This is a genomic window from Paenibacillus jiangxiensis (assembly GCF_046098255.1).
Lineage (GTDB): Bacteria > Bacillota > Bacilli > Paenibacillales > Paenibacillaceae > Paenibacillus > Paenibacillus jiagnxiensis.
Genome location: NZ_JBJURI010000006.1, coordinates 115344 through 171366, shown reverse-complemented (window position 1 = coordinate 171366; position 56023 = coordinate 115344). Strand labels below are relative to the sequence as shown.

Below are 56023 nucleotides of genomic sequence, written 5' to 3'. Positions count from 1 at the left end.
AGAAGAGCCAGAGCGAATACGCCGGCGCCGCCAATGGCAATGAAGCCGAAGTGTACCGGGGTCGTAAACACCTTGTCGTAGGGAAGTCCTGCGGAATAGTTATTCAGATTGGATACAATATTGTGAATTTCAATAGGCAGAATGATCGGCATCACGATACTGCCCCCATGAATACCCAGAAACCAGAAAAAATTAATCAATATCATGAAAAATCCAACCATGTAAACGTTGTCAAAATTGTTGACGAGCGGCCCCATCAGGCTCGTGATCAGTTGAGGCAAGCGGGCATCGAACAACGCAAGCAATCCTTTATCGATCATGATAAAAGCAACGACCGATGCAACCCCCGGAAGAATGGCATTAAATGAAGTCTGCACATAAGCCGGAACAGAAGGCGGAAAACGAAAGCCTATATTTTTCGTTTGGAACAGACGAATAATCTCTACCGTTACAATGGTGATTACAATTCCCGAGAAGACACCTGCCGATCCAAAGGAAGACATGGCCACTTGAAGTGTCGGCGCATCGTTCACCATGACGGTCTGAGGCTGTCCGACAATCATAAAGTAAATCATCGCACTAATGATAACGGCGCTTATCTCATTCAGCTTGTAATGACGGGCAAGATTGAAGGTCGCCGCCAGCGTAAAGGCAAAACCGATAATGCCTGTCGAAATTTCATTGATCCCGCGAATCCATAAATTCTGCTCCCCCCATGTAGCCCATCCTTGCAGGATCGACGGGAACAAGCCCGAGGACTTCATAATGACCTCCGGTACGGGAGGTTTGCCGATGAGAACGGCCAGCGCGCCTACAATCGTCAATGTGAGTGTCGCCAAAATCCCGGTCATAATGGAACGCAAATAACGATTATTGGAAGCCCACTCGGCTAAAGGTCCCGTTACTCTCTCTATGGACCCCATCACTCTGTCAAACATTAGCTTTGACCTCCTTTGTTTAACGTATAACTGAATTATAGTTGAAATGATAGCGCATTCAATTTCAGTTTTTTCCGAATAAAACGGAAAAAAGCGGAGGAATACGTCCTCTCCTGCATCAGCATCAATCAACGGTTCTGTCTGTAACATCAATCACTGCACAAACAGGCCTACTTTACTAAAATGTGTTGATCTTATGATGAGAAGGAGCTGACCCTCGTGAATCTTGAATCCGCTTCCCTCCCCCGTGCTCCCCGGTCTCTGATGTGGAAGACGGTCTCCGAAGACTGCAACCTGGCCTGCGATTACTGTTATTACAGTACTTGCAAGGGCACGCCAGGGCGCAAAATCCGGACGATTGACCGCGATTTGCTGGAAACGGTTATCCGCCAGATGATGGAGGCAGGCGCAGGCGGGGTATCCTTTGTGTGGCAGGGAGGAGAGCCTCTATTGGCAGGGCTGTCATTCTTTGAGCAGGTAGTCTCCTTTCAGGCCCGGTATGCCCTTCCGAACACCGTCATCAGCAATGCTGTGCAAACGAACGGAACGCTCGTGGACAAAGCGTGGGCCGCTTTTTTCAAGCGCTATTCATTTTTGCTCGGTGTCAGTGTGGACGGGCCCAGGACTATTCATGACAAGCGCCGCATAACCGGCTCCGGAGCAGGCTCTTACAACAGAGTGATGACCGGAATTGAGGAACTGGGGCAAGCCAGCGTTCCATATAATATTCTAACTGTGCTGCATGAGGATAATATTGAAAGGCCAGGGGAAATCATGAGTTGGATGACGGAGAACGATTTTTCTCATATTCAGTTTATCCCATGTATGGATTTTCGCTCACAGGATGCCGCCACGGAAGGAAGATACCTGATCTCCCCCCGGCAGTACGGCCATTTCTTATGCGAAGTTTTTGATATTTGGTACGGGGACGGTGATCCCACGCTGTCGATCCGTTTTTTCGATAATTGGCTGCACAAGCTTGTCGGTCTTGAACCGGAGTTATGCACGCACAGGAGCACCTGCTCTTCCATGCTCGTGCTGGAGCAGAACGGGGATGCCTATCCCTGCGACTTCTATCTGGACGCTGAGCACAGGTTAGGAAATATGCGGACCGACACTCTTCAGCAATTGATGACCCGGGAGAAATGGGGCAGCTTTATTCAAGCCAAGAGCCGGGTGAGCGACCGATGCCTACAGTGCCGTTTCCTTCATTATTGCCAGGGCGGATGCCCCCGCAATCGGGTCGGATCGGAAAGCGCGCATGTAGCAGGAGTAGATTATTTCTGTGAAAGCTATTCCCTTGTGTATTCCTACGGTGAAGAGCGGATGCGCAAGCTGGCTACGAAGGTGCTCAGGCGGGAAGGAGTCAAGCGCCCGCCGCGAAACGCGCCTTGCCTGTGCGGCAGCGGAAAAAAATCCAAAGTGTGCTGCGGAGTTTAGCAACAAACCGCAAAACAAACTTGCGTGCCTCCGCCGAGGATAAAAGGCAAGGATGAACTGATATTCGCAGCAGGCTTTATCTCCTGACATTGGCATAGACAACGAACTCCGTCTAAAATAGAGAGAAATAAGATACGCTACAGGAGATGGATTGCGATGCGGTCGAACGTAATTGAGTATATGCCTCAAATCCTATCGCTTTTTCCCTGCTTGTCCGAGATCAGCGAAGCGGATTGGCGCCAGGAAGGAATCGGGGTTTTGGAGCTGAAACCCCATCTCGTAATCCATGAAGGGCATTTTTTGGAGCATGCGGTAGTGACTCACGAGCAAATCGTTCAATCCGTGGTCAACGTTATCAACAGCAACAAGCTGGACAACATCGTGCTTGTCGGCCACAGCTTCGGCGGGACTGTGATTCAGAAGGTCGCAGAGCAAATTCCGGACCGTATCCACCGACTCGTATTTTTTGACGCCTTCGTTCCGCTTGACGGTCAAAGCCTGGTCGATCAGGCTCCCCCTGCTTTGCAGACGGCCTTCGAGCAATTGAAGGAGGCGTCGGGCAACAACACATCCCACACAATCGGGGCATCTCGGCCAATTCCGCCTGATTACGGGGGACGGAGACCATATGACGACAGCTTACGCTAACCCGCAATATTTGGAAGAAAAGCTGTATGAAGCAGCAAGGGATTGATCAGGTGATTGGAAAAAAAGCGGTCGAGAACAGGAGCACACTTCCCCCTGTGCTCGACCTTTTTGTATTCGTACCCTCGTGTACGTAAAACAACCACCCTATACCATGACTCGGCATTCAGAGCGATATGTATTTTTGCAAGCTATTTGAAATCAGCACAGAAAAATACATAAATTACCTCGCCACCCCGCTCAAAATCTGATAAGATAATCATGTTTTTACTGTCAAGTTAACGGGGGTTATTCAATTGAGCTACAATATCGTTAGAAAAAGTCAACTGGATACCAGAGAGCTGATGCTGCTGGAGTCCGAAGTCAAAGCCCAGGGAAAAAATATGGTCGTCGCATACGTGCTGTGGTACTTCCTCGGCGTTTTCGGGGCTCATCGGTTTTACATGAAAAGAACCGGCAGCGCCGTCGCGCAACTGATCCTTTCAATCACCATGGTCGGACTGATTATTACCTCGATCTGGTGGATTGTGGATGCGTTCCTTATCCACACATGGGTTAAAGAGCACAACGAAAGAGTGGAAGACCGGCTGATCCATGAAATTACGTCTAGAAGATCCTTTGATAACTATAACAATTATAACAATCATGATAACCATGTGGTATTCTAATGAAGCTGACCAAAGACCAGTTAACCGTCAATGAGATGCTGATTTTAAATTCGGCCATGCGGGATACGGAAAAGTCCCTTGCACTCGCCTACCTCATGCTGATCGGAGGGCATTTGGGCGTACACCGTTTTTATCTGAAAAGAGTTGCCACAGCTGTTGTTCAGCTTGTCCTGTTTATTCTGGCATTTATCTTTTATATAGCGTTCTCCATTACATTGGAAGTGGAAGGCGGAGCGTTCATGATGCTGTCAGGGATTCTGCTGGTGCTGTTCGGCGGGACGCTGACGGTGTGGGTCATCGTCGACCTGTTCCTGATGCCCCGAATGGTGCGTGAGTGGAACCAGCGGGCGGAAGAGGATATTATGGCTCAACTTTATCAGCTGCGTTTAACGAATAAACATCAAGGAATAGAAGTGTAAAAAACTGTCCGTCTGAGGAAACTCGGGCGCACAGTTTTTTTACTGTCTGCGGGGCCTTTCTTCGACATATGTATCATAGGGAAAGTGACTTTTAATAGCGGAAGGGCTGAACTGTATGAGACATTATATCGATGTAGAGCCGAACGTTAAGGTATTTGTTGAAGATATAGGGGCGGGGCAGCCTGTGCTGATGCTGCATGGCTGGCCGCTGAACCACCGTATGTATGAATATCAGAGCTCCCTGCTGCCGGCTTACGGGTTTCGCTGCATTATGCCGGATATGCGGGGATTCGGGCAGTCCGACCACCCGTGGCATGGCTACCATTACGACCGTCTGGCTGATGATGTCTTTGCCGTCATCCGTGCACTCGGACTGCAAGGCGTCAGACTGGTCGGCTTTTCCATAGGAGGAGCCATTGCAATCAGATACATGAGCCGCCATCAGGGATACGGTGTGTCCCAGCTCATTCTGCTGGATGCTGCCGCTCCTTCCCTGACTCAGAGACCCGACTTTCCTTATGGCCTGCCCGCCTCCGACGTTACCAAGCTGATAGAGCAGACCTATCGCGACCGGCCGCAGATGCTGCATGATTTCGGTGAGCTCTTCTTCGCCAGCAAGATCAGCCCCTACTTCAGGGATTGGACACAAAACCTCGGACTGCAGGCTTCTCTGCACGGCACCGCTGCGGCTGCCCGCACCTTCAGGGATGAAAACCTGCGCCCTGACCTTGCGCGCATTCATGCACCAACCTGGATTTTGCACGGCGAGCTTGATCAAATCGCGCTGTATCCGCTGGCGCTCCAAATGCAGCAGGGCATTCGCGGGTCGCGTCTGATCCGCTTCGCCCATAGCGGCCATGCGGTCTTTTATGACGAGTTGGAGCTGTTCAATCGTACGCTGCTGCATATTCTGCAGCATCCCCAATCCTCTTGATCCTCTTTACCGCATATGGAAAAGACACCGGCCAAGGCCGGTGTCTTAAATAAATTGATAATAGCTGTAATCTTAACTGTTCTTGGCTGGCGGGAAGGCGGTGTTGACAAGCACGACTAGCTTTTTCTCGCTTTTCTCCATCACGGAACCGCATAGAGAACAGGTTGGCTGGGCAGAGAATGCAAAATTATCTCTCATCCATCCCTTACACGTATCACTGGTGCAAGACCAAATTACAGTGATCTCCTCCGGAGTCTCTTCCATTGGTTTTTTGCGCGAATTGTACATGAAAGTCCCCTCTTTTCCCATGAATTGTTGTAAAGCGATTTAAAGATATCTGTCCCTCCCCCAGAAAAGAAAAGCCCCAAACAAGAGTTCGGGGCAGCAGGGCAGAATTACAGTTTTACAACGTTCTCAGCTTGTGGTCCGCGGTTTCCTTCAACAACGTTGAACTCAACACGTTGGCCTTCGTCCAATGTTTTGAAACCGTCGCCTTGGATTGCGCTGAAGTGTACGAATACATCGTTACCGCCTTCAACCTCAATAAAACCAAAGCCTTTCTCTGCGTTAAACCACTTAACTGTTCCTGTTTGCATGTGGAAATACCTCCAAGTAAATATTTATATGACCTCTTATTTTTCTTCAAAAATAAAAATTCACATATTGTACAAGGTTACCCTTAACCCAAGACAACAACCCTCTACAATATGCGAATGCAGGTCCGTCGTATTCCAATAATTACATTATAGCACACTTAGAATACAATTACCAGCTAGCGAAAAATAACAATTTCTCCTATGTATTCGATCAACGGAGATGCTTACGTAACGCTGCTTTTTCCCTGTATCGCCATCGTGTCTGGTTATTATCAAGTTTTTAGGGGACACTTGCCTATCTTATTTATTTCCTGCTTTCCCGTTTCTATACCCCCTTCTGAAAAAATGTTCTGCATTTTTTTGAACCTTTACATTCTCCGGTCAACATGTATATAGTATATGCAGTTATAATCGAATAGAGACTTGTTCAATCACTAGGGGAGCCTGCCGGGCTGAGACGAAGCTGTACGCTTCGGACCCTTTGCACCTGATCTGGATCATACCAGCGGAGGAAAGTGAGACGAAACGTCCAGCGGCATCAATCGGCCTGTATTGATTATTTTTTGTGGACCCGTCCGTTTCCTCCGGAAATGGACGGGTCTTTTGCGTGTAAAAGGAGCCGTACAGCGGAGAAATCAAACATTAATTTATTGAGGGAGGAATAAGATATGCAATTCCTGACTAAAGTAAGGGAACAAAATCCGCTCATTCACAACATCACTAATATGGTGGTCACGAATTTTACTGCCAATGGACTGCTGGCGTTGGGAGCTTCGCCGTTTATGGCGGATTCGCACGAGGAGATGGCCGATATCGCCGCAATGGCAGGTGCCGTCTCGCTGAACATCGGCACGTTGAACCCCCATTCCATCAAGGCGATGACCCTTGCCGGGCAAGCTGCCAATACCCATGGGATCCCGGTCGTGCTGGACCCGGTCGGTGCGGGAGCTACTCCATTTCGCTCGGTTACGACTCATCAGCTGGTTGCTGATGTACGCATTACGGCGCTGCGCGGCAATGCCGCTGAAGTCGCCAATGTCGCCGGCGAGTATTGGGAGGTTAAAGGTGTTGACGCTGGTCAAGGCTCGGGGGATGTGCTTGAGCTCACTCGGAAAGCCGCCCACAAGCTGGATTGTATCGTCATTGCTACCGGAAAGGAAGACATCGTCACCGATGGGGCCACGACCTATCTCATTGCCAATGGACATCCGCTCCTCACCAAGGTGACCGGAGCCGGTTGCCTGCTCAGCTCGGTCGTAGCGGCATTCCTGGCTGTGGCTGGCGAGCGGCGGCTGGAAGCGGCGGCCGAGGCGGTTTCCTTCTATGGTGTCGCTGCGGAACTTGCAGCAGCACGCACGGAAGCCCAGGGACCGGGCAGCTTTCAGATCGAGTTTCTGAATCAGCTGTCCCTCGTGGATGAAGAAAGCCTAAGGCGGCTATCCTCCATCACCTTGGTGCCGGAAAGCTTAGGGTAAGCGATATGACGACAGCGAAAGCACTAACCATTGCCGGCTCCGACAGCGGTGGCGGCGCAGGCATTCAGGCGGATCTCAAAACCTTCCAGGAGCTTGGCGTCTACGGCATGTCCGCGCTCACGGCAGCTACCGCGCAGAATACATTGGGTGTGCAGGGAGTCTTCCCGCTCACGCCGGAAGCGGTCGCCCGCCAGCTTGATTCAATTGGCGAAGACCTGACGCCCGATGCTGTAAAGATCGGCATGCTGTTCAGCGCGGATATCATTGAGGCGACGGCGGATAGAATCGCCCATTACGGATGGGGCAATCTCGTCATCGATCCCGTTATGGTCGCCAAGGGCGGTGCGCCTTTGCTGCAGGCCGACGCTGCTGCCACCCTGATCCGCGACCTGCTACCGCATGCGCTGATCATTACCCCGAACCTGCCCGAGGCGGAAATGCTCACAGGCATGAAGCTGTACAAAGCCGAAGACATCAGGGAAGCGGCACGGCGCATCCACGACATGGGACCGGATATGGTCATCATGAAGGGCGGCCATGCCGGAGGGGAGATAGCCAGGGATCTTCTGTATGACGGCACGGTATTTACGGTGTTTGAAAGTCCGCGGATTCATACAGAGGCGACACATGGTACGGGATGCACGTATTCCGCAGCGATTACGGCCGGTCTCGCCCGGGGGCTTTCTGTGCCTGAAGCGGTGCGGGTGGCCAAGGATTTCATTCAGGCTGCGATTGAGGACAGCCTCGGCATCGGATCAGGCCATGGACCGACAAACCATTTTGCCTATCGGCAAAGACGTTCACAGAACGGTGGTGTGCTGAATTGAACGGCTCCTTTAACGAACGCATCGATCCGGGCAGACTGCGCCGGCAGCTTGCCGTGTATTTCATTATGGGCAGTGTCAACTGTGCCGGCAGGAATCCTGTGACGGTTCTTCGTAAAGCAATCGCAGGTGGCGTCACCATGTTCCAATTCAGGGAAAAGGGACCCGGCGCTCTAACCGGGCAGGCGGCTTACGAGCTGGCGCGGGAGCTCCAAGCGGTCTGCAGGGAAGCCGGCGTGCCCTTCATCGTCAATGACGATGTGGACATGGCGGCTGCGCTCGGAGCCGACGGTATACACGTCGGACAAGAGGATGCGCCAGCCGCTATGCTGCGCAGCAGGCTAGGGCACAGCACCATTGTCGGAGTGTCCGCACACACGGTGGAAGAAGCCGAGCGCGCTATCTCCGACGGGGCAGATTACCTCGGCGTTGGTCCCATGTATCCGACACAGTCCAAAAGCGATGCCCGTCCCGTACAGGGCCCGCACCTCATTCAGGGGCTGCGCAGCCACGGCATCGCCATTCCGCTCGTCGGCATCGGCGGAATCATACCCGAGAAGGCTTCGCCTGTTCTTGCCGCCGGAGCAGACGGAGTATCCGTCATTTCAGCGATTTCACAAGCCAATGAGCCAGGACGGGCGGCGGCAGCCTTTGCTGCCCTGTACGGCAAGATCTCCTAGAAAGCAGATGATGGAGCAGCAAAAGGGGCTGCCCTAAGCCGCCACACTCTCTCTGGGCTGAAGCAGCCCCGTTACACAGCTTGCTTTTTCACTGAACTCTTTTTGCGAACAGAAAACGTCCCTTCCAGTAATCGTCAAAGTCGGTAACCGTCACGCCAGGGTCCCCGTAGGTGTGCAGAATTTTGTTATTTCCCGCGTAGATGCCTACATGACCGACGGTACGGTTCGTTTCATATCGTCCCGGCGTATAAAAAAACATCAAATCCCCTTGCTGCAAATCCTGCTGCGCCACCGTTGTGCCCACCTCGGATTGCGAGATAGACGTTCTGGGAAGCTCTACATTGAAGTGATTGAACACATACTGTACAAAAGAAGAACAGTCAAAAGTATGATGCTCTGCATAACCCGGAGCACCGAATTCGTAGGGAGTGCCTGAGAATTTTTCACCATAACTAATGAGCTGAGTCCGGTCGGTCGCAGTCAAGGCAAGGTCTTTGAGGGAACCATCCCCCGAAGCCTTTGTTTCCTGCCCGCCGGGATTGTCCGGCGGGTAAATCCGCACCTGTGAGCGCCCCTGATCCCATTGCACGTTTGTGCCGAGCAGTTGGGATAAAGACTCGCTTGTCATGTAAGGTCTGCCGCCAATTTGTTTAGGCGCTTCAGGCAGCTGCAGGATGCGGTCTCCTGCCCTTGCTTCCTTCTTTCCCGCGTGAACGGCATATACGGGATCGGTATCCCCGATCAAATACCCTCCATCCTTGCCCTGATGCAGCTTGAAATTAAAGGACTGCATCGTATCCTTGACAGGCAGCCACACTTTATCCCGCCCTTCTTTGTAAGCGCGAATATCGTGCATAGTACTGCCATCAGCAGCCATCATCCGGATATGGCTTGGGCCGGACTGTTTGGTCCCCAGTCTGGCAGGTTCCGTCTTGCCGGTCTGCTGATTGGCGGAGCTTGCACAGGCGCTGCTCAGCAAGACAACGATAGCTCCCGCAATCATCATCTTCCCAATGGACGTGCGCCCTGATCGAAATAACATGCGTTGTACCCCTTTCCTTTTTGCGCTAAGGATAGCTTGGACAAAGGCATGAACTTTATGCGTCCGTTTCAGGTAATTTTGTATCGTTAAACCCGGCCGGATTCAGTTTGGTAGATTTTTAAGTTGCTTTAAGCTTCATTTAATATTGGGCTGCTACAATACAACATGTAAGCCGCCTTCCACTCCAGCATCATTAATGGACACATGCCATCATAAACATGAAGTTCATGAAAGAAAGAAGAAGGAGACTACTATGAATTTGAAAAGAATACTTATGTTCAGCACACTGGCCTTTGCCATTTCCATCGGCGAATCCATGGGCAGCAGCACGGCGTCCGCCAGCACGGCCGTCAAATCCAAGCAGCTGACAGCCAAGGTTGTTAAAGAAGACATTGTACAGGTACTGGGTCTTTCCTCAGACGAAGAATTATATAATGCGTTGAATGACGGCAAAACGATGGCCGATATTGCAGGCGAGACCGGCGCCGATGTGAATCGGGCTATCCGCTTGCAAGTGGCGGAGCTGACAGATCAGCTCAATCAACGGCTTGCCCAAGGCAGTATCACGCGTCACCAGTATGAATCGCAAAAAACCGAATTGACGGAAATCGTGACACGCAGTGTGCATGGGATCTAAACAGCAAGAAGGCACGGACCTTTCTTTTTGAAGAAGGTTCGTGCCTTTTTCTTATTTCCCCCTAGTTATCAGTCGTCTGAATATTAATGAGCTTTCACTGCAAGGTAGAACTAAACTTGATCATTAGAAGACCCTAAAAAATCCGCATAATGTATCATGGATTTTGTCAACGCATTATGTTGTTCGATGCTATTCGAAGTGTTTCTTTTTGCATTGCTTTATTGATTTTGGCCTGGGTTTCGGGAGAACGTTTCCCTTGAGACTCGATGTATTCTTGCAGCGTAACACCAAAGCGTTCTTGAATTCTATTTTCTAGACCAACCAACGAATCTTTCTCTTCAACATTACGGTTAGGAAATGAGACGATATTGTTCATGCCCAAAACCTCGTTAAGGTTGAATCTGGTGAGCAATTTCGAGCAAGTAATCAAGGTTATCAGCATGTGTTGATGCAACTGTGTAAAACTTATCCTCCGTAATCAAATGAATTTGTTTTCTGGCTTCTCCGTCTTCAATTACAGCGGTTGCTCCATTAATCTCCTCAACTGAAACCGTAGACGGGTCATACCATGATTTCGCCAATTCAACGGTATCTTCTTTATGTTCGAGAGTATCCTCTGACTGAGACATAAAAATTACCTGTCCTTCAGCCAACCGATAAGAAACAATAATCTCCTCGCCAAATTTATTTTCAGTAGCTACGGCATTAGCAAGCTCTACAATAGGGTTATCCTTGGCAGATCTGGACGTAAAGGCTTGGATGGAAGAAGAATCCGCAAGGTTCAAAGGAATATTGATATCCTCTACGCTTTGAATATCAATGGTCTTACGCCCTTGTGGTTGTTGTACCTTTTCACCGGGAGGAGTGGCTTGTGGTCCTTCCAGTTCAGGTTGATTATCAACCGGTGCCTCGACCTCATTTTCAGCTTGACTATCAACAAGTGTCTCCATATTCAATGCCGACACGTTTGTATCCGCCTTACCGTCCGTACCAGCCGCAAAAGTCTGGTTATAAGCAACACCAGCACCACCTACTAGCAGCGTTGTAAGTGCTGCTACGGCAAGCAGTTTGTTTTTCTTCTTCACAATCCAGGTTCTCCTTTCAAATTAGTCTTATAGCTATTTCATCACATTTTACAAAATAAGTCATTCAATCTCGCGAAAAATAATTCAAAAAACCTATGTTATGAGAACTTATAGATCATTTGTCCGATGCTTCCGCCACGTCTGGTAGAATGACTATATTATATGTATCGGCCAAGATAGCTACGAACAGAAACTGCACCTAGAAAAAAAGGACGGCCTTGGCCGTCCTAAACCTCTCCAGGTATCCATCGTTATCCTGGATTATTGTTATATCAGGTTTTTACCAATATTATACCTGCTGCACCTTGATCAGATTCGTATTGCCTGTTTGACCGATTGGGACTCCGGCGGACAGAACAACCGTGTCTCCCGGGCAAATATATCCCGTTTCAATGGCGTTGCGTGTCGCCGTCTCGAACATTTCATCCGTTGTTGTCATTTTGCCGCCCAGGACCGGAATGACACCGGACAACAGGCAGATTTTCGGCAGCACCTCTTGATGCTGAGTGACGGCGATAATTGGAGCCTGTGGGCGGTACTTCGAGATCATCCGTGCCGTAAAGCCGCTTTCGGTCGCGATAATAATGGCGCTGGCGCTCAGCTCCAGCGAGGCGCTTACGGAACTTTGGCTGATGACCTCTGTAATATTGGTGAGCTGACGCGCTCTTTTCTTGTTGAACTGCTCCATATAATCGATAATGGATTCCGCCTGTTTGGCAATGGAAGCCATCGTTTGCACGGACGAAACGGGATATTTGCCCGCAGCCGATTCGCCGGACAGCATGACCACGTCGGCGCCCTGGACCACCGCATTGAACACGTCACTTACCTCAGCCCGTGTCGGACGAGGGTTCACCTGCATCGATTCCAGCATATGTGTAGCCACGACAACCGGCTTGCCTGCCAGATTGCACTTGTCGATCATTTCCTTTTGCAGCATCGGCACCGTTTCGATCGGAACCTCTACCCCCAGATCTCCGCGCGCTACCATGATTCCGTCAGACGCCTCAATAATCGCGTCCAGATTCTCCATGCCTTCCTGGTTTTCGATCTTGGAGATGATCTGCACATTGCCCGCATGATGGCTCTCCAAAATACGTCGGATTTCCAGAATGTCCTCACCTTTACGCACAAAAGAAGCTGCAATAATCTCTACCTGATTCTGAATGCCGAACTCGATATGCTTCACATCGCGCTCTGTGACACCAGGCAGAGAAGTATGAATGCCCGGCAGGTTAACGCCCTTGCGCGGCTTCAGCTTCCCGCCGCTCACGATGCGGCAGCGGATTTCCGTACCTTCCACAGTAATTACGGTCAGATCAATCAAGCCGTCATCGATCAGAATCCGGTCTCCCGCCTTTACGTCCCTGGTCAAATCCGGGTAGTTCACACCAATTCGCTTGGCATCCCCAAGAATCTCTTCCGTCGTCAAAACCAGTTCTTCCCCGGTTTTCAGCTCACAGGATTCCTCTTTCAGCTTACCGATTCGCACCTCAGGTCCTTTGATGTCCATCATAATCGGCACGAACGTCCCCAGCTCGGACGCCGCCTGCCGCACATTTTTCATACGCTGCACATGCTCGTCCAGTTCCCCGTGCGCCATATTCAAACGGGCCACCGTCATCCCCGCCTGAATCATCTCTTTCAGCACCGGAACCGAGTCGCTGGCAGGACCGATGGTACAAATAATTTTCGTTTTCAGCATGATGATCTCTCCTCCGTTTTTTCTTCATTGTAGCGTTTCCATTACGATGAGACTATGAAATATAGTATAGTAAATAGACTATAGTACAATCACGGGAGCGTTCGTATGATCACAGTTGCAGATGTACAGCATCATCAGGGAATGGACTGGTACACGGAGAACGACACCAGTCCGGACAGCTACACGCTGTGTCTCGTCACCTACGGCAAATGTGTGTATTGGGTTGAGGGACAGAAGATCATCGTCGACAAGGGCAGCATGCTGCTGATCCCGCCCCATCTGAATTATTATGGAAAAAGCATTCCCACTCTGTTCCATAGCAAGTATGTGATCATTTTTCGAAATTCATGTGCTGAAGAAGAAGGACTGCCCCTGCTGGACCGCACCAAAATCGTGAAGGTGAAGCTGGGCTGCTACGAGCTGGTGCGGGAACGGCTGCGGAGCATTCTTCATCAGTGGGAGGATAAACCGTCGTATTACAAACATATGACGAACGCACTGCTGACAGAGGCCCTGATCTATATTAACCAGGAATGGGATCGTGGAATGATTGCCGATGAGAAGCACAGGCATGTGGAGCGAATGAAGGAGTATATTCAGGCACATTACCGGGAAAAGGTGACCAAGGAGGAGTTGGGCGAGGTGATACAGAGAACGCCAAATTATGCCGCCACGCTCTTCCGCAGCGTCACGAACCAGACGATCAGTGAGTATGTTCACAGCCGCCGGATGAAGACGGCCATGTACATGCTGACGGAATCCCGGCTTACCGTGCAGGAAGTGTCGGAGTATCTCGGCTACCGGGACGCCACGTATTTTCACCGTATTTTCAAAAAAATGACCGGCGCTTCCCCGTCAGACTTCCTGCATGAGCGCTCGCGGATTAAGTAAGCCGGCTGCAGCGAAGAGTTGGTCAGAATAAACGGAGGATGCTTTACTGTTTTTTGATGTCATGTGAATACCTCCAAAAAGAAAAAGGAGCCCTGTGGCTCCTCTGAATATCATGGCAGATATTAAATTTTTTACGGCGTTAGGCATGGATTAAACTTGTTGCAGACTGCTCCCTGGAAGATTCCTCAAATCCGAGTTTGAGGCCAAGGGCAACAGCTACTTTAATAACAGTCTCCATTGATGGCACGGACGTGGAATTTTCCAGTCTCGCTACCTGCGCTTGAGTGATACCGGCTCTTTCCGCAACATCGCGCTGGGTAAGACCCAGCTCTTTGCGTCTGCGAACGACATCATTCACCAGGCGTGCCATTTCACTGATCACTTTTTTTTCATGTTCGGATTTATAGGCCAATTGTTTTCTACGATTGGACCATGTTTTAAATTCCTCACTTTGATTATCAGTCATGTTTATTTCACCTCCGTTGTAGTGGTGGGATGGGGACGCTTGTTGCACCCCCTATCTACCTACCTTACTTTCCGAACCGACTAATCCAATCTTTCATCCTCGCCTCAGCCCGTTCGATCTCTCGATCAGGTGTCCGTTGAGTGCTTTTTCGGAAAACCGTCAGCAGTACGAATTTCCCCTGCCATCGAAAGAATGGAATACGGTACGGGTCGGGCCGCAATTCGTATAGACCTCCTCTCAAACGCCGTGAGTGAGGCATTCCATCCTCCACTCTATCCAAGGTCTAAACGATGCTGTCGAGCTGCTTGGCAGCCACTCTATCGCCGTTACTCGCCTTTTCATCCAGCGCTTGGATGAAGCTATCCACCTCGGAGTTTCCTTTCGCCGTAGTATAAAAGATAATTTCTGCCATGAAACAACCTCACTTTTCTCTACAATATCCAGATGATTTGATATCATCCTTGATATAAATATATCATCTTCGATATCAAAACTCAAGATTATCGGCAAAATATCCCTATTGCATGCAGTGGAATCGAACCGCAAAAGCTCCGGCTGCGCATTTCCCATGATCCCCGGACGAACCGGGGATCAGATTATTTAAGCTGATCGGCCAGCTGCCTGATGACTTCCGGCATCGGAATCTTATTTCCGTTTTTGCGATTACTTCGGTAAACAATACCTTTGCCGTACACCACTGGATAACCCCCTCCATCGGCCTAAAGGTCTGTTTCCACTTATTTGCCATGCTTGCGTGCTTCTTCCTCAGTACTGGGTGCATAATTCCATATTAGTCCAGACAAGCATAACCCTTTTTTCATAACCTTTTTTATCCATAACCTTGTTGATCATAAAGAAGCTATCGCCCAAAAAACCTCGAACGTATACGCCAATTTATCATAGCAGTCGCCAGGCGAAGATAGTGTTTTACCTTGTTAAAAAACATTCCACCAAATGCTGCTCCTTGTAGAGATCTCAATCATACTCCGGTCGAACATGGCGAAATGCCTGAAATTAATGTTTTCCCGTTTTTCACTGATCAACTCGAAAATCGCTGACCTTCCGATTTTAAGGCTAATTCTTCATGGAAATATTCTTCTTCAAAAAGGCTCCTTAGTATAAGTCTACACTCTATAAAAAATTTTGAATTCCATGCGTAGTGTACGTCTATGCGTACGTCATTTGGAATGATTATATCGTAAGCTTATGAGTAACGATCAATATCGTAAATTATAAGCTTGGGGTGTTATGTAATGACGAAGAACGTTGAAGTTACGTTAAAGCCCGTTTGTATTGTATTAGGCCCGTATGATGAGGATGAGCTTGGTTATAATCTGACCCGAGGATTTTTGGTTGATGATCACCATGTCATGTATATAGCTGAAGGTTATTTATGGCTTCGCAAGGTTAACCAGGCTGCTAAACATAACGGTCTGTATATAGATGATCCCAGTGCTGCCGGATTAATCTTGGCTTCAAATGTTACACAAATAGACGATGATTTTTTGGTTAAAGTTCACAACAAACTCACCACGATGAATGCACTGGGGTTTCTTATCTCTGAGTTACACACTTTGGTTTCCAATGATATATTTTTCAATGTTAAGCCTAATGAAAGCATAAACCTTCATATGGAAGAACTTAGATCGTTATAACAAATGGCAAAGGAGCTGAAACCAGCTCCCCAAAATTAAAATAAGATCTTATATTTATCATGGTTCTGACAAATGGCTAAAAAGGTGGTTGTATCCAGTACATGTTCATGGAGTGCTGATGTTCCATCGTTGAAAAGTTCAATATACTGCGAGGATTTCGGATTAGGACGTAATGAGGACACTTGATGTGGTTGGATAAGTCCTGTTTTAAAAGCATTGAATAAGGATACATCCGTTGTCAAATAAGAAATTGGAGGAGCGTTGGATATACCAAGCTCTAAAGGCAATGCATTTGCTTCTTTCAATACTTTTTGCTTCAAACGAACGATTCCATAATCGCTTGAAGCAATGCTTATATTTGAAATTTGGGAACGATAGTGAGAAAGAAGACAAAAGGTTAGGGCCAGAATCGATACTTCGCCAGCGTTTTTCTTCGTGACCAAGTTTCCACTTTGCTTGGTAGGAAAGCCTTGCTCGTAAAATTGATCGATCCAATCATCCGGGAAGTCTTCCATCTCAAGCCTACGAAGCCGGTTGAAAAATTGCTGCGATTCACCTAAAAGGGAGGAAACTCGAAACAGTTCCATTAGTCGCTTATCACTATACCCCAACATCGGCAAATAGTCTTCAGACTCCGCAACAATAAAAATGGGTAGTGGAAGGCTGAAAATATAAGCTGACTTCCCTTCATGATGTGCATATTCGGAATGGACCCATCCCGGAATGATAACCATATCATAATATGGCTTGAAAATGTATTCCGGCGGGAGAAGATGCGCGTTTTGATAATAAAACTGAATATTGTTCGTATCCAGTACTAATATTTTAAGGCCGCTTCTGAGCCTAATAAATCCTTCGATGTCACGGTAACCAGCCATGCGAACGCTCCTTTAACTGCTTTTGCAATGTTTTATATTTAAACTCCCAATCTTTCACCACCTTTAAATTATCTTTGAACAATTCAACATCAGGATGCTGTTCAATTTCATTATTAATTGTTTCAATAATTGTATTTAGATTTGTAACTAATGAAGGCTTAATTAAGGAGTCATCCAATGCATGTTCTTGGAAAAGAGAATACCATTCTCGAAGGGAAAACTGTTGATCAAAATGAGCTTTTATTTGGCTTTGGAGTTGATCATTGTGATTCTTTTTTGCCATCTGATACAGTTGAATTAATACCGCTTTATAGGGAGCTTTAAAAGATTTCATGCAATGAGCGATTTTAACTATAAAATCAGTTAACTTCAATGAATGAAAATAATCATACAAATCAAGATAACCAAATATCATTTGGCTTGCAAAATAATCAGCTTTTCTTTCATTCAAATCAAATTCAGTTGAGATTTCATAGCTTTTTTCTTCATGTTGTTTCATTTCCTGATCTTCTGTTAAATGATAAATCTCGTGCCAATAAATAAAGTATTGGTAGATACGAGGTTGAGCTGTGTTGATAATCGGAACTTTTGTTCCGTTTGAAAATTTTCGTATGGCTCCACCCCAGTTGTTATCTGGTATTGGAATTTCGATAAGATGATGCTCTTTCAAAATCTCGTAAGCCTGCTCTTCAATCGATAGGGCCTTCCATTTAATTATACGTTTCTCAATATACTTGATGTGCTCCTGGACTTGACGATCAATCTGATCATTACGTTTGACGGTTTCGTCTAAATTCTGACTAGTAATTCTCACTTATATGATATGCCTCCTCACTTAAGGTACATTGAATAAATGTCCAATATATTGTCTAAACCATCTAACAATTCCTGTGCTACTGCACTTTTTTTCAGGTCTGATCCATGATCCGAATAGGCGTATGCGAGTGAAGGGGGTTGCTCGAGCATGTTTTGAGTTATAGTAATGAAATAATCTTCAGGTAAATCAAATGTTGTGATTATTTTTCGAATTTGTGAATTATATGTGGTTTGACTTGGACTCTCAGCTTTCAATATTTGGTCAATGGTCGGTCTAGAGATTCCTGTTAATTTGGATAATGATAATTTTGAGTAGCCTTTCATTCTGATAAAACTAATCAAGTTCTGAGCAATTGTTTTTCGATGTTCAAAAAAGTTAATATTCATAATAAATTTTACACCCCACTCCCAAATATCCTTCATTATAAGCCTTTTTCGATTGATTGTAAAAATATTCTTTACAATCAATGAACTTTCCTAGTATAACCAGTAAAAAAATATAATATGCCTTTCACCTTTGCAACATAGACACAGTAATTTGAAGAAAAAAAGGAATGAATAGGTGAGACAGATTTTCTTCTCTCCTTGTTCATTCCCTTTTTTTATCTACATGGCCAGGCACTCTCAAGAGTAAATCGTTTTTGACCGCGAGAGCCGGTATTTATATAGCTCGGGCAGTCCCACGCCGATGAGCACGATAATCACACCGATCCACTGCAGTCCGCTTACATGCTCGTGAAGCACGATGGAAGACATAAGCACCGCCACTGGAAGCTCGGCCGCGCCGATGATGCCCGCCATATCCCCGCCAATATGAGGTACGCCGATCGCGAACAGCACGGGAGGAATGAATGCTCCGAAAAAGCCAAGCAGCAGGCCAAACACGAGCAGTTGACTCCAGATCAATCCGTTAAAAAGAAACGTCGGCGGGAACAAGATACACAGCAGGATCAAGCCACCCGTTACCATCCAGGCGCTTCTATATGCAGGATGCGCAGCCGGTACGGCCTTGCCGCTAAACAGGACGAACAGCGAGTAGCTTACCGCCGACAGGAGGCCCAGTACGATGCCCCAAACTTTGAATTCGCGAAGCCCATGCTCCAGGAAACCCGCAGCAAGCAGCGTACCGCCGAACAGGATCAGGAGCGTCAGCAACGTAACTTTATCAGGCCGCTGGCGCTTGCTCACCGCCTGAATCAGTACGCTGATCCAGGTAAACTGGAACAACAGGATGATGGCAAGTGATGCCGGAATGTACCGAAGTGATTGATAATAGACGAGTCCGGTGATGACAGTTGGCGTGCCCGCAGCCATCAGAAGCAGGCGATGATTCCAAGTTAGCCGCTGGAAGGCCTGAGTCGGGGCAGCCGCGCCTTGGCGTTGGCCTGCTTCGCGCTCCTTGCGGCGATGTTTGAATTTGGTATATAGAGCGAATAGCCACGACAGGATAAATCCCGTCAAGAGCTGGCTTCCAACAACCTCGCCCAGCTGATAGCCCTGCCCGTAAGCCAGAACCACGATCGTCGATAATATGCCGTAACTCATAGCTCCCAAGAGAACAGCCACATAATATTTCATTGCTTGTACTAACCCCCTGCTATCAAGAAATGCGTTACTTGACGCACGTGTTGTCCATGCCTCAAGGTCACATGACGGCTTGAACGCAAAAAATCCTAACTCCGTCACCTGAAACGGGCATAAAGCTCGTTTCATGGCGTCGTAGTTAGGAAGTTAAGGCTCCCTGTAGAAACCCTCGCCCTGTGTACACGTATCGGCCTGCGAGGTTATACGAATGGAATATGGAATCATGCGTTTCCGCAGCTAATTGCTCATGTGACAACGTTTCATATATTACATGGCAGGTTAGATGCTGTCAACCATTTTATAGCTGGATCAAATCTTTAATCTTTACAGGCAATCCTGTCTGTATCGAACGGTTCGCGGCAATGCCCGTCATGATCGACCAGGCGCCGTCCAGGTGCGAGGCGGCCCGCTTGAAGCGGTCTTCCACCGGCTTGTCGAAGATATCGCGCAGCATCAACGGGTCTCCGCCGCCGTGTCCACCGGACCGCTCCTCAATTTCAACATCATAAGGAGCGGCGTGGATCGGGAAGACGCGGATTTGTTTGGATTTGAGCGCCCCCTCCTTGTCCTTGTCTCCTCCGGAGTTTACGTAGGACTGCTCCGTCACCTTCACTTCCATCCGGCCTTTGGTGCCGTTGAAGACAATGATGAAGCCCTCCCATGGCATGAAAGCATTCAGCGAATAGTTCATGACGGCCTTGTTTTGGTACTTCACCATCACACTCATCGTATCCTCGATGCTGATATTGTCGCCGAACACGCTCTGATCGCGCAGATACCCGTCCTCCTTTTCGGCCTCAAGGTACATTTGCTTTAAGTGCTCGTTACGATCAAGATGGAGCGCGAACGGGTCATTTTCCGCCGCCTTGCTGCCATACGCCCGCTGATAAAATTCCGTGATGCCGCGGCTCTCGGCATTTTCCCTGCCGTAGAAACGCAGGTCCCCCTGGGCATATACCAAATCAGGCTTGGAGCCGAGCCAGAAGTTCATCAGGTCAAAGTGGTGTGTGGATTTGTGCACCAGCAGCCCGCCGCTGTTGCGTTTGTCGCGGTGCCAGCGCCGGAAATAGTCCGCCCCATGCTGCGTATTCAGCAGCCATTCGAAATTCACCGAAATAACCTCGCCGATGGCGCCGTCCATGATCAGCTCCCGGATTTTCGTATTATGCGGCGCATAACGGTAGTTGAACGTGACCCGCAGCTTTTTCCCCGTCCGCTCAATCGCCTCCAGAATGGCCTCGCACTTCTCTTCGTCCACGGTCATCGGCTTCTCGGATATGACATCACAGCCAAGCTCCATGGCGCGGATAATATACTTGTGATGCGCCCGGTCTACGGTCGTGACAATAACGATGTCCGGCTTGGTCTCCTCAATCATCTGGTCGAACTCATGCGCTTTATAGGTCGGCAGTTCGCGGTATCCATATTTCTCCTTCAGCAGCCGGTTGGCGTAATCCATCCTGATCTGATTCACGTCACAAAAAGCGACCAACTCAGACGTATCCTTATACACGGTAGCCAGCTCTCTGTAAAAAAACTCGGCACGTCCCCCGGTGCCTACAAGTGCATATTTTTTGCCCATCTCACGGTTCACACCCTTTCATCGGATGCTTTCATGATATAGTATAGAAAACATCAAGTTCTAAGCATTTATTGACCTTTTCGCCTGAAACTATGCATATTTTATTCTCTTTTGATTACGCTTACAGAATTGGATCTGCCCTTAGGAAAGGAGCGCTTCTCATGGCAGCCGAGCCCCACTTCTCGATCGAACGAATCAAACGGACGGAGCCCTTCAGCATGGCCTTCGATCATATGCATGACTCCTATGAAATTTATTATCTGTTATCCGGTGAAAGATACTATTACATCGATAATAGGCTGTATGCCCTGCAGGCCGGTGACCTGATTTTTATTCATAAGCACGGGCTGCACCGGACAACCAATAAAGGGGACGCATCTCATGAGCGGATTTTAATTAACTTTGATGAAGCTTTTATCTCCCCTTCTCTCGATATGCAGGAGACAAAAGAGCTTCTGATGCAGCAGCATTTCCTGCTGCGGCCGGGCGAACGGGAGCAGGCGGTGATCCTGGGCATGCTGGAAGCCCTGCTAGGGGAGAAGGACCGGAATGATCCGTTCAGGAAAATCTATCAGCGCTCTCTGGTCGTGCAATTGCTAGTGTATATCCGTCGCCTGCACAATGTGCAGTATATGCCCATCGTTCCTGAGGTAAGCGGCAAGCAGCAGCGAGTATATGCCATTATCGAGTACATTGAAGCTCATTATGCCGGGAACCTAACGTTGGACCAGTTGTCCTCCGTCTTCTACATCAGCAGCACATACCTGTGTAAAATATTCAAGCAGACCACCGGCTTCACAGTCGTGGAATACATCCGTTACGTCCGCATCCGCCAGGCCCAACAATATTTGAGGGAGACACGCTGGCCCGTCACCCGCATTGCGGAGCAGACGGGCTTCGACAGCATCGCCCATTTCGGGCGGGTATTCCGGCAGTTGACCGGGCGCTCCCCGCTGCAATACCGGAAGCTGTACGAACGGAAGCGGTATTAACGCTATTCATCGAGCCATTTATGGTGAAATTCATTTCAATGAATCTTAATACTCTGGCAACTGCTTATAGGTTTGGGACTTTAACATAGGAGATTAGCTATAATACACATACTACAACTCTAGCGAGGTGAGGCCGATGAAATGGGAGGAAATTACCGTATTGCATCCGGGTCGTTTCGTGCTGGTTGAGGTAATTAAAGCAAGCTCCAATAACCGTGTGCGTCAGTTAGAGGATATGGCAGTCTTTCAGGATTATGACAATCCGCAGGAAGCGTGGAGCGGGTATAAGCAGTTGCATAAGCTGCATCCGACACGCGTGCTGTACGTATTCCACACCAGTCGAAGCGATGTAGAAGTTGTTGAAGAATTCTTCTCGGGGATAAAGGTGAACGCAAACTCATAGTTGACTTAAAAATAAAAGCTCATCCCTTCCATCAAATGGAGCGATGAACTCCACCTTTCAAAATACCGCCACGTATTCCGGCAGCTGACCGGACGCTCCCCGCTGCAGTACCGGAAGCAATTTTTGCAGGAAAACGATGCTGATGAAGCTGCTACTTGAGCAGAGGACAAGTCAGATGATAAAATACTGTCAAAGGCTGTGAATGGAGCGTGACGAATTTGAAAGAGTTGGAAAATCGTCTCGATGAAATGGAAAAGCGGATTGATGCGAGGTTTGACCGTATGGAAGACATGTTAACCCAACTCATCGGAATTGTAGGCGAAACAAATAAAAAGGCCGACAACTTGGACAAACGACTCGATGGACTAGAAAAAGATGTAAAAATCATCAAGACTGAAATGCCCAAAATGAAAAGGCTAATAAATGAACATGATAGCGATATAACGGATTTGAAATTCCAACAATAAGCATGAAGTCCTAGAAATAGGGTTTTTTCTTTTTTTAGTTCGTCAAGTGTATCACATCTCTTCGCAAGATTAACCTATTTCGTTGAGATCTTTGCGAATTCTAGCACTAGCCCGGAGAAGACTCCTCTTCCCCGGGCTTTTCATTTATTGCCGCCAATCACCCTTTAATACCCGTCATGGTAATACCTTCAATAATCTGCTTCTGGGCAAATATATACACCACCAGCACGGGAATCACGGAAATGGTCGTGCCCGCCATCATCAGGGCCCAATCCGCGGTATACAGTCCCTTGAAGCTGTTCAGCAGCAGGGGAACGGTGAATTTCTCCGGCGTATTCAGGTAAATGAGCGGATCCAGGAAGCTGTTCCAAGCGCCCAGGAAAGTAAAAATACCGACCGCCGCCAGCGAAGGACGGATCAATGGCAGAATGACGCTCCAGTAAATCCGGATATGCCCCGCTCCGTCCACCACCGCCGCTTCCTCCAGATCGCGCGGAATGCCCATGACAAACTGCCGCAGGAGAAAAACGGCAAAGGCATTGAATAATGCGCCAGGTACGATAATCGACCAATGCGTGTCCAGCCACCCCACTTTATTCATGATGAGATACAGTGGAATCATGGTGACCTGCTTCGGGATCATCATGGTGGACAGAAAGAGGATGAACAGGACATGGCGTCCCGGAAAACGGATCTTCGCAAAGGCATATGCAGCCATCGAGGCCGTAAGCAGGGTCGAAAGCACAACGATAGCCGTAATATAGAAGCTATTTCCGTAAGCTTGAATGAATGGCATCGCTTGCAGAGAAGCCGGATAGTTGCTCCAGACGACAGGGTTCGGAATCCACTGCGGCGGGATAACGAAGATTTGCGAGATGTCCTTCAACGAGCTGAGGATCGTCCACAGGAACGGGAAAATCATCAGAAGAGACCCTGCAATCAAGAGCAGATGCCGCAGCCAAACGCTCACTCCGAGAGACGAGGCAAGAGTGGCGGAACGATCCTTCACCCCGGTATCCCCGCTGTGAATATTCACGCTTTTAGTCGCCATAATGCACCCACCTTTTCTGCATGCCGAACTGAATGAGCGTAAACACCAGAATGATCACGAACAGGATCATGGCTGCCGCCGCGCTCTCTCCCATTGTAAAATCAATAAAGGCCTGATCGTAGATATGATACACAAGCGTATAGCTGGCCTTGGCCGGACCGCCGTTGGTCATGACAAAGGCCTGATCGAACACCTGAAACGAGCCGATGATCGACATGATCGTTACGAAGAACGTCGTCGGAGACAGCAGCGGCAGCGTGATGTGCCGGAACTGCTGCATGCGGCTTGCCCCGTCGATCTGAGCGGCCTCATAATAGCTTTTCGATATCCCCTGCAGACCGGCCAGGAAAATGACCATATTGTTCCCGAGCCCCCACCAGATGCTGAGCAGGGCGATGGACGGGATGACCCAGCGGGTATCGGTAAGCCATTGCGGTCCGGTGATACCGATATACCCCAGCAGCTGATTCAGAATGCCAAATTCCCCGTTCAGAATCCACATCCAGATCACCCCGACGGATACGGAGCTGGTAACGACAGGCATGAAGAAAAAGAGACGGTACAGCTCTTTGCCTGCCGTTTTATTCAGCGCCAGCGCCACCAGCAGCGCCAACAGCATCCCGATGGGAATGACAAGCACCATATAATACACGGTGTTGACCATGGCTTTCCAGAAATCCGGATCGGCAAGCTGTCCGGCGAAGTTGGACAAGCCCGCGAAGGAAGGAGTGCCAAAGCCGTCCCAGTTCATAAAGCTCAATGAGAACGCATACAACAGCGGCAGCAGGGAAAAGAATAAGAGACCGAGCAGCTGGGGAGCAATAAAAAAGTAGCCCCATAATGCGTGATGCTTTCTTTGCATGGCTTTCACTCCTTCCGTTTATTTCACCACGGCACGGATCTTCTCTGTGACCTTGGCCACAGTGGTTTGCGCATCCTGCTTGCCGAGGAACATCAGGTCAATAATCTCTGTTATATCCTTGTTTAACCCCGGAACCTGGGCGTCGTAGGCCATATTGGAGCCATGAGTAAACCCGTCGTCACGCGCTTCGGACAGGTAACGCGTATGCTCGATCGTGCTCTTGCTCATAATGGCCTCGTCCGCTCCGGGAATCGCAGCAAGTGCATTGCCGCCATCCGCCAGCCGGATTTCCTGCCCTTGCTCGGATACGTAGAAGGAGATGAATTTCATGGCTTCCTTCACATGGGGATTTTTACTGTTGACCGCAAAATAGGCAGCTGGCACAGCTACAGGCTCCTTTTTCCCCGTATTCGACGGGAAAGCAATATAATCGAACTCTATACTTTTATTCTGGGTGAAGAGCGGCTCCAGCCAGCGTCCGGCAGCCAGCATGCCAACCTGGCCCGACATGAACATCGCATCCGCTCCCTGTCCCTTCGGAAGCGAGCCCGCGTATACCGCGTTGCCGTCCTGCACGAGATCATGCATGAATCCGAATGCTTCCTTGGCGGGTTCATTTTCATTCAGCACAAGCTTGCCCTGCTCATCAAAAATGCGCCCACCATTCGACCACACCCAGCTGTACCAGTGTGCCCACCAGTTCTCCATGATGTAGCCCTGCTTGCCCGCAGCTTTCAGCTGCCCGGTAACCTCCCTGAACGCATCCCAGTTCCAGCGGCCCTCGTCGTAATATTCCTGCGGCGATTTGACGCCCGCTTCCTCGAACACCTTTTTGTTGTAGTAAAGGACAAGCGGGTTGGAATCCGGCGGCAGCCCGTAGATTTCCCCGTCTTTCCTGGCCGGGCCCCATAATCCTTCCGGAAACTCATCGGCTTTGACATAGCTTTCCTCACTCTGCAAGAATTCGGACAGCGGCTGCACCTGACCGGCTTCGATCAAGCGGGACATCGTCGGCTCACTGGAGTAAAATACGTCCGGCCCCCGGTTGCCCTGGAGGGAAGTCAACAGCTTTTGCTCATACTGATCACCGGGCACAGGCACCAGCTTGACGTGGATTTGCGGATTCTCTTTCGTAAAAGCGTCCAGCGCTTTCTGGTAGACCTTCAATTCAGCGGGATTTCCCCACGCCTGCATCGTCAACTGCACACGCTCCCCTTCTGCATTGTCCCCCGATGAAGGCGAGGAACCGCATCCCGCGGCAAGCAGCAGCACCATTGCAGCCAGAATTGCCTTGCTAGCAGCCTTGCTCCATTGCCTCATTTCTGATCCTCCTCGCATGAATTTTTCCTTTTATTCGTAAGTGAAGCGTTTTCATTAATTCCATCTTATGGCTGTTTTATGAACGAGACCATGATAATGTTTTGCCCTGAGGTGTAAAATATTGCCCTCCATTGCTGAAAATCAGGGCGTTTCGCGCAATTATTTGCGGTGGTAAGCCCAGCTTTGTTCGCTTATGATGATGATTGTAACGTTTTTCCTTTCCCTGTCCTCGGTTGCACTGCCAATAACTTTGGGGGAGAAAAAGATGAGCGGACACCGCCGGAAACATGCCAAATATGATACCTATGGATTTCGTTTCTTTGAAACTCACAACGATGCCTTTTGCCAGCTCTCGGCTGTAGGCTTTGACAAAATAACAGATCACGCCTACTACTGGAACGGTCTGACCCGAATCGACGGACCGCTGCACCTGTTCCAATACACCGTATCAGGGTACGGTCATCTGGAGCTGGGCGGCAAGCTGCACCGGGTCGGCCCCGGCCAGGCCTTCATGGTCGATATCCCCAGCGCCCACGAATACTATCTTCCCTCTTCCAGCGATCACTGGGAGTTCTACTTCATTTTAATCCGTCCGGCCAACCTGCAAGGGAAATGGCTGGATCTGATGTCGCGCATGGGCCATGTAGTCCATATCCCCCAGGACAGTCCTGTCGTGCAGCTGCTTCAGGGAGCCTATCACGCAGCAGCCAGAAATCATATCACCGACGGATTCCGCGCATCGTCCATCGTGTATCAATTTGTAATGGAGCTGTACCGGCTCAGCACGCCGAACAGAAAAAGGCAGGAGACGTGGCCACCCAAAATCAGGCAGGCCGTTCTGTCTATCGAGGAACGTTATAACACGCTGCAAAGTCTGGAGGAGATTGCGGACGAGGCCGGTTTGTCGAAATATTACTTCACCCGTGCTTTTAAAAGCGCGACGGGCTCAACCCCCATGGAATACCTCACCAAAATCCGCATGGCCCAAGCCGTGCGGCTGCTCCGCGAGACTGAGCTTACGCTGGAGGAGATTGCGCAGCAGGTCGGATACGCGAATGCCAGCTATTTTATTAAGGTGTTCCGGCGCTGGATCGGCTTTTCTCCCGGCGAGTTCCGGCTTGGCAAAGACCTTGCCTCTGCCAACCGCTTTATTTTCGACTAACCCGGCACTGTGCAGTTTGGAAGTTATGATTACTTGCAAGATTTTAATCAAATTTTAATCTAAAAGGCGCTTGATAAATATACACATCCCTGTCAGAAAGCAGTATACTGTTCCAGATAGGAATAATATACTAGGCTTGTTTTCGGAAGAGGGCTAATTGATCATTTGCTTGAGAGCGTTTTAAAACAAGGCTTTTAAAGAAGGTTGACAAAAATTCGGCATAATGAACATGCTTATTTTGTGGCCAGCTTTTGGAACTGGCTTTTTTTACTTTTCTATGTTCAATGTGTCATACACATACATACGAAAAAGTAGTATAATAGAATGATTAGGAATAAAATTCTAGGCTTGTTTACTATAGGTTTTTTATCATTTGTTTGACATCAAGAATGTGCGGGAAATGTCAACTTATGAAGGAGTGGTTCCCTTTGGACAATATAACCACAATACGGTCAGAAGTCGAAAAATATATGGAACGTGAACAGTTTTCTCTTAGTGACTTAGGACGCAAAACAGGACTCAATGTAGGAAGTCTTAGCTCGATCATCACAGGCGGAAGGATCATGTCGGTGAACCAGCTTGACCGGATCACCAGCCTGATGGAGCTCCCGGAAGGCCATTTCTACGACCTATACATACAGGACAATATGGCCGCAGCCCAGCCGAATTGGAGACGGCTCAGGCCCTTTATATTCAAATGTGCCGAATTGAATAAGCTGGACTGCATTCGACAAGTCACGAGTTGGCTGCTAGACAACATCGTGTATTGTCCCGTGCTGTTTGATGCAGCGGAAGAGCTGCTGCAGGAAGGAAAAAAGGATGCTGCAGCCATTTTATATGAAGGGGTAGCCGTAACCGAGCATTCCCAGCATTCCGAACGTCTCGCGCTCTGTCAATATCGTTTGTTTACGATCAAGCTGGGTGACGATCAGGCTCAAAATTTACAGGCAGCGGCCCAATTAGAGCTATATGTAGACCGATTGGATGAAGTCCTGCAGCTTGATGCGCTCAAGGATTTAGCGAATGTCTATCGATCCCTGCGCGAGTGGGACAAAGTAGATAAGTTTTCCGAACAGATGGGAATGAAAGCAAGAGTCCATTACTTTGCAGAGAACCGGCACAATCGTAAAAGAGAGGATCCTTATTCTAAACTGAGCAGACCGTTGTTTGTGTATATTGCTTATAGTGATTTACTTCGTGGCGAGGTATATCATAAGCGTGGAGAATATGGGCAAGCTCTGCAATTTATTTTAAATTATTCGGATTTGAGCTGGGTCAAGGAAAATAATGAAGAGGTTTTGCACTGGAAGGGTCTATTTCACGAGTGGGCAAAAACGAATACGTATGTAACCAAATTGTTTTCCGGGGATTTAAGCGTGCTGCCGGAATATGTAACGTATATGGAAACAATAAAGGATGACATCTTGTTGTCGTTACTTAACATTACTGACTTGGCTAACCGCTTTAACATCAATGTCGATGGAATTTTTGAACATTTCAAGTCGGAAATACAGCATTTAACAGAAGGAGAAAATACACCAGGAAACTATTACGATGACAGATTGAAGGCAGAACGGCTTACACGTTTACTTATTGGATTATCTGAATACTACTTGCATAAAGGCGAGTATGAGGCCGGATTTAAATATTTGTTAAATAGTTTAGCAAAATCGGCTACAATAAACTATGATAACAACACGGTGAAATGCGTGGGGTTATTTGAAACTTATCGGGACTATGCAGGCCCCGAAACGCAGTCAGAATATCAAAAACTTTTTAGAGAGGTGTACCAGAATGAAAAAAATAATCGTCTTACTTCTACTCGCCTTTAGCCTTGTATTTACTGTTGGGGTACACGAGACGGGACCGGTTTACCACACGTTAGATGACCACGCTGGTGGAGCCTAACAGAAATGTTACATAATCGCAGCGGACAGACCAGCTTTTATAGCTGGTCTTTTTTACTGCTCTCTGTCGCATTCTGCTGTGCTGATATGATATAGAACATGCTTACTTAAAGAACTATCTCGATCAATTCTTCGATACATGGTGCAAAATCAGCCCCAAAGATCGCTCTATGAAATCCTATCGTACGTCCATTACTTATACCTTCGGCCGCTCCCACAGAAAACCGCAGAGAGCGGCCAGCCCGATTGACATTTCACGACCTCAGATCACCATGCCGCCAGCAACTTCAATCCGCTGGGCATTAAACCATCTGAACTCCTCCGTGCACAACGAAGCGATGACGCCACCGATATCGTCGGGTACGCCGACTCTACCCAATGCCGTTTGCGAACTGTTCTTCTCCTTGTCCTATATGATTAAAGCCCCGCAGCCTGTAAAATCAGGATAATCAGAAAAATAGGTCTTTACTCTATTTTTTACATTTTGTATTGGAAACTTTATGAAAGGTTGTCGGGTATATATAGTTGGATGAACTCTTTCATCTAAGGCGCAATCATAGATTAACATGCAAAGAACCAACGGTCTGACAGCCGATGCTGTAGCTGGTTCATCTACATGGGCTCGAATGGATTATCATAGCGTATTTGAGAGCAGTGATTATTCGAGTGGCAGTCGTCTTCAATGGTCCCTAACTTACCAAAGCAATAATACTGTTGTACAAAGAGGTTACGTTTATTAAAGGAGGAATAACCCAAAATGAAGAAAAAAATCGTCGTTGCAGGCTTGACAAGTGCTCTTCTGCTAACTGGTGGCGGCTTAATGTATCAAACTTACGCTGCTGAAGCTGACAGCGATAATTCAGTAAACAACACAACAGTTGAGGATGTAGCAGTACAAGGTGAAGATACTGCCTCCACAGAGATAGAAGTAACCGAAGTACAGGAAGTCATAGTAGAACCTGATCCGAATGTTGAAGATCCTGCGGTTGATCTCTCGGATGTTCCAGAGGGAGAGTTGCTTATTCCTGAAAGTATTAAGGCCGCAGCCCCTGCAACTGCTACAAATTCCTTGCAAAGCGGTGACACTCCTGAATTAAAACAAATTGGCCTGGCTGCCCAAAATTTAGATGACGGATATCATTTCAGAGCAACCTATCAATCTCAAAATGGATCTGAAATCATAGTAACCCAGGCTCCAGCGAGTGATGCAGTTCAAACCATTGAGTCAATAAAAGGCTTTTACAGCGAACCCGTCGATGTGTCTGATATCAATGGTCATCCCGTTGCTTACGTTAATGGAAAAGAGAGAAAGGTTGTCCACTTAGTATTTAAAGATCGTATTTTCACTGCGTCCACCTTCAATGGTAGTTTGGATGACGCATATAATGTAATAGAACAAATCCAAGAACAACAATAAACAGACAAAAGAGAGACTGCCTCAAAAGCAGCTTTTTCAAAGAACAAGAAAAGATTGCAGAATCAAAAATCAAAACCGGACCGAGCAAGGAGAAATCCTTACCCGGTCCGGTTGTTTTTCAATCGACTAAACACATTTCCGACTCGTGCATACGCAGAACAGCCAAAGCGGTATCCCTCTCCACTTGACAGCTTCTAATGACCAAAAGAGCAAAAGTGAGGTATTTACAATCCCCAAAGTATATGTTATGTTATTTCTGCAAATATCGAAATATTAGCGAGGAGGGCAACACTATGAACGGACCAGCCGACATGCAGCAAGCCGTGAAAATATACAAGGCACTTGGAGAACCTACCCGCCTCAAGATTGCGCTCATGCTCAAAGAAGAAGACGACCAATGCTGCTCCGCGCTCGGTGACAAGCTTAAAACGGTTGCCATTTCCACACTGTCCCATCATCTGAAGCAGATGGCCGAATGCGGACTGCTCACATTCCGTAAAGAGGGAACCTTTATATATTACAGCCTGGATAGAGAAACGGCGGCGAAATACGCCCCTTACCTGTTAAGCTAAAATTTTTTTCGTTAATATTTCGATATTTTTAGAAATATACTTATTCCAACATTTTGAAGGAGTGAATTGCAACGTGGTAAACCACAGCACATGGAAGGTGTACATTTTGGCGTTGGTCAGCTTTTTGGTAGGGACCTCGGAGTATATCATCTCAGGCATTCTGGATCAGATTGCGCAGACCCTGGGAGTATCCGTTGCCGCGGCAGGCCAGCTCATCACCGTGTTTTCCCTGACTTACGCGATCGGAACCCCGATCCTGATGGCCATAACCGCGCAGCTGGACCGGCGCAAGCTGCTGCTGTACGCCCTTGGCCTGTTCATTGTGGCTAATGTTCTTTCCTTTGTTCTGCCCGAATTTGGGATGTTTATTGCAGCTCGTATCGTAATGGCGCTCGGCGCGGGAGTCGTCGTGGTCACCGCACTGAGCATTGCCGCCAAGATTGCCGCTCCAGGCAAGCAGGCGAGCGCCCTCGCCACTGTAATAATGGGCTTTACAGCCTCGCTGATCATCGGTGTGCCTATCGGCCGGGTCGTATCGTCTCAGTTTGGATGGAAGGCGGTCTTTCTGGGCATCGCGCTCGCGGGTATTCTCGCCCTGATCGTCCTTGCCCTGACAATCCCAAGGATCAAAGGGGATGAGCCTGTTCCTCTTCGCAAACAGTTTGCCCTGCTTGCCAGACCGGATGTAGCTCTTGGGCTCGGGATTACATTCTTTTGGCTGGGCGGTTATTCCCTGGCGTATACTTACATCTCACCTTATCTGCTTGAGGTGTCCAAATTAAATGAATCGCTGCTCAGCGCAGCCCTGCTGGTGTTCGGGATTGCCAGTCTGGTCGGTTCGAAGGCAGGCGGTTATTCCGCTGATAAGCGCGGGGTTTCTTTTACCCTGCTCGGAGGTATGACGCTGCACATCATCTCTCTGATTCTGCTTACGATGGCTCACTCGGTTGTCAGCATTTTTGCTTTCCTGATCCTGTGGTCGTTTGCAGCCTGGACAACCGGGCCTACGCAGCAGTATAACCTTGCTTCCCTCGTGCCCGAATCCTCCGGCGTGATGCTCAGCCTGAACCAGTCCACCATGCAGCTATCCATGGCTGTCGGCGCCGGGCTGGGAGGAATTATTATAGAGCAGGTATCGCTCGCTTCGGTAACCTGGTTTGCAGCCCTTGGCGTCGCGATTGCCGCAGTGGGAGTCGTCGTTCTGAGCCGCATGTTATCCGGCAGATCGGCCGCCAGGACCGTAAACGAATGAATATTCCCCTGTACCGGGGGACAAACAAAGTCCAAGGAAGGAGTAGAATCCTACTCTCTTGGGCTTCTTATTTTTAGCAACCTCCGGAGGGGGGAACCCTTGCCTCGGCTTTTTGGTTTTTCCTCATATCATTCATTGTTTTTTTCGAGCTCTTTTAATCTATCTTCCAGATTCCGTAAGTCTTTTGTTTATTCGATAGATAACGGGCACCATAGCTGCAACGAATATTATAATTGCGCCAATAATCATGAATTTATCTCCTTTAGAATACAAATTTGTAAAACATTAGTATGTTTTAACCCAAAAAAAGTAGAAAAAAGATTGTATTTATACAAATTATGGTATACAATCTGAATTGTAACTCACACTAATTTAAGGCGGTGTTTTATGAAGTTTCTACGCGAACGTACTATTAAAACATCCAAGAGCCTACTAGCCGTATCCTTGCTTGCTGTTTCCGTATCAGGCGGAGTAGCCTGGGCATCTGATGAATCAAGTCTGCAGCCATCATCGAAATACGTTTTTGTAGCAGAAACAGCCGAGTCGTCAATTGAATCTCCCAACTTTGAGATTACAGAGCCTCCAGCTCCACCGATTCCCCACTTTACGCAAAATGATGTTACTAAGGTGGAAACTTCTTCAGACAGCAACCTTACAACTATGAATCAGCAGAAATTTGTTTCGGTATATCGAGATTTTGGTTTAAATGAAAGCATCCCCTCTTCGATTGTGTATGCGGAAGATAATGGTTCAGATGGACGTTGGGGAGGTACGCTGCAAAGAACGAACATAGTCCAATACAGTAATTATGTCAGAGTAACCTACAGTGGAACAGTATACAAAGACATAGATTAATACTTACTGCCTGCTCCGAAAGATGTAACTGATGTAGAGAATGGTGGTTAAAAACATAAGGCGACAAGAGTGACAGGTCCAAACCGGGCCTGTCATTTGTATATATGGGAGTACATCTAGACTGCCAAACCGAAACGGTGGGCTCTTCCGTAATCAGGAATCTTAACCTGCATATTTACCGTAATTTGGGGTAGTATACCAATAATTCCACCTGGCACGGAGGCTGACATGAAACCATCTGACTGCAGACCCGCAGAGTTCAAGGAGCTTACGGACTCGCTGGAACAAAATATCACTGGTATCCGCGGCTCAATGGGCTGCAGTCCGGATCTGGTCATCCGCCGTTTCGAACTGGCAGAGCACACAGGCTCGGCCCTGCTGTATGTGGATGGATTGGTAGACATGCAGGTGCTGCATCAGTCTGTTCTTGGAGCACTGGTAGGGAAAGTACCGGCCGAAGTGCTCGAAGCCCAATCCCCCGATGAGCAGCTGGATTACCTGTTGAAGCATGTGCTTGTGGCCGCTGATGTGAACATCGTCTCCGATCCCGAGAGCCTTATGAAAAGCCTGCTTTCCGGCAGCGCCGTTTTCCTGCTGGAAGGAAGCACAAGCTTCATTCGTATCGCAGCTCCCGGCTGGGAAGAGAGAGCGGTCAGCCAGCCCAACTCGCAGGCCGTCGTCCGGGGTCCCATGGAAGGTTTTACGGAGAATCTGCGGACCAATACATCTTTGATCCGGCGGCGGATCAAAGACAGTCAGCTGTGGATGGAGAACTTTGAGATCGGCCATACCACCAAAACCAGCGTGACCATCATGTATCTGCAGCATCTGGCGAACGCGGAGGTGGTGGAAGAGGTACGGCGGCGGCTGAATGCCATTGACACGGACAGCATCCTGGAGAGCGGTTATATTGAGGAGTTTATTCAGGACAAAACGAGAACGCCGTTCCCCACGATGTATAACAGCGACCGCCCGGATACAGTGTCTTCAGGCATTCTTGAAGGCAAGGTAGCCATTCTTGTGGATGGAACTCCTTTTGTGCTGCTGGTGCCGGCATTCTTTATCACTTTCTTTCAATCGGCGGAGGATTATTACCAACGGTCGGATATCGCAACTCTTTTACGTTTAATCCGGTTCCTGGCTTTCATTGTCGTAATGTTGGCGCCGGCCGTCTATATCGCCCTAACGACCTACCATCAAGAGATGATTCCGACTCCGCTGGTCATCAGCCTGGCTGCGCAGCGGGAGCGGGTTCCCTTTCCGGCATTTGTGGAAGCATTATTTATGGAGGTTACCTACGAGATTCTGCGTGAAGCAGGCGTACGCATTCCGAAAAATATCGGCCAGGCGATCTCCATTGTGGGTACGCTTGTGATCGGGCAGGCTGCTGTGGATGCAGGTTTTATTTCTTCCGCGATGGTGATTATCGTCTCCATCACCGCAATTTCGAGCTTTGTCATTCCTGAATTGGGGATGTCGATCACCGCGAGAATGATCCGGTTTATTTTCATGGGATTGGCGGCGTTCATCGGATTATACGGGATTCTATGCGGTCTTATTTTACTGGTGCTGCATCTGACCTCGCTTCGTTCGTTCGGTATGCCGTTTATGAGCCCTCTTGGCCCATTTGTGCGCGACGACATCAAAGACTCTCTGTTTCGTTTCCCCTGGAAATCCATGCGGACATATCCCAAGCAGAACCGGACCAAGGCTTTGAAGCGGCGATGGGGCCGCAAAGGAGCTTCGGAATCATGAAGGGCAGACTCAGAGGGCGTATCCTCGGCATACTTGTTGTCTTGTCCTTCCTGCCCTTGTTATCCGGCTGCTGGGAGAGACGGGAGCTTAACCAAATCGCGTTTGTGCTTGGAATGGGGATTGATAAAACGAAGAACGGATACATGGTATCCATGCAGGCAGTCATCCCGTCTGATATCGAAGCTAAAGGCGGCGGTGGCGGAACGGCGGTGGTCTTGTATAGCTGCAAGGGTTCAACCGTATACGAAGCATGGCGGAATTTTACTTTAGTAAGCCCCCGGGAGGGCTATGTCGGGCACGTTCGGGTGCTGGTCATCGGCGAAGAGCTTGCGCGCTCCGGAATCTCGGAAACACTTGACGCCCTGAAGCGCAGCCGGGAGATGCGAACAGATTACTATGTGATGGTCGCCAAAAACGCCAAAGCCTCTGAGGTGCTGAGCGTGTTGACACCGCTTGAGAAAATTCCGGCCAACAGTCTGTTCAGCTCTGTTAGTACATCCGATAAAATTACAGCCGCCACGATTACGATCAAAATGGATGAGCTCATGGACAATTTGGTAACAGAGGGACAGCAGGCGGTACTGACAGGAGTAGAAATTGACGGAAAGCCCGGCGGGGGCGATATGAAAAACATCCAGAATACCCGGCCAGGGACCAAGCTGCGTTTTGACAACATCGCGGTTTTCCGCAAGGATCGGCTCGTCGGGTGGCTGAACAGGCTGGAGAGCATCGGCTTCAGTTATGCGACAGACCGGGTGCATGCCAATTCAGGGGCCGTTCTCGGGGATGACCGCAAAAAAATCGTAGTGGAAGCGTTAGCCACACATACAAAGCGCAAGGCCAGGATGATTAACGGCAAACCACATATTTACCTGCAGGTTTCATTGATTGCCAACATAGAGGATGTGCAAAGCGGCATGGATATCACGACTCCTGCGGCAATCGCCGAGCTGGAGCAGGAATGTGAGAGACGGGTGGTACGATTAATGGAAACGTCTGTAGAAGGCTTGATCGATAAATACCGTTCGGACGCGCTCGGTTTCGGGAACCTGATCTACAAAGCTGATCCGAAGGCATGGCGCAAGCTGAGAAAGGGACCCGCCACTTCTTATCTGAAGAACACCGAAGTGCACTACACCGCGGATGTTCTGATCAACAGGATAGGCGTGACAGGAAATTCCGTTATCCACGACGTGAAGGAGTAATGATCATGAAAAATTGGATCATCACCCTCGCGGTGTCAACGTGCCTCTTCCTGCTGGATATGCCTTTGCTGATCCGATCCCGGAAAAAACGGGACTGGGTTGTTTACGGCGCTATTCTGACGGCAGGCATTGTCACTGTTCTGCTGGCGGCACCGCAAAAGCGGATGCCCAGCCCGTTATATTTTCTTATTTGGGTGTACGGCCCCATTAACAGTTGGTTCAGCTCATGGTTTCAATGAATCATTAATTGCAGCGGAGGTAAAATGGATGGCGGATAAATGGAGGATTAACACACGGCAGCTGACGATTCTCGTATTGCTTACGCTCGTGGGGGATATGTCCCTCGTATACCCGGAGATTATGTGCTCCGTTGCCAAGCAGGATGCCTGGATTGCCGCTGCCGCAAGCATACCGCTGGGTGTGGCATTGATCTGGCTGCTGCTCCAGCTGTGCCGTCTCCACCCTGAATCGACATTGGTTGAAAGCGCACAACGTATTCTGGGCAAATGGGCCGGGGGTGCTGTCGCCCTATTTTACCTGCAGTATTTTTTAATTGCAGGCTGTATTTATATCAGGGAAATTGAAGATTTTACAGGCACACAGATCTATGAGCGGACTCCGGGGAGTGTAGTCCGTATGATGGTGCTGCTTCTGGTCGTCTGCGGTTTGTATCTGGGTCTGGAGGTTATTGCGAGATCAGCAGAAGTTTTTCTTCCGCTGTTCACTTTTTTTCTGGTGGGACTGCTTGTTCTGCTGCTGCCGCAATTACATTGGGACCGGCTGCAGCCGGTGCTGGACACTCCCTTCATCACTCTGGCTGAGGCTGTAAAATTCGGCGTGTTTTACCCTTTCGGAGAGGTGCTGATTGTGCTTATGATCTATCCTTTCGCGCGCTCCCAGCCGCATACAAACCGGGATATTCTTATCGGCGTTCTTCTGGCTGCCCTCGGACTTAACCTGATTGTGCTGCTTTCCATTACAGTGCTTGGGGTGTATTCCACGGAGCAGCATTTCTTTGCCGCCTACATCCTTGCCCAGAAGATTAACATTGGAGAATTTCTACAGCGGATCGAGGCCTTGATGGGTTTCGCCTGGTTTATCTCCACTTATTTCAAAGCTATATTATATTTTTACGGTTTCACGTTCGGAATAGCCCAGCTTTTCCGCCTCAGCACCCATCGCATGCTGATCCTGCCGGCCGGCCTGCTGGCCTTCGGATTAACCCAGCTTGTATCTCCGGACATTATTTTTTACATCAAGACCATTCCGCCGTTTTGGGTCAGTTGGAATATCACGCTCAGCCTGGTTTTCCCGCTGCTGCTTCTGGGAGTAAATGCGCTTAAGCAATCCGGCAAGCGGAATAAACAGCCCCAGGCTCAGCAATAGTTGGGTCTAGCCGAACATGTTTTCCTTTAATAAAAGGTACACAAAAATCCCCGCTTTCAAGCGGGGAGAGAGAGTTAGGGTCATATAAAATTATGTACAAACATATTCCAAATCCTTTGTATCTCTTTTTTACAATTCGGCAATTTTGAAGAACATATTAGTGAAAGGTCTATTATAACTTAGGTGCTGAAATTCATATTTCTTATAAAAACCAACCGAACTAGGCAATGACTCGACACTTAAAAAAATGCACCCTGTATCCATCGAAATTTGCCTGGTTTGATTTAATGCAGCCAACAACAAATATTCACCGTACCTTTTTTTACGGTGTCTTGAATCAACTCCTAAATAATGAAGTTTAACTGCTGGATAATATTTATATGACGGGAGCGAAGATAACTTATGCTTTCTTCTTTTAGACTTTCCAATCTGCATCATGTCATTGTAAAGTGAAAAATACCCGACAAAATCTCCTTGTTCGTTGAAATAAAGTCGGGTATTCGTTAAATTTAGTTTTTGAAATTTTATTGCTTGCTCAACCAGAAAAGATCTTACTGATATCTCATCATCGCACTCAAACTGTTCAAGAAGCGCTCTATCGTCTTCTTGAAGCTGTCTGTATTCCAGCATTTGTTCTACTTCCTTTTCTCCTTAAAGTTTTGCATCATTTCTCTCATGCGATTCATTCCTACGCTTTCAGTTTTTTTCACTTGGGAAGCATAGTTTTCAAACTTCTGGGCAGCTTGTTCATTCTTAAATACTGTTTTGGTAGGTCGAATTGGTTTGATTCCAGTTACTGGCATTTCCTCGTCCTCCTTATGCTCATTCATCTTTCCAGCACCTCCACATTATACTTTTATCAAAAGTATATGCTTCGGTTAAGGTTACTATACAGAATTCTGAGGTTTAGTATATTCTATCACGTGTTAAGTGTCATGGCTAGCAAAGTCCATCATTTCATGCCCGAGCATGACATCGATTTTTTGGTGATTTGAAAGTCGGTTGAAATAAATATTGGCAGCAGGCGCCTTAAAGAAGAGACGGCTTCCGGAAGCATCGAAAGCCGTCATCCAATTCTCTGTTAAGATTAGTCGCTGGTCAGGTAGATGTTCGGGCGCGGCGGCATGTCCATATCCGTTCCCAGGTAGAAGCCGGTATGCGGTGGCTGGTTGTAGCCCGTGTTCTGCCACGCAATTGCAAGGCGGTATACCGGATCATGCATTAACGTATGAATCCGGTAATCCGTTATATCGGTGGTCGAATAGATTCTGAGCGCACTGCTGTCCTCCGTGCGGACGATCACCTCTTCGCGCCAATCGCCGAACAGATCGGCCTGCAGCGAAGGCGTGCCTTTGGTGTCGTTGTTCGAATACGTGCCGTTCATCGTCAGCAGGTTGTCCAGCCGGTTCGTTTCGTAATTCCATTTGTCGATCTTCGGGATGCCGACACGCAGCGGATCGCCGAGCCACTTGTGATCGAGCAACTCCCTGCTCAGGTCGCCGTCCCACCAGATGGCGAAGTTGACGGACGGGATGCTGCTGGCGATCTGCTCCCCTTTCGCATTGAACAAAAAGCCGTTCGGACTGTCCCAACCACCGCCGACCGACCAGGCTTCCGCGCCTTTATAGCGCGGGTCAATATCCGCCGCGAGCCCGCGCCCGACATCCTTGCCAAGCTGCGGCAGCCCCCACAGCACACTTCCGGTCCGGGCGTCCTTCAAGTTATTGGAGTACGGGGCAGACTTGTTCTCCTGAACTGCGAACAGCTCCAGACCCGGGCGGTCAGGATCCAGATCGCCAAGGTGCATCGCGTCGCCGTGACCGAGGCCGGAATTCCACAGTCCTGTGCCGTCATCGTCAATGGCGGCAGGTCCTGTCAGAATTTCATCCCTTCCGTCGCCATCGACATCCGCCACACTCAGCTGATGGTTGCCCTGCCCTTGATAAGACATGTTCTCCGGCGAGTTTGTATCGAATGTCCACAGCTTGGTCAGCTCTCCATCACGCCAGTTATAAGCAGCCAAGACCATCCTCGTATAATACCCGCGTTGGAAGACAAGGCTTGGCCGCTCCCCGTCCAGATAAGCGATCACGGCACCAAAGCGGTCGACACGGTTGCCGTAGCTGTCGCCCCAATCGCTAACCTTGCCCCGCGGTGGATCGTAATCCTCAGTGACGAGCGCTCTGCCAGTCTCCCCGTCAAAGATCGTAAAATATTCGGGACCGGACAAAATGTATCCGCTTCCATTTCTGTAGTCGGCTGCTGCATCTCCAATGACATTACCAACACCGTCAATGGTTCCGTCTGCGGTCTTGACCGCCACCTCAGCCTTGCCGTCACCATCCAGGTCATACACCATCATTTGTGTATAATGCGCGCCGGAGCGGATATTCTTCCCCAAATCGATACGCCACAGGCGTGTTCCGTCCATTTTGTAAGCGTCTATGAAAGTGTTACCCGTATAGCCGGATTGGGAATTATCCTTCGAGTTGGTCGGGTCCCACTTCAAAACGATGTCGTACTGTCCGTCGCCGTCCAGATCGCCGACGGACGCGTCATTGGCGCGATACGTATAGGCTCCGGAGGGCGTCTCCCCGCCTGCCGGCTTCTGAATGGGCACTGTCAGATAATTCGTCTCCCAGACGCCGACCGGACCAGCCATCCGCTCCTCGTGCCCGGCCTGTACACCACCCAGCGCCTGCAACGAGTAGGTGGAGTCGGCCGTGCCTTCCGGGTCCAGGAAATTCGTACTGTCCCTGATCGGGCTTTGATTCAGCTTCTTCCCATCTCGGTATAGATGAAACGAGACATTATCAGGATCGGTGCCAAGAAGTCTCCAGCTGACGAAGATGCCATCATCCGTGGCAATCGCCACCAGACCGCGATCAAGCCGTTCCATTTGTCTTGCAGGAAGCATTCCATAGACCACACCGTAGACTGAATCCGTGACCGCATTATTCTCCGCAGTGATGGGGACCGCCTGATCCTCCGGCGTTATACCGGAATTAGATGCTATACCAGAATTCGATGCAAAGCTGGTTTGAAATGGAACGAGCAGGGCAATCGAAAGCATGACACAAATAAAGCCAAGGCCTTTTCTCTTTCCTGTCATCGATTTTTCCCTCCCTAGACGAATGTATGAAACGCTTTCAATTTTGTAGAAAACAAAACCCCTCCTCTCACCTATAACTGGAATACACTTACATTTCTCATTATATATACACCTTCCAGCTTGTCCGTTCAAAAATCCGGCCAATTCCTTTAAAAATCCGATGTTTTGTGAGCAAATAAACGCACACCCCGGTCGGCGCTTGGCAATACGGCATACCTCATGATCTAACGGACAGGAACGGCGCTATTTTGAAGGCGAGCAGAAGGCGACCATTGCTTGTTTCCACAGCAGCAGTCAAGCTCCCCAATTCTGGGTTGGGCCTAAAAATTATCATTCTTTCATATAAATTGGCATTAACACCTCATCAACCAACTGATTCAGGTACACTTTTGATACTTTTCCGCCACGCACCATATTCTCAAAACGCAGAATATCAAACGGCAAACTCATTTGCATGACCGAAAATTCATGCTTGATTTCCCCTCGTTGTCTGGCAAACTCCTGTACTTTCTTCATCATGTCAATATTGCTTTCACGTCCCCTGATGGAGAGCTCCCGGAAGTGCTCATTTTTCTGGCTTAACTCAAACAAAATAGCGCTCGTAAGCTCCGGACCCACCGCCTCCAAAAATTGCTGGTACAGCTCTAAAACAGCCGATAAATCCTCTCTCAGGCTCCCTTGTTCCTGCACCAAATCAATCAATTTCCCGCCGAGCGCCTGCCTGTATCTGTATTGCACCAACGCATACAGGAGATCAGCCTGGTTATGATAACGCCCGTAGATTACGGTTCTGCTCGTTTTCGCCTGTTTTGCAACGTTTTGAAAGGTCATATGCTCATATCCTGTTGTTGAAAGAATTTCATATGCTGCTTCCAGAATTGCCACTTCCAGTTTTTCTCCTCTTCTTCGTTCCATGGCCATCCGTATTTCCTCCCGATTGATCTCTTTTAATAAGAATACCACAATTTAGCGTACAACTTGTACTTTATCTGCTTGAGGTGTATAATCCATTCGAAATAACATACAAAATGTACTTTATAGCACTTACAAAAAGGAGCTGTAAGTCATCATGAATAAAATATTGGTCGTCGATGATGATCCCCACTTTCGCAAGTTGGTGAAAGCTGTTTTGGACAACGAAGGCTGTGACCTGTACGAAGCCTCCGATGGAATCGAAGCTCTTTCCCTGCTGGAGACCATCAAAGTTGATCTGGTCATACTTGATGTGATGATGCCGAATATGGATGGCTGGCAGCTGTGCCGGGAACTGCGGACTCACTATGATCTTCCGGTGCTTATGCTCACGGCTAAAGGGGAAATCTCTCAGAAAGTGAAGGGATTCCAATTCGGCACCGATGATTATCTGGTTAAACCTGCCGAGCCGCTGGAATTAGTGATGCGGGTCAAGGCATTGTTGAGGCGTTATCAAATTGTATCGTCCCAAACGGTGCAAATTGGTGAATTGTTTATAAACCGTAGAAACTATGAAGTTACCGTGGATAAAGCCATTGTTTTTCTGCCGCTAAAGGAATTCGAGCTTTTGTTCAAATTGGCCAGTCATCCGAATAAAACATTTTCGCGGGAACAGCTCATTACGGACATATGGGGGTATGAATTTGAAGGAAACGAACGGACGCTGGATGTGCACATCAACCGGCTGCGGCAGCGTTTTCCGGAAACCAATCATTCGTTTGCCATCAGGACCGTGCGGGGGCTTGGCTATTGTCTGGAGGTCTATTCGTGAAAAAAAGGCTTTCGCGAAAAGATACGATACTTCAAGGGTTCGTTTTGTTCATTGTTATTTTCGCAATTATCATTGGCTGCGGCGCGCTGGCCGGACTTTTTACACGCATCATTTTTTTTGCAACAGGACATGATCCGGCAGTAGAACCCATTTATGGCCAGGGCCTCACTTGGCTGATTTTGATAGCCCTCTTATTGCTGGCAAGGTACTACCTGAAATACGGAAACATCACAAAATATATCGATTCGTTTAACGCCGTCATCCACGTATTGGAGAGAATCGCCAAAGGCGACTACAAAGCCAGACTGAAGGATACATTCAATGAACACAAATCGTTCGGCGAATTGGTGAAGAGCGTGAATAACATGGCTGCGGATTTAGAGCAGATGGAGAATATGAGGCAGGAGTTCATCTCCAATGTATCTCATGAAATCCAGTCCCCTCTTGCATCCATCCGGGGGTTTGCCCAGGTCCTGCAGAGCAATGATCTATTAAGCATCGAAGAGAGAAAGCTCTATTTAAGCATTATTGAAAGCGAAAGCGTACGTCTGTCCAAGCTAAGCGACAGCTTGCTTCAGCTTGCCGTTCTGGAATCGGAGAGTATGAACCTGCAACCCCGGCCATACCATCTGGACAAGCAGATCAGGGACCTGATTCTGGCCTGCGAACCGCAATGGAGAGGAAAAAAAATCGATGTGGAGGCTTTCCTGGACGAAGTAACCTGCATGCTGGATGAAGACAGGATGAGCCAGGTTTGGATCAATTTGATTCACAACAGCATTAAATTTACACCCGAGGGCGGCAGGATACGGGTTAAATTGCATCAGCATGGCGAAACGATCGAGGTTCACGTATCGGATACGGGAATAGGTATTTCAGAGGAAGATCAGAAGCGAATTTTCGAGCGTTTCCATAAAGCAGACAAATCAAGAGAGCGTTCGAATCAAGGCAGCGGGCTTGGTCTGTCCATCGCCAAAAAAATTGTGGATTTGCACGGTGGCGGTATCCGTGTGCGCAGCACTCCCGGTGCGGGGACAACTTTTACTGTAACGTTGCCGAATTAGACACCACACGCATATAAACTGTAATTATTCGGAATTTTCGATTTAAATTCAGTTTACTCACTTGTTGTACGATAACTCCGAGGAGAGATACCTTAAAAACAAGGAGTGCTGATCAATGTCAGAAATGATTCAAACACGCAACTTGATTAAACAATATGGAGATCGGAAGGTGCTTGACGGCATTTCCCTTTCTGTCAAAAAAGGTGAAATCTACGGCTTTCTGGGGCTCAACGGCGCAGGGAAAACGACGATCATTCGGCTTCTGCTGGGCATGATCCGTCCTACTTCCGGAGCTGTCCTGCTGAATGGCAAACCGGTGGATGCCGGCGATCATAGTTTGTGGCAGCGGGTTGGGTATCTTGTAGAGACACCTTACGCTTATCCTTCATTCACCGTGCGGGAGAACCTGGAGATCATCTGCCGTCTGCGACGGCTTTCCGGTACGAAACCCATTGATGAAGTGTTGGAGAAGCTGAAGCTGACCTTCTATGAGCACACGAAGGCGAAAGACCTGTCCCTGGGAAATGCGCAGAAACTTGGCCTGGCGAAAGCGCTGATCCATAATCCGGATATTCTGATCCTGGACGAGCCTACCAATGGCCTGGATCCGGCCGGCATTGTTCAAGTCAGGCAACTGCTTCAGGATCTGGCCCGCAATCATGGCGTCACGATCTTTATATCCAGTCATATTCTGGAGGAGATGTCCAAGATGGTGTCCCGGATCGGCATTATCCATCAAGGCCGCTTGATTCAGGAAATGAGCGCAGGAGAGCTGAACCAGGCATTCCACAGACGCCTGTGGGTAGATACGCAGCAAATAGAAGCGGCAAGAGCCAAGCTGGCGGACGAGGGATATACCGTTCATTTGTCCGAAAATGGACGGCTTGAAGTCACAAGTGAGTATGCCATCCGGCATCCGGAACAGATTGCGCAGCTGTTAGTGCATGCTGATCTGCCGCCATCGCTGCTGAAGGTTGAAGAAGAAAGTCTGGAGTCGTACTTTTTGAGAAGTGTTGGGATGATTGGAGGAGATGCGAAATGAACTATTTCATTGCTGCTCTCAGGGTTGAAATTTACAAATTACGCCGTTCTTTAGTTCCCTGGTTAACACTTCTGTTTGTCATGGCCGTCGTTTCACAAGAAGTAGGACAACCGGATTGGCATTCCTATCTGAGCGGTGCAGTCTATCGGTTTACGATTTTGGGCTCCATCGGCTTTGGTTTTCTGACAAGCTGGTTATTCGGCCGCGAATATGCGGATCGCACGCTAAAAGATCTGCTGGCCTTGCCTGTGTCGCGCCTGAACATTGTGCTGGCGAAATATGCAGCGGTTCTCGTGAGCTGTGTGTTGATCTCAGTGGTCTTATTTGTTTATGTGCTTGGCTTGGGAATGATTGTGGGATTACCCGGATTTTCAGCGGACATGATTTGGCAAGCCTTTGGCGTGTTCGGCTTAACCACTGTTTTCAATATGCTGCTGTGCACACTTGTCGCTTTTATAGCATGTTGGTCACGAGGGTGGCTGGCTCCGATCGGGTTTGTTTTCCTGACATTAGTACTGGCGTTAAGTCTTGGGCCAGGCCCGGCCGGTCCCTATGTGCCATGGGCCATTCCGGCGCTGCAAACGCTGCATTTCAGTTCTGGGGGGACTGCAGCCGAGATATTGAACATGATGAGCTATATCATTCTTGGCGTGACCGGAGCTGCCGGATTTGTCGGCACTTTAGCATGGTGGCGTTATTCGGATCAGAGGTAAGTTATGGAAAAAGTCTAACTTAAAAAACATCACAAGTCTGCACTCAGAGGAAAAAGGTCGTTCAAGCGTGTACAGAACATGACCACAACGAATTGGATCAAAACACCTCTTCTTTGGGTCATGTTAATTTCTGTGCACGTGATGAATCACCTGAACCAACAAACTGATGAAGCGAGGAATCGTCATCCTTTACCGCTAACGGACTCGATTGATCTTATTTACCCCAAAAGGCGGAATATCATTGCCCTAACGGACTGGGGAGATCTTATTTGCCTGAAAATGGCCCATAGCATTCTTGTAAATGCTAAATAAAGACTATGGGGTCCGTTAACATTCCATAAACGCTTGATTTCGCCGAAATAAGGGCATTGCAGTCCGTTAAGATGATCACGTACGCCGTCTTGTTCTTGTTAAGCTCCGATTTCAGCTGCACCTGTCATTTTAGTTGTATATGATCATCATCTGCGACAGAAACGGATCGGGTGTTGAAAGGAAACATATCTTTTTGAAATACTTGGCTAATTTCTTCAACTCCTTACTTTCTGTAATATCTTCTTCGCTCCAGCCTACACAGTAGAATAGAAAATAGGGGGATAGTTCAAGTTGTTGTTGAACAAAATCTATGAAAATCCTTTCTTCCTCATTAGCTTCAATTTCAATAAGTTCGGCTTCAGCAGGCTGATACTGGTACGCAACATAAGGGGTGTCTTCCGAGTGACGCCCCTTTCCTTTGCTTAAAAGGGATAAAATGAATGGGTTCAACCGGGATTCCTCATTCAACTTTTGATAAATATTATAAATTCCCGTTATTGAATCCGTACTTGATAGGGTGATCTGGACATGAGACTTACCCTGTTGGTATGCCACCCGTATAGAATCGAAGATGGAGAGCAGCCTGGCTAATATCTCATCATTTAATTGATTTTCCTCATTAGGGAAATTCAGTTCTCCTACATATTTGGGTTTGAAATGCAATTCATGATATTCTCTATCGTCGTAGATCATGTAGAACGGATACAAAGCGAACTGTATTTCAATATCCGACAGAATCACTACTTCTGCATCTTGTCTTTCAAATGGGGACTCGGTGAAATTCATCCCGGTTTCCAAAATTCTTCTGACAACCATTTTGTTATCTTTAATGGAGTAGACTTCTTGTTTCACCACCTCTTCGTGGGCCAGAGTCCCATAAGAGCTGATGAGCGGATCATTATCCATCTTAAAAAGAGTTTTTTTAACCATATACTACCTCCTTTGTGCGCCGCCACATCAGTGTTTGACCACTCGCCGTTAAATACACGGTTACATATCCTTGAGTCTTACTTATCAAAACAGAGACCCCTTCGCCTCCCTATATTCTTAAACATACTTCAATGTTGCCTATTATCTATGAATACTCTTGAAATCTATTCGGTTGCATTACATCGAGATTGCCGATTATATTGGCACGTGATGCCGCCGCTTTTATCATTGCCGAATTAGTAAACGATGCCTTAATCCGCATAAGATGTACGGATAGCGAGCAGTTGGTACTGTTGAAATCGATAAATCGGAATTATCAGAACACTTTGCAACCCTTGGCACATTTTTTTTAAACAAAAATGCTCTGCCAGCTATAAGCCGGTAGAGCATTTGCTTTTTTTAGTAGCAGACATATAAGATAAAAGATGACTCCAAATTACTAAGTTAAAAAAGGTTCAATAAATGTTTTCCATTTATCATATACCGATATGAGCGCAGGTGTTTTTTCTGCCACAGAAATAACTCTCTCGATACTCCCAAGAAGCGAGTTCATAATTGTCTTATTGGGCTTGTCTGTTTGCGCTTGATCCGAAACCGCAGAAACTGCCTCTGATAACTCATCTTGAGTATCCTTTGGCATGTCTTCATTCTCTGCAATCAATTCAATTAACTGCTTCGTAACATCCGCCAATCCTTCATTAGAGCTTTGGTTATTAACAAATGTAGCGCTACTTGAATCCCCTATGGATTGAGCACCACTATTGTTTTCTACCTTTCCAATATTATATTCGGACATTTTAAATTCTCCTCCATAGAACTGTTGAAAAACTAAAGTAAAAAAAGGGTTTACCTGTTTTAATGCCTCAACATTCTCTCGAGTTAATAAATCAGATAACCGAGAAGGAGGTTCCCCAATGTTTTCAATTACAGGGCTAGTACTGGCTTTAGTGTAAGTCGGTTTTTCCCTTTTTTTTTGCCCTTATTCGTTCTTTATAAATAGGATTGAATTCAAAAACAGGAAAAATACTATCAGGTGACAATTCAAAGCTACCATGAATCCCACAGTGGCCTAGGTAATCCACAGTGTTCAAATTCTCAATTGTACCAACCGTTCTTACACAATCATACTCAGGACATCTTATTTCGTAGAGCAAGATAAGCGCCTCACCTTTTACCAAATGAAGCAGTCTGTTAAAAACTTGGTCAAGAGGGATGCCTGTAGCCTTTGCAACGGCTGAAGGATAGAATCTTTTGATTGGTAAAGTTGCTGCTATTTCAACCCAATCGTCAATTTCCCATATATCAACCATTGCTAGCCCCCCCTTCAGTTTTATTTCCTACATTATAACACGCTTTCTAACAAAGTCGATTGCAGCTTCGGAAGCTTGTGACATAAAAAAAATAGAGTTGGATTGCATGCCTACACGAATGGTATGTGTTGTCCTTACCCCATCTTCCTCCACTGGGAATTGAATAAAGCATCCTTGATGTTCAATGCTTGTTTTTAAATAATCATATAAAGGAGTACCCCTTAGATCTCTTTCCTTAACACCCATCCCGACCTTTTCCATGCCATTCAAAATTAATGCTGTGAACGGAATGGCAGAAAACTCTTCTCCCAAAGACTGCCTTGCTTCCTGTAAATTAGTTTGTAATTCTGAAATATCTTCGTTTTCAAAATAAGAATCAAGTGCTGATAAAATTGTTACAACCGAGGAAGCCTGAGATTGCGTAAATTCATCCAACGTAATATTAGGTTTTCCAACAGTATCGATAAGTTCCCCACCTAAGGCATCCGCTAAATCTTCAGCATTGTATCCAAACGGGGCCATCACCCTCACGGGATCCATTATTACCTGCTGCCTAATTAACTGAGCGAAACCTTTAGCAATCTTCTCTGCGTTTTTAGGGTCAGTCCTAACTTCAATAAACCCTTCCTCTTCATTTACATATAATGTAGTTGTAGCCGTTTTTGGGCGTGTCTCAATATTATCAAGTATTATTTCTCTTGTGACACCCACTTTATACGTATACTTTAGATAATATTCGTGTTCTTTGACTCCCTGTGCTGCCCCAATGAGCACTGGATCACTTGAAATATGCTCAGTCAAAGGCATATGTAAAGTTTCAAACGGATTAAAGGCCGTATGGTTTTGTTGGATTATTTCTCTTAAGCCTTTTATTCCATCTGAAAATTTGTACCACGAGACAGAAGTCTTACCTCCAAATATATGCTCTTGTGACGCTTCAAATACTCGATGCCGCGTCTCTTCACTTTCTTTCATTCTTATCCATATTTTGGAGACCAATTCGCTAGCAGGCCCATCATTAGGCATGTCAAGATTGGTACAAATTTCCTTAAGCTTATCTTTAGATAAACGCATAAGATCCCCAATTAACACTAATTCTGCAATTTTGAGCAACTTAATAACCACCTTTATCGGGTTCTCTATTGATTCAAAATAAAAAAAGCTCACCGACAAAGCCGACAGAGCCTCTCAACCGGTACTACCGGATTGCATAACGGTTGGTTTCCATGTGTTAAGTGAAGTATAATCCACTTGGTCTATTTTGTAAATAAAAATAGAGAAATAATCCTAGGACCATTGGTCAGTTTTTACTGTTTACTTAACAATTAATTCTACTGAGGTGCCATTCGGATAGTCTTCCACGTGATTCCCACTCAGCCGCCAGATCCTCTGTTGTCGCCTGGGTTTGCAATCAATGTCCACGTTCTCGCCGCCTTCCGCACTCAATTTCTGACGGAGAACTATCTTGAGTTTCAGCGGCGGGAGTGGATGAGAGATCAGGTAAATTTGACGCTTGACGATGTCGTACGGCGCATCCGGGAAGAGTCTTTAGGCAATTCGTTGTGTATGTTTACCAATAAGCCTTGTGAGAAGAAACCTCTTCTTGACAATTTACGTCATTTTAAGATTCCGGCCTAAACCGCTATTTCACTGATCACGCTACAAGTCTGCCCTTTGGTGCACAAAGTATCGAAATCCACAAGACACAAGTATCACCAGCACTTATGAGGAAATATGTTCCATATGCAAGATAATGTATGAATCAGTCTTCTCTTTTAACACTTTCATAACAACTTCGTCAAATCGTATGAGCAGCAAACTGAGTATATCTTTCGCCAAACGAACTAAGAAATCCCCCTCACATAAAAAACACATCCCGAGCTCGGTCAGGTCCCCATATAGGAGAACTGACCGAGCTCGGGATGTGCCGTTCATCAGACTTGTTCAAGTTTAATCTATAATTTCTATAATCCTCACAGCGGCTGAATCGTAAATTCAAACGCCAGCGGCTGGTCCGCTTTAATGCGGTACTCCTCATGAACCGGAGCTCCCCAGCTATCGTCACCGCCCACGCCCATCTGCCGGCCCGCTACCGTGACCACTGTGTAGTGAACATCGGGCAGCTCATACAGATGATAGGCGCTCTCCAGCTCGAATGCGGTGTACGGCGAGATGTTGGCCTCAACGGGCGCCGAGACCGGTGCCGTAATTCGGATACCGCGCTGCAAATCGTCCGTAATGTCCACGCGCCGGACCCCCGTGCGGTTGCCGGACGCCTGTGGTACGACATAACCGGACACATTGTCCGCCGCTTCGTTGCGGAACGTAGTCAGCCTTGCCCCGAAAGCGCGGTCCGCGTAATTCTCATCCGGCCCCATTGCATACCAATCCAAATGGCTGTAGTCCGCCGGTACCTTGAACGTCAGGGCGAAAATCGGCAAATCCGGCAGCCCGGCAGCACCCTTGTACGTAGTCTTCACCCGCACGCTTCCATCCGCATACACCGTATAGGCCGTGGCCACTTCAATCCCGGCATGCACGCTGAAGCTGTAACGGAAAGTAACCGTCACGCTGCCCTCGCCTTCCTCAAGCACAATATCCGTGCATTTGCGCGCCAGGCTTGCGGCGAACCAGGCACCCGCCTCGTATCCCAATGCCATGCCTTTGTCGTTATCGGTGGTTGCCCGCCAGAAGAGCGGCGCAGGCGGCATGGCAATCATCTCCCGTCCGCCGTAACGGAGCGAGGTCAAGCTGCCTGCCCCCCTCGAGAACATCACCGTGAAGTTGTTGCCATGTACACCGATGTTCACGTCTCCCTGTACAACCTTCAGCTCACCCGCAGGCAGCTGCGCAGATGCTGAATCCTCCACCTGGAAAATATGCTGGCCGAAGGCGATCTCATATCCGGCAGGCGCCCACAGGGCAGACTCGCGCAATAAGAGCGAAGCATGAATGGCATATTCCCCCGGTGCAGCGGCTACATCCGGCAGCTCGTACGCGATGGATGCCTCACTTCCCGCAGCCACCTCAGGCTGCAGAACGCCGCGATAGATTTCCCGCCCTTCATGCAGCAGGCTGTACACGAGATCATATGCTTCCGTTCCCGTGAACAGATTTTCATTCTTCACGTTCACTCCGCTGCGGTCCGGAAAGAGCTTGATGTTCTGGTACAGGAATTTGACCTCCTGCATTTTGGGTGACAGCTTCCGGTCCGCGTAAACAATACCGTCCGTACAGAAGTTATAATCCGTCGCCCGGTCGTCAAAATCGCCGCCAAAGGCAAGGTACTCCTTACCGTAGCGGTTCTTTTTCACCACAGCCTGATCGATATAATCCCAGATGAAACCGCCCTGGTACATCTCGTATTTATTTTCAAGCTCAGTATACTTGTGCATGCCCCCAACCGAGTTGCCCATTGCGTGCATATACTCGCAGCTAATGTAAGGCTTCTGCGGGTTATCGTTCAGATACTGTTCAATATCAGCCACCTTGGCATACATGCGGCTTTCCATATCGCTCGTATCATTGTAATCCCGGTTGTGGAAGACGCCTTCATAATGGACCAGTCTGCTTGGGTCTGCGGCTCGGAAATAGTTCGCCACATTCAAAATCACTTCGCCCGCATAGGATTCATTGCCGCAGGACCAGATCAGAATAGATGGATGGTTCTTATCCCGCTCCACCATCGATACCGCCCGGTCCATGACAATATCCTGCCACTCCGGCAGATTACCCGGAATATTCCAGGACGGCTCGACCGCCCCAAGCTTCTGCCACGATCCGTGTGTCTCCAGATTCATCTCATCAATGACGTAAATGCCGTACTCGTCGCACAGCTCATACCACAAGGTCTGGTTCGGATAATGGGAGGTGCGGACCGCATTCATATTGTTTTGCTTCAACGTCCGGATGTCCCACAGCATATCTTCCTTTGTGATCGCCCGTCCCGTGCGGCAGTTGAATTCATGGCGGTTTACGCCCTTGAACACGATGCGTTTTCCGTTCAGGCTCATCACTTTATTGATCATTTCGAAGCGGCGGAAGCCTGCTTTCTGCGGAATGACTTCCACCAGTTCCCCGGCTTCGTTATAGATATGGATGTACAAAGTATACAGATAAGGCTGCTCCGCGCTCCATGGATTGACCTGCTCGATACTTCCTGAGAGAGACAACTTTCCGCCCGAGAAAGCCCCCTCCAACGAAGCAACAATCTGCTGATCCGCATCCTTGATGTCCACCCGCACCCGAGCCGCTGCTTCCTGCTCCAGCGTCAGGTCCAACTGCAGCGTTCCGTTCGTATAGGAATCATCCAGCCCGGCTTGCACTTTAACATCACGGGCATGGATGTCAGGAATGGTGTACAGGTACACATCTCTGAAAATACCGGAAAAACGCCAGAAATCCTGATCCTCCAGCCACGCGCCCGTGCTTCTTTGGTACACCTCAACCGCCAGCCGGTTCTCCCCCTCCTGCAGGAAAGGAGTCAGCTCGAAATCGGAAGGGGTGAAGCTGTCTTCCCCATAACCGACAAAATGCCCATTCAGCCATACATAAAACGCTGTTTCCACGCCCTGAAAGGAGATGAAAACAGGCCGGTTCTTCATGGAATCCGGCAGACGGAAGCTCGTCACGTAGCTGCCTACCGGATTGTCTCCCTCCGGAAGCTGCGGCGGCCGCAGCTCATGATGACCGTCCCACGGATACATCGTGTTCACATACTGCATCTGCCCGTAGCCCTGGGTCTGGATATGACCGGGTACAGTAATGCTCCCCCAACCGCTTACGTCGAAATCCTGCTGGTAAAAAGACTGCGGACGGCTGGCCGGATTTGCCGTATAGTTGAACTTCCACGTACCGTTCAGACTGTGGCGCATATCCATGGGACCCTGCGCCTCCGCTTCCTGTACCGTTTTATAATATTTGTGGTCAGAATAAGCGGGCAGCCGGTTGACCGCGAACACACTCACATCCGACAGCCAGTCCAGACTCCACTCTTTCACTCTTGCACTCTTTACTCCCACCAAAGAAATTCACTCCCACGTAAGCAGATTATTTTACCGATCCCACCATGCCAGCCACAAAATGCTTCTGCATCACAAAGAACACCAGCGCGGTCGGCAGCGTCGAGATGACAATCGCGATCATAATGACCCCGTAATCAGGCGAATAGCTTGAGCCCAAATTGGAAATGAGCAGCGGAACCGTCTGATTTTCAGGAGTCTGCAGCACGATCAGCGGCCACAGATAATTGTTCCAGCTCGACATGAATGTAATGATTGCAGCAGCAGCATAGGTCGTCTTCATCGTGGGCATATACACCCGGAAGAACAGCCCCAGCTCCGACAGGCCATCCATTCGGCCCGCTTCCAGCAGATCCTTCGGGAACATTTTGGAGCTTTGCCGGAAGAAGAAGATCAGGAACGCCGTCGCAAACGTCGGAATCACCACCGCCGCCATCGTATCGATACCAATCGCTGGAACGAAATTCGTAATCGACCCGAACATCCGGTAGAGCGGAACCATCAGCGCTGCAAAAGGAATCATCATGGACAACAGCAGAATGTTGAAGACAACATCCTTCGCCCGGCTTCTGTACACTTCAAAACCATATCCCGCCAGAGAGGAAATGAGCAGAGCCAGTACGGTGGTCGTGATCGCTATTTTGGCCGAGTTGCCCATCGCCGTCATAATATCCACCTGACCCAAGAGCTTGCTGAAGTTCTCACCCAGGAAAGAGCCCGGAAGCAGCCTGCCCTTCGTAACATCTACCGAAGTATTCGTGGAACTAACCAGCATCCACAGAAAAGGAAAAATGGACACAAACGCCGCCACACTCAGAAATATATATGTGAAAACCGTCTTGGTTTTACCCATTTCTCTCACCTGCCGCTTTAAACTGAATGAATGACAAGATAATAATCATGATGACGATTGAATAAGACACGGTTGCCGCATAACCGAAGTCGGCCGAATATTTGAAGGAAAGATTATAAATGTAATGCGAGATGGTCGTCGTGGCATTGCCGGGACCACCCTTGGTAATATTCACAACCTCGTCGAAGAGCTGCAGTGTTCCGATCGTCGATGTAATGGACGTAAACAGAATAATCGGCTTCAACAGCGGTACGGTAATGCTGAAAAACTGCCGTATCGACGATGCTCCGTCAATCCGGGCCGCCTCGTAAATCGATGAATCGATATTTTGCAGACCTGACAGGTAGAAAATCATGTTGTAGCCGGTCCAGCGCCACGTAATCGCGATAATGATCGTTACCTTGGCCCAGAAGGGATCGGTAATCCACTGAATCGGCTCGCCGATGATATGCAGGTTCAGCAGGAAAGAGTTCACCAGCCCGTCCCCGGAGAACAGATATTTAAATACGACAGAGTAGGCTACAAGTGACGTTATGCAGGGCAGGAAGATTGCCGTGCGGAAAAATCCTTTGAATTTCAGGTTTTTATCATTCAAAAGTACGGAAATGAATAACGCCAGAATCACCATCAGCGGGACCTGGAAAATAAGATAAATAAACGTATTCTTGACGGCGGTCAGGAACATGGAGTCCGTAAACAGCCGTGCATAGTTGTCAATGCCGGTAAACGTAAGGTTGGTTCCCGTGCCTGTCTGGAAGGACAGGATCAGAGCCCGCACCATCGGATAAAAATAAAAAGTGAAGATCATAATGACCGCAGCGGCGATGAACAGCCAGCCGGTCAGGCCCGCTTTTACCCGCCCGGACAGGCCGGACTTGGGGGCTCTCATCTGTGACTTGGCGGGTCCGGCGAGACCCGGTTTGGCTTCTCTCATGACACTCAGCTCCTTGTTTAAACAGGCACGCGATTCCCTCCAAGCAATCGTCAAGGGGTCGCGTGCCTGCTATCTGTCTATCGCTCTGACACAGCGTTTGCTGCGTTATTTCAACTGCGCTTCCGCCTGTGCCTGGGTATCATTAATGACGGAGTCAACATCCTTGCCATTCATGTAATTCTGAACTTCGACAGCCAGGATATCCTCGATGGCATACGTATGCAGACCATAGTTGACATTCGGAATTTGCTCCGACCATTTGGCGAAGTCAGCATAGATTTTTTGTCCGCCAAAGAATTCTTGCGCTTCATCATAAGCCGGTCCGGTGGCTGCTGCTTTCAGCGAGCCGATGGCTCCGATCTTCGTAACCATCTGCTGGTACAGCTGGGTGTCCGAACCGAAGGTTTGCTTCAGGAAGTCCGCCGCTGTATCCTGGCCGTCCATGTTCATGACATACCACGAGCTGCCGCCCAGGTTAGAGGCGTTCACAGAGTTACTGCCGGCCATTTTTGGAAACGGTACAACAGCCCATTTACCGGATTGGGAAGCTTCCGCCTTGATGGAAGGTGTGATCCAGTTGCCTGTCGGAACAGTTGCCACATTACCGCTGTTAAAGGCCGCCAGGAATTGGCTCCAGTCAGACGTCATGGTCACAATGTTGGCATCCATGAGCTTCTTGTAAGTCTCCAGCGCTTCCTTCATCGCAGGGTTGCCGGCAATGTTAGGTGTCTTGCCATCTTCCTTCAGATACCAGGAGCCTGAGGATTGCAACATCATACGGATCAGACCGAGGTCGTTCGGATCCTGTGACAAGAAGTCCTTGCCGGTTTTCGCTTTCACGTCTTTACCAATCTCGATGTAACGGTCCCATGTAATGTCCGTCAAATCTTCAACCTTGTAACCTGCTTGCTCCAGATAGTCTGTTCTTACATACAGTCCAGTTACGCCGGAGTCGAACGGAACACCATACTGCTTGCCGTTCGCGCTGGTCGGTCCGATTTTGTAATCTGCGAAGGCTGCAGGATCAATCGTGTTCGTCATGTCATGGAATGCATCCGGGTAAGCCTGCAGGAAGTTCTGCGCCCGGTAATCCTCGATCAGCACGATGTTCGGCAGACCTTTCGTCGTACCGGAGTTCAAGCCGGTGTTCAACTTTTGCACGATATCGGCCTGCGCATATTCCACGATGTTAATCGTTACATCCGGATTTTTGGCAGTATACAATTCCTTCGCGATATTCAGTGCGGCGATATTAAAGTTAGGGTCCCAGGCCCAGACCGTGATCTCTTTTTTATTGGGATCCGAAGCCGCCCCTTCTTTTGCGCCCCCGCCGCTCGAACAAGCGGACAATACAAATACGCATGCCAACAAGAGCAAAAGCATTTTTTTCATGTGTTCAACCCCTGTTTCTATATAGTGTAT

General features: G+C 48.3%; 59 protein-coding genes and 1 riboswitch (1 of these 60 running past the window's edge). Of the genes, 29 read left to right on the top strand and 30 right to left on the bottom strand.

The genetic code is table 11. The features are described 5' to 3' along the window. Window positions 1-938, bottom strand: partial view of a PTS sugar transporter subunit IIC gene (locus tag ACI1P2_RS08685; protein WP_355318769.1) — the 5' portion only. The gene continues 418 nt to the left of window position 1, outside the view; 938 of the gene's 1356 nt are visible here — the first part of the coding sequence; its start codon is at window positions 936-938; the stop codon falls past the left edge of the window. 219 nt (window positions 939-1157) lie between these two features. On the opposite strand from ACI1P2_RS08685, the gene ACI1P2_RS08680 reads away from it, so the two are divergent. From ACI1P2_RS08680 to ACI1P2_RS08660, 5 genes are all read left to right on the top strand, one after another. Further along, on the top strand, window positions 1158-2378 hold the full coding sequence (locus ACI1P2_RS08680) for an anaerobic sulfatase maturase (RefSeq protein WP_355318768.1): 1221 nt from the start codon (window positions 1158-1160) through the stop codon (window positions 2376-2378). A 180-nt stretch (window positions 2379-2558) separates the two neighbouring features. Further along, entirely contained in the window at window positions 2559-3026 is a 468-nt protein-coding gene (locus ACI1P2_RS08675) for an alpha/beta fold hydrolase (RefSeq protein WP_408976175.1), read from the top strand. Window positions 3027-3319: 293 nt separating this feature from the next. Further along, window positions 3320-3691, top strand: coding sequence for a TM2 domain-containing protein (locus ACI1P2_RS08670; RefSeq protein WP_355318765.1), 372 nt, complete (start codon window positions 3320-3322; stop codon window positions 3689-3691). Continuing rightward, a complete protein-coding gene (locus ACI1P2_RS08665; protein ID WP_355318763.1) occupies window positions 3691-4110 on the top strand; it encodes a TM2 domain-containing protein in 420 nt (139 codons plus the stop codon). Before ACI1P2_RS08670 ends, ACI1P2_RS08665 begins: the two co-directional genes overlap by 1 nt. A gap of 115 nt (window positions 4111-4225) precedes the next feature. After that, window positions 4226-5044 carry an alpha/beta fold hydrolase gene (locus ACI1P2_RS08660; protein ID WP_355318762.1) on the top strand — a complete coding sequence of 273 codons (819 nt, stop codon included), beginning with the start codon at window positions 4226-4228 and terminating at the stop codon, window positions 5042-5044. Window positions 5045-5116: 72 nt separating this feature from the next. Here ACI1P2_RS08660 and ACI1P2_RS08655 read toward each other — a convergent pair whose 3' ends face one another. After that, window positions 5117-5332, bottom strand: a complete 216-nt coding sequence (locus tag ACI1P2_RS08655; protein ID WP_355318760.1) for a cold-shock protein — start codon at window positions 5330-5332, stop codon at window positions 5117-5119. 107 nt (window positions 5333-5439) lie between these two features. Then, on the bottom strand, window positions 5440-5640 hold the full coding sequence (locus tag ACI1P2_RS08650; protein ID WP_017813974.1) for a cold-shock protein: 201 nt from the start codon (window positions 5638-5640) through the stop codon (window positions 5440-5442). A 426-nt stretch (window positions 5641-6066) separates the two neighbouring features. Continuing rightward, window positions 6067-6171: riboswitch (TPP riboswitch) on the top strand. 137 nt (window positions 6172-6308) lie between these two features. On the opposite strand from ACI1P2_RS08650, the gene thiM reads away from it, so the two are divergent. The 3 genes from thiM (at window position 6309) to thiE (ending at window position 8619) form a co-directional block, all read left to right on the top strand. Next, window positions 6309-7115: a hydroxyethylthiazole kinase gene (thiM, locus tag ACI1P2_RS08645; RefSeq protein WP_355318758.1), complete on the top strand. Its 807-nt coding sequence runs from the start codon at window positions 6309-6311 to the stop codon at window positions 7113-7115. A gap of 5 nt (window positions 7116-7120) precedes the next feature. Beyond that, entirely contained in the window at window positions 7121-7942 is an 822-nt protein-coding gene (gene thiD / locus ACI1P2_RS08640) for a bifunctional hydroxymethylpyrimidine kinase/phosphomethylpyrimidine kinase (protein ID WP_355318756.1), read from the top strand. Between the two features lie 65 nt (window positions 7943-8007). Next, window positions 8008-8619 (top strand): thiamine phosphate synthase, encoded by a 612-nt coding sequence (thiE, locus tag ACI1P2_RS08635; protein ID WP_355318857.1) that lies wholly within the window; start codon window positions 8008-8010, stop codon window positions 8617-8619. A gap of 88 nt (window positions 8620-8707) precedes the next feature. Here the strand turns inward: thiE and ACI1P2_RS08630 are convergent, their stop codons facing one another. After that, window positions 8708-9661: a C40 family peptidase gene (locus tag ACI1P2_RS08630; protein ID WP_355318754.1), complete on the bottom strand. Its 954-nt coding sequence runs from the start codon at window positions 9659-9661 to the stop codon at window positions 8708-8710. 253 nt (window positions 9662-9914) lie between these two features. On the opposite strand from ACI1P2_RS08630, the gene ACI1P2_RS08625 reads away from it, so the two are divergent. Next, a complete protein-coding gene (locus ACI1P2_RS08625; protein WP_355318753.1) occupies window positions 9915-10298 on the top strand; it encodes a hypothetical protein in 384 nt (127 codons plus the stop codon). 166 nt (window positions 10299-10464) lie between these two features. On the opposite strand, the gene ACI1P2_RS08620 is transcribed toward ACI1P2_RS08625, so the two are convergent. The 3 genes from ACI1P2_RS08620 to pyk form a co-directional block, all read right to left on the bottom strand. Then, window positions 10465-10674: a hypothetical protein gene (locus tag ACI1P2_RS08620; protein ID WP_355318751.1), complete on the bottom strand. Its 210-nt coding sequence runs from the start codon at window positions 10672-10674 to the stop codon at window positions 10465-10467. A 13-nt stretch (window positions 10675-10687) separates the two neighbouring features. Continuing rightward, window positions 10688-11383: a hypothetical protein gene (locus ACI1P2_RS08615; protein WP_355318749.1), complete on the bottom strand. Its 696-nt coding sequence runs from the start codon at window positions 11381-11383 to the stop codon at window positions 10688-10690. A gap of 289 nt (window positions 11384-11672) precedes the next feature. Continuing rightward, window positions 11673-13088: a pyruvate kinase gene (pyk, locus tag ACI1P2_RS08610; RefSeq protein ID WP_355318747.1), complete on the bottom strand. Its 1416-nt coding sequence runs from the start codon at window positions 13086-13088 to the stop codon at window positions 11673-11675. Between the two features lie 105 nt (window positions 13089-13193). On the opposite strand from pyk, the gene ACI1P2_RS08605 reads away from it, so the two are divergent. Next, window positions 13194-13979, top strand: a complete 786-nt coding sequence (locus ACI1P2_RS08605) for an AraC family transcriptional regulator (protein WP_355318745.1) — start codon at window positions 13194-13196, stop codon at window positions 13977-13979. Window positions 13980-14118: 139 nt separating this feature from the next. Here the strand turns inward: ACI1P2_RS08605 and ACI1P2_RS08600 are convergent, their stop codons facing one another. The 3 genes from ACI1P2_RS08600 to ACI1P2_RS08590 all read right to left on the bottom strand — a co-directional run bounded on the left by ACI1P2_RS08600 (window position 14119) and on the right by ACI1P2_RS08590 (window position 14857). Further along, complete coding sequence (locus ACI1P2_RS08600) at window positions 14119-14445, bottom strand: helix-turn-helix transcriptional regulator (protein WP_355318743.1); 327 nt, start codon at window positions 14443-14445, stop codon at window positions 14119-14121. Between the two features lie 64 nt (window positions 14446-14509). Next, window positions 14510-14704 carry a type II toxin-antitoxin system RelE/ParE family toxin gene (locus ACI1P2_RS08595; protein WP_355318855.1) on the bottom strand — a complete coding sequence of 65 codons (195 nt, stop codon included), beginning with the start codon at window positions 14702-14704 and terminating at the stop codon, window positions 14510-14512. A gap of 24 nt (window positions 14705-14728) precedes the next feature. Continuing rightward, the gene (locus ACI1P2_RS08590; RefSeq protein ID WP_355318741.1) at window positions 14729-14857 is read right to left on the bottom strand and encodes a hypothetical protein; all 129 of its coding nucleotides are present in this window, start codon (window positions 14855-14857) and stop codon (window positions 14729-14731) included. Window positions 14858-15698: 841 nt separating this feature from the next. Between ACI1P2_RS08590 and ACI1P2_RS08585 the strand changes: the two genes are divergently transcribed. Further along, a complete protein-coding gene (locus ACI1P2_RS08585; RefSeq protein ID WP_355318739.1) occupies window positions 15699-16100 on the top strand; it encodes a hypothetical protein in 402 nt (133 codons plus the stop codon). A gap of 35 nt (window positions 16101-16135) precedes the next feature. Here ACI1P2_RS08585 and ACI1P2_RS08580 read toward each other — a convergent pair whose 3' ends face one another. From ACI1P2_RS08580 to ACI1P2_RS08560, 5 genes are all read right to left on the bottom strand, one after another. Further along, complete coding sequence (locus ACI1P2_RS08580) at window positions 16136-16978, bottom strand: hypothetical protein (protein ID WP_355318737.1); 843 nt, start codon at window positions 16976-16978, stop codon at window positions 16136-16138. Then, complete coding sequence (locus ACI1P2_RS08575) at window positions 16962-17792, bottom strand: hypothetical protein (protein ID WP_355318736.1); 831 nt, start codon at window positions 17790-17792, stop codon at window positions 16962-16964. The genes ACI1P2_RS08580 and ACI1P2_RS08575 overlap by 17 nt, the downstream gene beginning before the upstream one ends. A gap of 17 nt (window positions 17793-17809) precedes the next feature. Next, a complete protein-coding gene (locus ACI1P2_RS08570) occupies window positions 17810-18217 on the bottom strand; it encodes a helix-turn-helix transcriptional regulator (protein WP_355318734.1) in 408 nt (135 codons plus the stop codon). A gap of 201 nt (window positions 18218-18418) precedes the next feature. Beyond that, window positions 18419-19372, bottom strand: coding sequence for an EamA family transporter (locus tag ACI1P2_RS08565; RefSeq protein WP_355318732.1), 954 nt, complete (start codon window positions 19370-19372; stop codon window positions 18419-18421). A gap of 304 nt (window positions 19373-19676) precedes the next feature. Continuing rightward, window positions 19677-20960: a Gfo/Idh/MocA family oxidoreductase gene (locus tag ACI1P2_RS08560; RefSeq protein WP_355318730.1), complete on the bottom strand. Its 1284-nt coding sequence runs from the start codon at window positions 20958-20960 to the stop codon at window positions 19677-19679. A 161-nt stretch (window positions 20961-21121) separates the two neighbouring features. Here ACI1P2_RS08560 and ACI1P2_RS08555 point away from each other — a divergent pair, with 161 nt between their 5' ends. The 3 genes from ACI1P2_RS08555 to ACI1P2_RS08545 all read left to right on the top strand — a co-directional run bounded on the left by ACI1P2_RS08555 (window position 21122) and on the right by ACI1P2_RS08545 (window position 22822). Beyond that, entirely contained in the window at window positions 21122-21952 is an 831-nt protein-coding gene (locus tag ACI1P2_RS08555; RefSeq protein ID WP_355318728.1) for an AraC family transcriptional regulator, read from the top strand. A 136-nt stretch (window positions 21953-22088) separates the two neighbouring features. Then, entirely contained in the window at window positions 22089-22355 is a 267-nt protein-coding gene (locus ACI1P2_RS08550) for a hypothetical protein (RefSeq protein ID WP_355318853.1), read from the top strand. 218 nt (window positions 22356-22573) lie between these two features. Next, window positions 22574-22822 (top strand): hypothetical protein, encoded by a 249-nt coding sequence (locus ACI1P2_RS08545; protein ID WP_355318727.1) that lies wholly within the window; start codon window positions 22574-22576, stop codon window positions 22820-22822. Window positions 22823-22979: 157 nt separating this feature from the next. On the opposite strand, the gene ACI1P2_RS08540 is transcribed toward ACI1P2_RS08545, so the two are convergent. The 3 genes from ACI1P2_RS08540 to ACI1P2_RS08530 are packed head-to-tail and all read right to left on the bottom strand — an operon-like array spanning window position 22980 to window position 26055. Continuing rightward, on the bottom strand, window positions 22980-23873 hold the full coding sequence (locus ACI1P2_RS08540) for a carbohydrate ABC transporter permease (protein WP_355318725.1): 894 nt from the start codon (window positions 23871-23873) through the stop codon (window positions 22980-22982). Then, window positions 23863-24735 carry a carbohydrate ABC transporter permease gene (locus ACI1P2_RS08535; RefSeq protein ID WP_355318723.1) on the bottom strand — a complete coding sequence of 291 codons (873 nt, stop codon included), beginning with the start codon at window positions 24733-24735 and terminating at the stop codon, window positions 23863-23865. Before ACI1P2_RS08535 ends, ACI1P2_RS08540 begins: the two co-directional genes overlap by 11 nt. 18 nt (window positions 24736-24753) lie before the next feature. Next, entirely contained in the window at window positions 24754-26055 is a 1302-nt protein-coding gene (locus ACI1P2_RS08530) for an ABC transporter substrate-binding protein (protein ID WP_355318721.1), read from the bottom strand. Between the two features lie 265 nt (window positions 26056-26320). Between ACI1P2_RS08530 and ACI1P2_RS08525 the strand changes: the two genes are divergently transcribed. From ACI1P2_RS08525 to ACI1P2_RS08475, 11 genes are all read left to right on the top strand, one after another. Then, window positions 26321-27217 carry an AraC family transcriptional regulator gene (locus ACI1P2_RS08525; protein ID WP_355318719.1) on the top strand — a complete coding sequence of 299 codons (897 nt, stop codon included), beginning with the start codon at window positions 26321-26323 and terminating at the stop codon, window positions 27215-27217. 428 nt (window positions 27218-27645) lie between these two features. Further along, window positions 27646-29049 carry a transcriptional regulator gene (locus ACI1P2_RS08520; RefSeq protein WP_408976174.1) on the top strand — a complete coding sequence of 468 codons (1404 nt, stop codon included), beginning with the start codon at window positions 27646-27648 and terminating at the stop codon, window positions 29047-29049. Between the two features lie 245 nt (window positions 29050-29294). Further along, window positions 29295-29573 carry a hypothetical protein gene (locus tag ACI1P2_RS08515; RefSeq protein WP_355318715.1) on the top strand — a complete coding sequence of 93 codons (279 nt, stop codon included), beginning with the start codon at window positions 29295-29297 and terminating at the stop codon, window positions 29571-29573. A gap of 308 nt (window positions 29574-29881) precedes the next feature. Next, on the top strand, window positions 29882-30541 hold the full coding sequence (locus ACI1P2_RS08510) for a hypothetical protein (RefSeq protein WP_355318713.1): 660 nt from the start codon (window positions 29882-29884) through the stop codon (window positions 30539-30541). Window positions 30542-30834: 293 nt separating this feature from the next. Next, the gene (locus ACI1P2_RS08505; protein WP_355318711.1) at window positions 30835-31113 is read left to right on the top strand and encodes an ArsR/SmtB family transcription factor; all 279 of its coding nucleotides are present in this window, start codon (window positions 30835-30837) and stop codon (window positions 31111-31113) included. A 73-nt stretch (window positions 31114-31186) separates the two neighbouring features. Beyond that, window positions 31187-32365, top strand: a complete 1179-nt coding sequence (locus tag ACI1P2_RS08500) for an MFS transporter (protein WP_355318710.1) — start codon at window positions 31187-31189, stop codon at window positions 32363-32365. A 387-nt stretch (window positions 32366-32752) separates the two neighbouring features. Next, window positions 32753-33220, top strand: a complete 468-nt coding sequence (locus ACI1P2_RS08495) for a hypothetical protein (RefSeq protein ID WP_355318708.1) — start codon at window positions 32753-32755, stop codon at window positions 33218-33220. Window positions 33221-33448: 228 nt separating this feature from the next. Continuing rightward, a complete protein-coding gene (locus ACI1P2_RS08490; protein WP_355318707.1) occupies window positions 33449-34975 on the top strand; it encodes a spore germination protein in 1527 nt (508 codons plus the stop codon). Beyond that, window positions 34972-36180: a Ger(x)C family spore germination protein gene (locus ACI1P2_RS08485; RefSeq protein WP_355318706.1), complete on the top strand. Its 1209-nt coding sequence runs from the start codon at window positions 34972-34974 to the stop codon at window positions 36178-36180. Before ACI1P2_RS08490 ends, ACI1P2_RS08485 begins: the two co-directional genes overlap by 4 nt. 5 nt (window positions 36181-36185) lie before the next feature. Next, the gene (locus tag ACI1P2_RS08480) at window positions 36186-36419 is read left to right on the top strand and encodes a hypothetical protein (RefSeq protein ID WP_355318704.1); all 234 of its coding nucleotides are present in this window, start codon (window positions 36186-36188) and stop codon (window positions 36417-36419) included. 28 nt (window positions 36420-36447) lie between these two features. Beyond that, the gene (locus ACI1P2_RS08475; protein ID WP_355318702.1) at window positions 36448-37566 is read left to right on the top strand and encodes a GerAB/ArcD/ProY family transporter; all 1119 of its coding nucleotides are present in this window, start codon (window positions 36448-36450) and stop codon (window positions 37564-37566) included. A gap of 129 nt (window positions 37567-37695) precedes the next feature. Here the strand turns inward: ACI1P2_RS08475 and ACI1P2_RS08470 are convergent, their stop codons facing one another. From ACI1P2_RS08470 to ACI1P2_RS08455, 4 genes are all read right to left on the bottom strand, one after another. Further along, complete coding sequence (locus tag ACI1P2_RS08470) at window positions 37696-38196, bottom strand: GNAT family N-acetyltransferase (protein WP_355318701.1); 501 nt, start codon at window positions 38194-38196, stop codon at window positions 37696-37698. Window positions 38197-38201: 5 nt separating this feature from the next. Continuing rightward, window positions 38202-38396: a hypothetical protein gene (locus ACI1P2_RS08465; RefSeq protein ID WP_355318699.1), complete on the bottom strand. Its 195-nt coding sequence runs from the start codon at window positions 38394-38396 to the stop codon at window positions 38202-38204. A gap of 257 nt (window positions 38397-38653) precedes the next feature. Beyond that, window positions 38654-40678 (bottom strand): rhamnogalacturonan lyase, encoded by a 2025-nt coding sequence (locus ACI1P2_RS08460; RefSeq protein ID WP_408976173.1) that lies wholly within the window; start codon window positions 40676-40678, stop codon window positions 38654-38656. Window positions 40679-41008: 330 nt separating this feature from the next. Beyond that, window positions 41009-41599 (bottom strand): TetR/AcrR family transcriptional regulator, encoded by a 591-nt coding sequence (locus tag ACI1P2_RS08455; RefSeq protein WP_355318698.1) that lies wholly within the window; start codon window positions 41597-41599, stop codon window positions 41009-41011. 148 nt (window positions 41600-41747) lie between these two features. On the opposite strand from ACI1P2_RS08455, the gene ACI1P2_RS08450 reads away from it, so the two are divergent. From ACI1P2_RS08450 to ACI1P2_RS08435, 4 genes are all read left to right on the top strand, one after another. Beyond that, window positions 41748-42422 (top strand): response regulator transcription factor, encoded by a 675-nt coding sequence (locus ACI1P2_RS08450; RefSeq protein ID WP_355318696.1) that lies wholly within the window; start codon window positions 41748-41750, stop codon window positions 42420-42422. Next, window positions 42419-43486, top strand: a complete 1068-nt coding sequence (locus tag ACI1P2_RS08445; RefSeq protein ID WP_355318694.1) for a HAMP domain-containing sensor histidine kinase — start codon at window positions 42419-42421, stop codon at window positions 43484-43486. Before ACI1P2_RS08450 ends, ACI1P2_RS08445 begins: the two co-directional genes overlap by 4 nt. Before the next feature lie 115 nt (window positions 43487-43601). Further along, a complete protein-coding gene (locus ACI1P2_RS08440) occupies window positions 43602-44528 on the top strand; it encodes an ABC transporter ATP-binding protein (RefSeq protein ID WP_355318692.1) in 927 nt (308 codons plus the stop codon). Further along, window positions 44525-45241: an ABC transporter permease gene (locus tag ACI1P2_RS08435; protein ID WP_355318690.1), complete on the top strand. Its 717-nt coding sequence runs from the start codon at window positions 44525-44527 to the stop codon at window positions 45239-45241. The genes ACI1P2_RS08440 and ACI1P2_RS08435 overlap by 4 nt, the downstream gene beginning before the upstream one ends. Before the next feature lie 441 nt (window positions 45242-45682). Here ACI1P2_RS08435 and ACI1P2_RS08430 read toward each other — a convergent pair whose 3' ends face one another. From ACI1P2_RS08430 to ACI1P2_RS08395, 8 genes are all read right to left on the bottom strand, one after another. Further along, window positions 45683-46483 (bottom strand): hypothetical protein, encoded by an 801-nt coding sequence (locus tag ACI1P2_RS08430; protein ID WP_355318688.1) that lies wholly within the window; start codon window positions 46481-46483, stop codon window positions 45683-45685. Between the two features lie 439 nt (window positions 46484-46922). Next, window positions 46923-47279, bottom strand: a complete 357-nt coding sequence (locus tag ACI1P2_RS08425) for a hypothetical protein (RefSeq protein ID WP_355318686.1) — start codon at window positions 47277-47279, stop codon at window positions 46923-46925. A 148-nt stretch (window positions 47280-47427) separates the two neighbouring features. After that, entirely contained in the window at window positions 47428-47793 is a 366-nt protein-coding gene (locus ACI1P2_RS08420) for a hypothetical protein (RefSeq protein WP_355318685.1), read from the bottom strand. Window positions 47794-47820: 27 nt separating this feature from the next. Next, window positions 47821-48906, bottom strand: coding sequence for a hypothetical protein (locus ACI1P2_RS08415; RefSeq protein WP_355318683.1), 1086 nt, complete (start codon window positions 48904-48906; stop codon window positions 47821-47823). 860 nt (window positions 48907-49766) lie between these two features. Beyond that, complete coding sequence (locus ACI1P2_RS08410; protein WP_355318850.1) at window positions 49767-52814, bottom strand: glycoside hydrolase family 2 TIM barrel-domain containing protein; 3048 nt, start codon at window positions 52812-52814, stop codon at window positions 49767-49769. Between the two features lie 28 nt (window positions 52815-52842). Continuing rightward, on the bottom strand, window positions 52843-53667 hold the full coding sequence (locus ACI1P2_RS08405) for a carbohydrate ABC transporter permease (protein WP_355318681.1): 825 nt from the start codon (window positions 53665-53667) through the stop codon (window positions 52843-52845). After that, window positions 53660-54556 carry a carbohydrate ABC transporter permease gene (locus tag ACI1P2_RS08400; protein ID WP_355318848.1) on the bottom strand — a complete coding sequence of 299 codons (897 nt, stop codon included), beginning with the start codon at window positions 54554-54556 and terminating at the stop codon, window positions 53660-53662. Before ACI1P2_RS08400 ends, ACI1P2_RS08405 begins: the two co-directional genes overlap by 8 nt. Window positions 54557-54706: 150 nt before the next feature. Next, window positions 54707-55993 (bottom strand): ABC transporter substrate-binding protein, encoded by a 1287-nt coding sequence (locus ACI1P2_RS08395; protein ID WP_355318679.1) that lies wholly within the window; start codon window positions 55991-55993, stop codon window positions 54707-54709. Window positions 55994-56023: the final 30 nt, after the last annotated feature.

What these genes read in the sequence shown, in the direction of transcription:
- ACI1P2_RS08675 (WP_408976175.1), top strand. Translation starts at nt 2,559, where the DNA reads ATGCCTCAAATCCTATCGCTTTTTCCCTGCTTGTCCGAGATCAGCGAA.
- ACI1P2_RS08665 (WP_355318763.1), top strand. Translation starts at nt 3,691, where the DNA reads ATGAAGCTGACCAAAGACCAGTTAACCGTCAATGAGATGCTGATTTTA.
- ACI1P2_RS08660 (WP_355318762.1), top strand. Translation starts at nt 4,226, where the DNA reads ATGAGACATTATATCGATGTAGAGCCGAACGTTAAGGTATTTGTTGAA.
- ACI1P2_RS08655 (WP_355318760.1), bottom strand. Translation starts at nt 5,332, where the DNA reads ATGTACAATTCGCGCAAAAAACCAATGGAAGAGACTCCGGAGGAGATC.
- ACI1P2_RS08650 (WP_017813974.1), bottom strand. Translation starts at nt 5,640, where the DNA reads ATGCAAACAGGAACAGTTAAGTGGTTTAACGCAGAGAAAGGCTTTGGT.
- thiM (WP_355318758.1), top strand. Translation starts at nt 6,309, where the DNA reads ATGCAATTCCTGACTAAAGTAAGGGAACAAAATCCGCTCATTCACAAC.
- thiD (WP_355318756.1), top strand. Translation starts at nt 7,121, where the DNA reads ATGACGACAGCGAAAGCACTAACCATTGCCGGCTCCGACAGCGGTGGC.
- thiE (WP_355318857.1), top strand. Translation starts at nt 8,008, where the DNA reads ATGGGCAGTGTCAACTGTGCCGGCAGGAATCCTGTGACGGTTCTTCGT.
- ACI1P2_RS08630 (WP_355318754.1), bottom strand. Translation starts at nt 9,661, where the DNA reads ATGTTATTTCGATCAGGGCGCACGTCCATTGGGAAGATGATGATTGCG.
- ACI1P2_RS08625 (WP_355318753.1), top strand. Translation starts at nt 9,915, where the DNA reads ATGAATTTGAAAAGAATACTTATGTTCAGCACACTGGCCTTTGCCATT.
- ACI1P2_RS08620 (WP_355318751.1), bottom strand. Translation starts at nt 10,674, where the DNA reads ATGAACAATATCGTCTCATTTCCTAACCGTAATGTTGAAGAGAAAGAT.
- pyk (WP_355318747.1), bottom strand. Translation starts at nt 13,088, where the DNA reads ATGCTGAAAACGAAAATTATTTGTACCATCGGTCCTGCCAGCGACTCG.
- ACI1P2_RS08605 (WP_355318745.1), top strand. Translation starts at nt 13,194, where the DNA reads ATGATCACAGTTGCAGATGTACAGCATCATCAGGGAATGGACTGGTAC.
- ACI1P2_RS08600 (WP_355318743.1), bottom strand. Translation starts at nt 14,445, where the DNA reads ATGACTGATAATCAAAGTGAGGAATTTAAAACATGGTCCAATCGTAGA.
- ACI1P2_RS08595 (WP_355318855.1), bottom strand. Translation starts at nt 14,704, where the DNA reads ATGCCTCACTCACGGCGTTTGAGAGGAGGTCTATACGAATTGCGGCCC.
- ACI1P2_RS08590 (WP_355318741.1), bottom strand. Translation starts at nt 14,857, where the DNA reads ATGGCAGAAATTATCTTTTATACTACGGCGAAAGGAAACTCCGAGGTG.
- ACI1P2_RS08585 (WP_355318739.1), top strand. Translation starts at nt 15,699, where the DNA reads ATGACGAAGAACGTTGAAGTTACGTTAAAGCCCGTTTGTATTGTATTA.
- ACI1P2_RS08580 (WP_355318737.1), bottom strand. Translation starts at nt 16,978, where the DNA reads ATGGCTGGTTACCGTGACATCGAAGGATTTATTAGGCTCAGAAGCGGC.
- ACI1P2_RS08570 (WP_355318734.1), bottom strand. Translation starts at nt 18,217, where the DNA reads ATGAAGGATATTTGGGAGTGGGGTGTAAAATTTATTATGAATATTAAC.
- ACI1P2_RS08565 (WP_355318732.1), bottom strand. Translation starts at nt 19,372, where the DNA reads ATGAAATATTATGTGGCTGTTCTCTTGGGAGCTATGAGTTACGGCATA.
- ACI1P2_RS08560 (WP_355318730.1), bottom strand. Translation starts at nt 20,960, where the DNA reads ATGGGCAAAAAATATGCACTTGTAGGCACCGGGGGACGTGCCGAGTTT.
- ACI1P2_RS08555 (WP_355318728.1), top strand. Translation starts at nt 21,122, where the DNA reads ATGGCAGCCGAGCCCCACTTCTCGATCGAACGAATCAAACGGACGGAG.
- ACI1P2_RS08550 (WP_355318853.1), top strand. Translation starts at nt 22,089, where the DNA reads ATGAAATGGGAGGAAATTACCGTATTGCATCCGGGTCGTTTCGTGCTG.
- ACI1P2_RS08540 (WP_355318725.1), bottom strand. Translation starts at nt 23,873, where the DNA reads ATGGCGACTAAAAGCGTGAATATTCACAGCGGGGATACCGGGGTGAAG.
- ACI1P2_RS08535 (WP_355318723.1), bottom strand. Translation starts at nt 24,735, where the DNA reads ATGCAAAGAAAGCATCACGCATTATGGGGCTACTTTTTTATTGCTCCC.
- ACI1P2_RS08530 (WP_355318721.1), bottom strand. Translation starts at nt 26,055, where the DNA reads ATGAGGCAATGGAGCAAGGCTGCTAGCAAGGCAATTCTGGCTGCAATG.
- ACI1P2_RS08525 (WP_355318719.1), top strand. Translation starts at nt 26,321, where the DNA reads ATGAGCGGACACCGCCGGAAACATGCCAAATATGATACCTATGGATTT.
- ACI1P2_RS08515 (WP_355318715.1), top strand. Translation starts at nt 29,295, where the DNA reads ATGAAATCCTATCGTACGTCCATTACTTATACCTTCGGCCGCTCCCAC.
- ACI1P2_RS08510 (WP_355318713.1), top strand. Translation starts at nt 29,882, where the DNA reads ATGAAGAAAAAAATCGTCGTTGCAGGCTTGACAAGTGCTCTTCTGCTA.
- ACI1P2_RS08505 (WP_355318711.1), top strand. Translation starts at nt 30,835, where the DNA reads ATGAACGGACCAGCCGACATGCAGCAAGCCGTGAAAATATACAAGGCA.
- ACI1P2_RS08495 (WP_355318708.1), top strand. Translation starts at nt 32,753, where the DNA reads ATGAAGTTTCTACGCGAACGTACTATTAAAACATCCAAGAGCCTACTA.
- ACI1P2_RS08490 (WP_355318707.1), top strand. Translation starts at nt 33,449, where the DNA reads ATGAAACCATCTGACTGCAGACCCGCAGAGTTCAAGGAGCTTACGGAC.
- ACI1P2_RS08485 (WP_355318706.1), top strand. Translation starts at nt 34,972, where the DNA reads ATGAAGGGCAGACTCAGAGGGCGTATCCTCGGCATACTTGTTGTCTTG.
- ACI1P2_RS08480 (WP_355318704.1), top strand. Translation starts at nt 36,186, where the DNA reads ATGAAAAATTGGATCATCACCCTCGCGGTGTCAACGTGCCTCTTCCTG.
- ACI1P2_RS08475 (WP_355318702.1), top strand. Translation starts at nt 36,448, where the DNA reads ATGGCGGATAAATGGAGGATTAACACACGGCAGCTGACGATTCTCGTA.
- ACI1P2_RS08470 (WP_355318701.1), bottom strand. Translation starts at nt 38,196, where the DNA reads ATGCTGGAATACAGACAGCTTCAAGAAGACGATAGAGCGCTTCTTGAA.
- ACI1P2_RS08465 (WP_355318699.1), bottom strand. Translation starts at nt 38,396, where the DNA reads ATGAATGAGCATAAGGAGGACGAGGAAATGCCAGTAACTGGAATCAAA.
- ACI1P2_RS08460 (WP_408976173.1), bottom strand. Translation starts at nt 40,678, where the DNA reads ATGACAGGAAAGAGAAAAGGCCTTGGCTTTATTTGTGTCATGCTTTCG.
- ACI1P2_RS08455 (WP_355318698.1), bottom strand. Translation starts at nt 41,599, where the DNA reads ATGGCCATGGAACGAAGAAGAGGAGAAAAACTGGAAGTGGCAATTCTG.
- ACI1P2_RS08450 (WP_355318696.1), top strand. Translation starts at nt 41,748, where the DNA reads ATGAATAAAATATTGGTCGTCGATGATGATCCCCACTTTCGCAAGTTG.
- ACI1P2_RS08440 (WP_355318692.1), top strand. Translation starts at nt 43,602, where the DNA reads ATGTCAGAAATGATTCAAACACGCAACTTGATTAAACAATATGGAGAT.
- ACI1P2_RS08435 (WP_355318690.1), top strand. Translation starts at nt 44,525, where the DNA reads ATGAACTATTTCATTGCTGCTCTCAGGGTTGAAATTTACAAATTACGC.
- ACI1P2_RS08430 (WP_355318688.1), bottom strand. Translation starts at nt 46,483, where the DNA reads ATGGTTAAAAAAACTCTTTTTAAGATGGATAATGATCCGCTCATCAGC.
- ACI1P2_RS08425 (WP_355318686.1), bottom strand. Translation starts at nt 47,279, where the DNA reads ATGTCCGAATATAATATTGGAAAGGTAGAAAACAATAGTGGTGCTCAA.
- ACI1P2_RS08420 (WP_355318685.1), bottom strand. Translation starts at nt 47,793, where the DNA reads ATGGTTGATATATGGGAAATTGACGATTGGGTTGAAATAGCAGCAACT.
- ACI1P2_RS08405 (WP_355318681.1), bottom strand. Translation starts at nt 53,667, where the DNA reads ATGGGTAAAACCAAGACGGTTTTCACATATATATTTCTGAGTGTGGCG.
- ACI1P2_RS08400 (WP_355318848.1), bottom strand. Translation starts at nt 54,556, where the DNA reads ATGAGAGCCCCCAAGTCCGGCCTGTCCGGGCGGGTAAAAGCGGGCCTG.
- ACI1P2_RS08395 (WP_355318679.1), bottom strand. Translation starts at nt 55,993, where the DNA reads ATGAAAAAAATGCTTTTGCTCTTGTTGGCATGCGTATTTGTATTGTCC.